The following is a 57,485-nucleotide window of genomic DNA, read 5'->3' on the forward strand; positions in this document are numbered from 1 at the left end:
GTCGCATTGCCAGTTCTGACCCTGCCACCGAATGTCTCCGGACACCGGTAGACCCGCTGATTTACGGGTAAACACCCAACCGCTGTAACCGGCTGGGCACACCAGGCGCAGAGGGCGGGTGTCCGCTTCTATATTCAGGACTATCCGGAGGTCACCGGGCCCGGAAACCGACACACCACGCGAGTGGCCGTCCGACGTAATGCGAACGCATGTTTTCCCTTTACGAAACTCTGTCACCCCGGTTTCCGGCCTGGGCTCAATGTGAGTCCCCCTCGCCAATGGCTGCGTCAGGGACTGCTCCAGCATCTGCCCGGTCTTGAAATCGTATAGATAGAAAAACGCCGAACTGACCAGTTTCAGATCCACCACCGCCAGCCCGAACACCCATCCCGGCGCCATCGCACTGATGAACTGGAACTGGTTAAAACGGGCTTTACGGGCCAGGGCCGAGCGCGGTTTATCCATCACCGTACGTAGGTCAAAGTCCCGGTAGTTGATGACATCCACCGGTGTATCCAATACGCCGTAGGGAATTCGCCCCCGGTCATCGATCAGTCGCTTGTTCGTTTTTTTCATCGTCAATTCGGGCCAAATGTTAACGTCAGGAATTCAGTCAGTTACCCAGTTCACAAACCCCCGATCGTAGCAGGCTCGCACCAGATCAGTCGTGCTAGACTCGCCCGACCATGTTCAAGGAAGTGTACCTCATGCAAAACCTGAGAGCCCATGGCAACCAACGCCGGGCCAATGGACGCGTCAACTGGCTTGCAGCCACCACCGTTTTCCTGCTGACCTCAGGTTTGGCCTTCGCCGGGCTGCCGGCCGAAGACTCGGAGAACTGGAGCCTCCGCAAGGAAACCGATCGTATCCGGGTCTATACCACTGACCAGCCGGACTCCAGCTTCCAGGCCTTCAAGGCCGTGGCCGTGCTTGATGTGCCGATCGAGAACCTGATGGCGGTTATGATCAACCCCAAGTCTTGCGTTCAGTGGGTTCACAACTGCTCGGAATCCTATGCCTTCGGCTCGGGTGACTTTAATGAGCGTTACGCCTACTCGGTCAACGATATGCCCTGGCCGGTCACCGACCGGGATTACGTGCTACGGATTCGCACCCGAGGCCAGCAGGCCGACGGCGAAATCGTGATGGACCTCAACGCCATTCCCGATCAACGGGCCGAGGAAGATGACTACATCCGTGTCGACAAGTCCGACACCCTTTACCGCTTTATTCCCGAAGACGGCCAGACCCGGATGATCTGGGTTCAACACACTGAGCCAAACGGTTCGATACCCGGCTGGCTGGTCAACACCCTGCTGGTGGACATTCCTATCCGTTCCATGGAGCAGTTGGAACGGGTTGCCCAGTGGGACCGTTACCAGAACTACGAACTGATCTATGACTCGCAGGGCCAACTGAAAGATGTAGTCCCCAAAGCTGAATCAGGGGATGACTAGAACATCAGTAACAGCTAAGCTCTTTTACAAAGGACCTGCTAACGGAGCCGATTCGTCAATGACCGTTCTCGCTTACGAGATCATGACCCCGAGCATCAAGGCCGTACCCCAATCCTGGACGATGGACCGTCTGGCCAGGTTCCTCACCGACAACGAAATCACCGGTAGCCCGGTTACCGACGAAACCGGCGAGATCGTCGGCATTGCCACCCTAAAGGACATCACCGAATTCCGCTGGAACGCCAGCCGGTCCGAATCCGACGCCCGCATGACCCCGGAAGAAGAAAAGGAAGCCCGGCGCCTGCGCATGGCCATTTTTGAGGAAATGGGCAAGGTGCCGGTGGAAGTGCGTGACATCATGACCCCTATCGTTTTATCGGTTGACGAGCGAACGCCTGTGCGCGACATTGCCGATATTATGATGCGTGAACACCTGCACCGGATTTTCATCGCCAAAGACGAAAAGATCACCGGTATTGTGACCACGTACGACATGCTTAAACTGATCTCCGACCAGGAGCTCACCAACCGCTGTGCCGGGAACGGCTGACCAGAGAGGTATCACACCCTATGCCAAGAGCATCGCAGGCTCGCAGAAAGATGTATGTCCTCGACACCAACGTCCTCATCCACGACCCGAACGCCCTCCTGAACTTTGAAGAACACGACGTCATCATCCCGATGACAGTCCTCGAAGAACTCGACAGTCTGAAATCCGGCAAACAGGCCGTTGCTGCCGATTGCCGACAGGCCATCCGCAACATCGACAAGTTGCTGGGTGACGCCAGCCCCGGAGAAATCGAGAAAGGCGTACCCATCGTGCGCGGCAAGAAGGCAGAACCGCTCGGCGCGTTATCGATACTGATGAGCACGGACTACCAGGGCAACCATGGCCTGCCCGAGCACCTGAACGACAATAAGATCATCAATACCCTGGCGGCCCTGCAAACCCGCCACACGTCGCGGGACATCATCCTTGTCAGCAAGGACATCAACATGCGGTTGAAGGCCCGGGGCTTCGGCGTGGAGGCCCAGGACTACCACAACGACATGCTGCTGGACGATATTGACCTGCTGCCGAAAGGGTACAAAGAATTCCCGAACTCGTTCTGGGACACTATCGAGAAGGTCGAAACCATCCAGCGGGAGGGTATTACCGAACACATCCTTCGTCGTGAGGGCGACCTGGCCAGGCTGACCATCAACGAGTTCGTGATTGATGAACAGGGATTCGTTGGCAAGGTGTCTGATGTGGGCGAAGACCAGATTGTCATTCGGGATCTGCACCAGCACGATCTGATGCACGAGGAAGTCTGGGGCCTCGTACCGCGGGATATATACCAGGCCATTGCCCTGAACCTGCTGCTGGACCCGGATATCCACCTGGTAAACCTGACCGGTTCCGCCGGCTCCGGTAAAACCATCCTCGCCCTCGCGGCCTGTATCGAAATGACGGTTGCCAGCAAGTTGTACAAACGCATCATCGCCACCCGCAGCACCCAGGGCCTGGACGAAGACATTGGCTTCCTCCCCGGCACCGAGGCGGAGAAAATGGAGCCCTGGCTGGGCGCCATCGTGGACAACCTCGAAGCTCTCCACGAAGACGATGAGAATATGACCGCCAGCGTGGACTACATCCTCAGCAAGGTGCCACTGCACTTCAAGTCGATGAACTACATTCGCGGCCGCAGCTTCCAGCACAGCCTGATCATCATCGACGAATCCCAGAACCTGACGCCGCATCAGATCAAAACCATCATCACCCGTGCTGGCAACGGCTCCAAGGTGATCTGCCTGGGCAACCTGGCTCAGATCGACACTCCTTATCTGAGCGCCCTGAGCTCGGGACTCACCTACATGACCGAGCGCTTCAAGAGTTTCCGCCATGGCGGACACATCCACCTGCAGGGCGTCCCGCGCTCTGTTCTGGCGGAGTACGCCGAAGCGAACCTCTAACCAGCGATCGAGTAGGAGGGGGAGTCACCTCCCCCGTCCTCTCACACCACCGTACATACGGTTCCGTATACGGCGGTTCATGGCTGACTCTGAAGCCGGGCCATCGTATCCAGCAAGCTTACCAGAGACAGGCGGTCGAATACCCTTTTAGGTAAGGCGGCGTTCATGTGCGAAGCGCCGCTATTCCACCAGGGTCCACGCCCATTCGTTGCACTCTGCCAGGCTCTCGGTTCAGTCAGACCCAGCCGCATCAAGTTGCGAGCCCGCGTGCGGGTCCGCTTCCATTGCTGCCACAGAATCAGACGGAGTCGCCGCCTTATCCAACCATCCAGAGCTTCTACCGAGCGCTTTGTGTCGGTCAGGCGGTAATAATTCGCCCAACCTCGCAGCACCGGGTTCAGGTTCCGAATAGTCGTTGTCAACGACTGCCCCCGTGACCGTCTAAGCAGAGGGCGCAGCTTGGCCAGATAAGCCCTCAGGCTCTTGGGGGCGATCCTCAATCGTACCTGCCTTTTGTGCCAGCTCACGCTGTAACCCAGGAAGCTCCGACGCCAAGGGCGATCCACGGCGCTCTTCGCCGTGTTTATCGTCAGGCGCAGGTGCGTTTCCAGATAGTGGGTGATGCTGGCCATGACCCGGTCACCGGCCCGTTGGCTGCGGACGTAGATGTTGCAGTCGTCGGCATAGCGGCAGAACCGGTGTCCCCGCCGCTCCAGCTCCCGATCCAGTTCGGTCAGGAGCACATTGGAGAGCAAGGGGGACAGGGGGCCGCCTTGCGGTGCCCCTTCCCGTCTCGGGCTGACCAGCCCACCGTCCAGCGTGCCGGTTTGCAGGTAACGACGGATCAGGGTGAGTATCCGGCGGTCGGTGATGCGACGAGCCAGCAGGCTCATCAGCACATCGTGATTGACCCGGTCAAAGAACTGGGCCAGATCCAGATCAACCACCCAGCGGTGGCCGTCGTTGATGTGCCGTTGCATGGCCTTGACCGCCTGGTGGGCACTTCGACCGGGGCGGAACCCATAGCTGTGGTCCGAGAAGCTCGGCTCCAGCATCGGGCTCAGCACTTGATGAAGCGCTTGTTGGATCAGGCGGCCCTGAACCGTCGGGATACCCAGTATCCGCTCCCCGCCTTGCGGCTTGGGGATACTGACCCGGCGTACCGGTTGAGGATGGTAATCTCCGGACAACAACCGCTCGCGCAGCGTTGGCCAGTGCTGTTGCAGGTGGGTTTTCAGGGCTGTCACCGGCATCTGATCGATACCAGCGGCACCCTTGTTAGACACCACCCGCTGATACGCACGCATCAGGTTCTGGCGCTCAAGCACCTGCTCCATCAGCGTGTTCGGCTCCGCGTTCGTCCACGAGTGAGCCTCCGTGTCTGCCTCGACACGGGCTTCAGTCTCTGCCGGATACCGTCCGGCGCCTCTCTGAATGCCCTGACCCATCCGGGTCGCTTCTGTCTTCATAAGCACACTACGAGAACTCGTCGCCTACTAGCGGCCAACCATGTTCGGTCCTTCCGTACGCGGTAACGCACCTACTATGACCTCGGCTGAGTTCTGGCTCTCCATCCCCACCCCTCACGAGGTGAGTAGCACGGTGGCAGAGAACCAGACTTCCCAGGGTAAGACGCGTGACCTTCACACTTATGCCCGCCGCATCTACGTCCACACCTTCCGTGCAAGTATCGGGCTTTGACGATAATGGCCGCCTTACCCGGTGTGACCGCCTCATGCGATTCCTGTTCGTCGGGCCAGTGTTTTGCCTGCGGCTTCCTTCAGATTCCACCTCGCGATGGACACCCTTGCCGTCCGGCTAATGGTTCCCCTTACCGGGCCCATAGGGGACTTGCACCCCCAAGTCATCCGGCCAGCACCACCTGCACCGGAACAGCGCCGTCAAGGCGCTACGCGCCATGCCTGGCGCACCACATCGAGTAGGGTGAGGCGACACCGCCTCATCCCTCTCACAGAACCGTACATACGGGCCACGTATACGGCTCATGCCATTAACTTACCCCGAACTCGGGAACAGTGATGCCGGTTTTGACCTTCGTAAGATCCATCAACTTCAGGTCATTGTGCAAGTAGGTGTTGGGCAGGGCCAGACTGGCCAGTGGGGACGCCGCATTGCGCCAGCTTTGCATCTTGATGTGCCGGAACGGGGGCTTGTAGCCCAACTGTTTCAGCCTCCGATGCAGCCGGCTCGGCTTCTTCCACTGCTTGAGCTGGATGCAGCGCAGTCGCCGCCTTAACCAGCTCATCACCTGCTTCAGCACCCGCGCGCAGTTTGCCACCCGGAAGTAGCTGGCAAAGCCCCGTAGCACCGGGTTCAGCTCGCGGATGATCGCCGCAAGCCCGATGCCCCGGTTTCGCTTCGTCAGCGCTTTCAGCGTCTGCTTGAGCTTCACCACCTTCTTGTCCTGGATGCGGGTGTAGTTCATGTGGATCACCACGCCCAGGAACTTCACCCCCTCATCGCTGTGGGCGATGTGGGTTTTGGTGGCGTTAACCGTCAGCTTCAGCTTCCCTTCCAGGTAGCTTTGGGCCACCCGTAACGCATTCTCCGCGCCCGCTCGTGAACCGCACAGGATCAGGATGTCGTCCGCATAGCGGACGATCCGGTGACCCCGCGCCTTCATGAACTGGTCGAAGGCGTCCAGATAGACGTTCGCAATCAGCGGACTGATCACGCCGCCCTGCGGGCTTCCCAGCTCCGTGTCTTCAAGGTGGTACCCCACCATCACCCCGCTTTCCAGACACTGGCGCAACAGTGACAGAACACTGCCGTCCGTGATCCGTTGGCGGAACTGGCGGATGATCAGATCGTGGTTTAACGTGTCGAAGCATTTCGACAGGTCCATATCCACAACCCAGTCACGACGGTAGCGGCGGATGAACCGCTCCGCCTTGCCAATGGCATGGTGACCACTGCGTCCCGGACGGTACCCGTAGCTCGACGGGTGGAAGTCCGGCTCGAAGATCGGTTCGATGATGCTGCGCAACGCCTGTTGCACCACCCGGTCCCGAACCGTCGGAATGCCCAGCAGACGCTCACCGCCGTCATCCTTGGCGATGGCTACGCGTCTGACTGGCTGCGCCCGATAGCGCTTTTCCTTCAGCTCGAGCAACAGGCACGACAGCTCCACCTCCAGATCCGCCTCAAACGCACTCAGGCTCTGCCCATCGATTCCGGCCGCGCCCTTGTTGCGTTTGATGTGTCTGAAGGCTTCATACAGGCGCTGTTTTGACAGCAATTGCCCGTACAGACTGTAGTATTTCCTCATGCCTGCTCATCTCTGTGGTGACGGCTTCGAGGATCGGTCTGGCTGCCGGTCTGTTTCAAGCAATCCGTCCGGGTACTAGCACTCTGGCAATCTGCCGCCACGGTATCGCTTTACTCCCTTGCCCGGAGAACACCGAAGCCACTACGTTCCCGCAGCACCTCAATGCACGTCCCTGCCCCGTCGGGCAGCTTGTGAGCGCAGCGTCCACCTGTTCGCTCGTCGTCCGTCACTCTCGTTAATGACTTCCGCCCTTCGCATCCGACCAGAGCTTTTGACCCTGGCCGGTCCGCTGAACCTCCGTCAGCGGTCGTTCCGGTTTTGTCCTCCACGCTGTTACCAGGCTTCTCAGGCCGGAACTTCCTCACTACTACGGCATCATCTGCCACCTCGCACCGACTGCGGCCTCGGCTTTCGCCTTGCGCCACAGCCTCCGGCGTCGCCGGATTCGGTGTCAGGCTTCCCCGGTTACTGCACCGGCTCCCTGTTAACGATGCCACCCTCAAGCACAGCCCAGGTCTGACTGAGTATCGGGCTTCGCGTTATTTTGCACGCTGACCCACCTGGACTGCCGAAACAGGTTCACTTGCGTTGTGTACCGTTAACTTCCTATGGCTTCCTTCAGACCCCACCGTTGGCCAGTGACGCCCTTGCCAGTCGGATTGTCTTCCCCTCAGTCGGGGTGACGCCACCTTCTTTCAGATGGCCGGGTTTGCCGGCTTCGCCGGGCAATCGAGTAGGAGGGGGAGTTACCTCCCCCGTCCTCTCACACCACCGGGCATACGGTTCCGTACCACGGCGGTTCATGGTCGGCTCTGAAGCCGAGTCATCGTATCCAGCAAGCTTACCAGAGACAGACGGTCGAATACCCTCTTAGGCAGGGCCGCGTTCATATGAGTCGCGCCACTGTTCCACCAGGGTCCACGACCATTGGTCGCGCTCCTCCAAGCCCTTATCTCAGTCAAGCCTAGCCGTACCAGGTTGCGGGCCCGCGTGCGGGTCCGCTTCCACTGCTGCCACAGGATCAGGCGAAGCCGCCGTCTTATCCAGCCATCCAGGGCTTCGACCGAACGCTTCGAGGCGGTCAGGCGATAGTAATTTGCCCAGCCTCTCAGCACCGGGTTCAGGTTCCGGATGGTGGTCGTCAACGACTGTCCCCGTGACCGTTTCAGCAGGGGGCGAAGCTTGGCCATGAAGGCCTTCAGGCTTTTGGGCGCGACTCTCAACCGGACCTGACGTTTATGCCAGCTCACGCTGTAACCCAGAAAGCTCCGACGCCAGGGGCGGTCCACGGCGCTTTTCACCGTATTCACCTTCAGGCGCAAGCGCGTTTCCAGGAAGTGGGTAATACTGGCCATCACCCGTTCGCCGGATCTTTTGCTGCTGACGTAAATGTTGCAGTCGTCCGCATAGCGGCAGAACCGGTGTCCCCGCCGCTCCAGCTCCCGATCCAGTTCGGTCAGGAGCACGTTAGAGAGCAAGGGCGACAGGGGGCCGCCTTGCGGCGTGCCTTCCCGTCTCGGGCTGACCAGTCCTCCTTCGAGCATGCCGGCTTGCAGGTAACGCCGGATCAGGGTGAGTATCCGCCGGTCGGCTATGCGACAAGCCAGCAGGCTCATCAGCACATCGTGGTTGACCCGGTCAAAGAACTGGGCCAGATCCAGATCGACCACCCAGCGGTGGCCGTCGTTGATGTGTTGCTGCATCGCCTTGACCGCCTGGTGGGCACTTCGACCGGGGCGGAACCCATAGCTGTGATCCGAGAAGGTCGGTTCCAGCGTCGGGCTCAGCACCTGGTGAAGGGCTTGTTGGATCAGGCGGTCCTGCACCGTTGGGATACCCAGTGTCCGCTCCCCGCCTTGCGGCTTGGGGATACTGACCCGGCGGACCGGTTGAGGATGGTAGTCTCCGGCCAACAGCCGCTCGCGCAGCGTTGGCCAATGCTGTTGCAGGTGGCCCTTCAGGGCCATCACCGGCATCTGATCGACACCGGCGGCACCCTTATTGGATACCACCCGCTGATACGCACGCATCAGGTTCGGGCGCTCAAGCACCTGTTCCATCAGCGTGTTCGGCTCCGCGTTCGTCCACGAGTGAGCCCCCGCGTCTGCCTCGACACGGACTTCAGTCTCTGCCGGATACCGTCCAGCGCCTTCCTGAATGCCCTGCCCCATCCGGGTCGCTTCTGTCTTCATAAGCACACTACGAGAACTCATCGCCTACTAACGGCCAACCATGTTCGGCCCTTCCGTACGCGGTGACGCACCTACTATGGCCTCGGCTGAGTTCTGGCTCCCCATCCCCACCTCTCGCGAAGTGAGTAGCACAGCGGCAGAGAACCAGACTTCCCAGGGTAAGACGCGTGACCTTCACACTTATGCCCGCCGCATTTACGTCCACACCTTCCGTGCAAGTACAGGGCTTTGACGATAGTTGACGCCTTACCCGGTGTGACCGCCTCATATGCGATTTCTGTTCGTCAGGCCAGTGCTTTGCCTGCGGCTTCCTTCAGATTCCATCTCACGATGGACACCCTTGCCGTCCGGCTAGTGGTTCCCCTTGCCGGGTCCACAGGGGACTTGCACCCCCAAGTCATCCGGCCAGCACCACCTGTACCGGAACAGCGCCCGTCAAGGCGCTACGCGCCATGCCTGGCGCACAACAAAAAAGCCGCACCGGTTACCCGGTGCGGCAAAACTGAAGTCAGTGACCGGGTACCGGCTCAGTCGCTGGCCGGGCTTTCCTTCATGGCCGCATTCATGCGGCGACGCAGAAGCGGACCAACCACGTAAGGCAATACCAGGCTCAGGCCGGCAACCAGCCAGAAGCACTTCGCCAGAGTACTCGCCCAAAGGATTCCCCAATCACCATCCGATAACACCAACGCGTGCCCCAGATTCTTCTCCATCTCCGGCCCCAGCAGCAACCCGAGGATAATCGGCACCACCGGAATTTCCAGTTTGCGCAGGAAATAGCCCGCCACGCCGAACGCCACCATGAAGTACAGGTCGAAGGCGCTGTTGCTGATGGAATAGATGCCCACGAAGGCAACCATGGTCACAATGGGCAGCAGGTACATGGGCGGCACCGACAGCAGTCGCACGAAGAAGCCGACCAAGGGGATGTTGAGCACCAGCAGCAGCACATTGCCAATCAGCAGGGCGGCAATGACACCCCAGACAATATCGGCATTCTGAGTAAACATCAGCGGGCCCGGCGTGATGTTCAATGAAATCAGCATCGCCAACAGCACCGCGGTGGTACCGCTACCAGGCACCCCCAGGGTCAACATGGGTACGAGCGCGCCCGATGAGGCACCGTTGTTGCCCGCCTCAGGCGCCACCACACCCCGGATATCGCCCTCGCCGAACGTGCCCTTCTTGCCTATCACGCTCTTTTCAAGGGTGTAGCTGATAAAACTGCCCAGGGACGCACCGGCGCCCGGCAGCACGCCGGAAATGAATCCAAGCACGCCGCCACGAAGCTGAGTGGGAACCGTGGAGACCAACTCCTTGAAGGTAAGCGTCAGCTTGCCCACGTTCATCTTCTTGCGACCGCCGCCCATGCGCGATTCGACAAAAAAGAGCAGTTCCGAGATGGCGAAAAGACCAACAATCGCGAGGATGAAATCAATACCCTCGTACAGCTCCAGCACACCGAAGGTGTAGCGCTGGGTCCCGGTGGAGATATCGATGCCCACGGTGGAGATCATGATCCCCAGGGTCGCGGCAATCACCGTCTTCATCGGGTTCTTGCCGGTAATACCACCCAGGGTGGCGAAGGCCAGCAGGAACAGCGCGAAATACTCCGCCGGGCCGAAACTCAAGGCAAACCTCGCCAGCACCGGGGCAAGCATGATCAACCCGATGGTGCCGATCAGCCCACCCGCAAAGGACGCAATGGCAGAGATCGCCAGCGCATCCGCCGCCCGCCCCTTTTGGGCCATGGGATAGCCATCCAGGCAGGTCATCATCGCCGGCTCGTCACCGGGAATATTGAGCAGGATGGAGGAAATACGACCGCCATACATCGCCCCGGCATAAACCGATGTCAGCAGGATCATGGCAGTTTCCGGCGGCAAGCCAAGGGTAAACGCCAACGGGATGAGGATCGCCACACCGTTTGCCGGCCCCAGGCCGGGCAAACAACCAATCAGGGTGCCCACGAAGGCGCCGAAGAGTGCAAACATCAGGTTGTACGGTGTCAGGGCAACCGCAAAACCCTCCATCAGAAAACCGAGCGTTTCCATCAGTTCACCTCCAGGATGCCAGCAGGCAAGCTCAACGCCAGGCCATAGTTGAACAGGACGAACACCACCACGGCGCTAATCAGGCCCGTTAAAAAGGCATTCCTGGCGGGCGCGCCCATGCGCCAGCTAAGGGTGCCAACCGCCAGGGTTGTCGAGATGACAAACCCCAGGGGCTCAAGCAGCATCGCGTAGACCACCAGCACAACCAGCGACACCACCAGCTCAACTGCGGACCGGCCCAGCGGCCACTGGGCGTCGGGGTCCGGCTTGACCATCAGATAGATGCTGCCGGCAACCAGAACCACCGCAAGGATGGTTGGAAAGGTTTCCGGCCCAACGGTTTCGGCGCCGCCAAACGGCTCGGGCCACTGCTGTGCAACCCAGCCGTAAGCCACCGCCAGAACCATCAGGCCCAGGCCAAGAAGCCGATCACCCAGGCCTGTCATTTCAGCAGTCCTATTTCGCGGGACAGGTTCTCGATGTCCTGTACCTGTTGCTCGACAAAGCTGTCGAACTCATCTGCAGGCGGATGGAACGGAATGAGACCATTGGCCTTCATCACCTTTTTCCACTGCTCACTGGCATACAGGATATCGACGGTCTCGACCCAGAATGCCTTGGACTCATTGGATGCGCCTTTGGGCATGTAGAATCCGCGCCAGTTCGGGCCAACGGCGTCAACGCCCTGCTCTTTTGCGGTCGGAATATCGGCAAATTCACCCGGCAGGCGCTCGTCGGCCAGCACGGCCAGCACACGAAGGTCGCCCGACGACAGGAAACCGGTGACTTCGGAGATATCACCAGTGAAGGCATCGACCTGGCCACCGACCACCTGGGTCATGGCCTCACCACCGTTATTGTAGGAAAGGTACGGAATGGCGGGCAGTCGGTCGGCGCCGGCGGCCTTCGCGGTGATCAGCACCTTCAGATGATCCCATCCGCCCCGGGCACTGCCGCCCGCGAACTTGACGGATTTCGGGTTCTGTTTGATGGCATCGAGCAGTTGATTCAGGTTCTCATACTGTGAGTCCTTGCCTACGGCAATGACGCCGTAATCCGCGCCCAGTGCGCCAATCCAGGTCACCATATCGGCATCCAGCCCGGGGAACTGTTTCTGGGCGAGACGGGTGGTGGTTGCCGTTGATGCGGCGACAATCAGCTTGTCATCTTCCGCACGTTTGCTGACCGTGTGAGCATAGGCAACACCGCCGCCAGCACCGGCCATATTGATGGTCTGTACGGTGCCATCAACCAGGCCAAGGTCCCTCATTACATTACCAGCGCTGCGACAGGTAAAGTCCCAGCCGCCACCCGGGTCTGACGGGGCGATGCATTCCACTTTTCCGGAGGGTTGCCATGCGAGGGCCGAAAAACTGAGTGTGGCTATAGCCACCAATAAAAAACATCGTTTAGCAAGCATCTTATAACCTCTGATTTGTTGTTGTGTCCCTCGACGACGATCGCGTTCCGAGATGGCATTTTACGTTGCCACTAATAGCGATAACGGAGGACTCGATTGGCAGTGTAAGTAAATAAATAGCTTTCCCGAAGTTTGTGGGCGTAAAACTTTTTTACATCTTAAAACACGTTCTGATCATAATGTTCACATAAAACGCTTTCTGCCTGGGAATACTTCCCTGATCGTGGTTTTTATGACCAAAAAGCCCTAAATAGAAAAAAAGAACCTTATCTTTTAAAGATTAATTGAATATGACGTCATGGGTTAGTCTGACAGCGTTGTCGCGACAGCAACTGATACTCCGAATAATTACAAAAGAGGCTTTACGACTATGAAAAAAACCATAACCGGAGCTGCATTCACTCTTTTCGCAGCATTAACCAGCACTACTGTACTTGCAGCTCCTGATGAGCAAAAACTAGAAAAACAAATGTATGACCTTAAACAAGAACTCGACGACCTGAAAAAATCAAAAATTTTTGATCTCGAGTTTGGCGGGCGAATCCAGGCAGATTTCAACTACTTTCAAGGCGCTTACAATGCCGGCAAGGCTGGCGATCCAGGCAGTGATTTTTTCCCTCGCCGCATTCGTACTTATGTAGAGAGTGTGCATGGTGACTGGGACCACAAATTATTACTCGACTTCGCGGATGGTGGTGGCGAGATTGTTCTGGCGCGAGTACGCTACAAAGGTTTTGGCAATGGTCTGAAAGTACAGGCTGGTAAGCTTTGGGAAGAAATTTCACTAAACGGACGAACCAGTAGCAAACATATTGCCACTATATCACGTAGTTCGTTGGCAAATACCATGGCGCCATATTTTTCATGGGGCGCATCAGCCAACCAATACTTCGAAGACTCAGGCATTCGTTATGCGGTTGGAGTTTACAGAAACGAAGCTTTCGGTGCCGTTGGCCAGAATGTTGATGCCAATGGCGTTGACAATGGCGTTTTGGCGCTCGCATTAACAGGCCGCCTCACTTGGCAAAAAGATTTGCAAGACGGCGTTTTGCACCTCGGTGGCTGGTATTCAAACCGTGATATGGGAGGCCGGGATTTAGGAGCACGCTTCGCACGTGGAGAAGTACGCAACACCAATACCCGTTTGGTGGACTATGTCGCAGGGGGAAGCCCGGTAGCGCTGAACAGCCTGCAACAGGCCGGCTTAGAGGCTGCATATCAGCTAAGAGGGCTGACCGTAGAGGCAGAGTATGCAGCCCGTGAATTAAACGCCGTAGACCCAGCCTCACCGCTGGATGGTGAAGTTTACGATGGCTACACCGTTACCGCCAGTTATTTCCCGGCAGGACTTCAGCGGCAGTACTCTAAAGGCTCTGCAGTGTTCAAACAACCCAAGGGCGTTAGAGATGCATGGGAACTGGTTGCTCGTTTAAGTAATATGGATGCGACATCTGATACGCAGGGGACAGAAACAACAAGCTATACCCTGGGCACCAACTACTATTACTCGTCAAAGGTGAAATTTATGGCAAATGCCATTTATTCAGAGGTGAGTGGCCCGGGTGCAGCGTCCTTGGTAGGCAATGAAGACAACGGTCTGGGTTTTACAGGACGTATCCAATACTTGTTCTAAGGAAGCCATCAGTAGCTACCATCGGCCTGCGACAAAACGGGCACCCTTAGTTGCATGAGGTTCACAGCAGCCTGTCGGACTCAAGTGGTTGTTTCCGGCAATATAGAAGTTGAGTGGAATTCCCCGGACTTTGAGGCCCATAGTCAATGTATGCAGCCACAAATCCGGGGAATCTGCGCCGATTTTCAGTGAAGCTATTGATTGGCCGAACAGGCGGCTCTCTTGTGAACCAGCATGTTTACCACTACCCCGCTTGAACCCGCCAATTCGAGCAAATCATCGTAACAGGACGTTATGGTCATTAAATTTACGGGTAATCGCACGATGAGTGTTTTAGCCTTGTCGTATTCTATAATGATAACAAACCGCGCTTTAGTGATATTGTGTTCCGAAAAACCAAACTGAAAACCCGAATGATCCTCACGCTCGGATTCGTCAGCGCAGCGCAGACGATCCTCATAGGCGTGTTCGCCGGCTATTACCTCAGCAACTCCCTGTTTGATGAAATCGGGCAACGGGCTCTCATGGTGTCGAAGACCGTCGCGGCAGCCCCCTCGGTGATCGAGGGTGTACGCGAGCGTGATATTGAAGGGCTGAAACGGCTGGCAAATCGACTGACCCGCACCAACGAAGCTTTGTTCATCGTCATTGGTGACCACCAGGGCATACGCCTGGCACACCCCTCCCCTGATCGCATTGGCCACTCCATGGCCGACGATGATGGTGACCTGGGCCGGCGTGCCCTGGTTGATGGCAAGGCCTATGTGGCAAGGGCCACGGGCAGCCTCGGCGAATCCATGCGTGGCAAGGCCCCGGTGATCGAGCCAGAAACTGGCGAGATCATCGGCATTGTCTCCGTGGGATACGGAGTTGACCAGGTGGATGCCACCATCAAACGCTACAGCTTCGTACTGTATACCGTGGTCGGCCTGACCCTGCTGGTCAGCATACTCATTGCAATGGTGATCGCCAGCCGGTTCAAGCGCGCCATTTTCGGCCTGGAACCCGAGGAAATCGCACGCCTGTTCCAGGAGCGGGACGCCACGTTACAGTCCGTCCGGGAAGGCATCATCGCCATCAACCGCGACGGAGTGATTACGACCTTCAACCGGACGGCCCTGGAAACCCTTGGTATTGATCCCGACACGCCACTCTCCGGCCGCCCAATTCTTGATGTTCTGCCCGAAAGCGACCTGCTGTCGGTACTCGAATCCGGCACGCCGGACTTCGACCGCGAGGTCTGGCTGAGAAACCGACAGATGATCGTCAACCGGTTACCTGTTCGCCAGGGCGCAGAAATTACCGGTGTTGTGGCCAGTTTCAGGCTGAAGGACGAGGTGGATCAGGTCAGCCGGCAACTGACTCGCATACAACAATACGCAGATGCCTTGCGAAGCCAGACTCACGAATACTCGAACAAGCTCCACACCATCGCGGGCCTGATCCAGATTGAAGCCTATGACGACGCGTTGAATCTGATCGGCAGCGAAGTCAGCGACCATCAGGCACTGATTCACCTGCTTCTGGAAGCCGTCCCCGATCCGGTTATCGCCGGTTGCCTTATGGGCAAGTACAACCGCGCCCGGGAGATGGGTCTGGGCTTACAGATCGATGCCGAGAGCCGCATGGTGGACATACCCGCCGACATGCCACGGGATCAGCTGGTGAGTGTCCTCGGCAACCTCATCGACAACGCCCTCGAGGCCACCCGCCATCAGACCGGCGAAGGAGGACGGGTACAGCTATCCATGACAGACCTGGGGCATGAACTGATCTTTGAGGTGGAAGACCAGGGGCCAGGTATTCCGGAAGACTCGCAACAGAAGATCTTCGAGAAAGGCGTGACCACCAAGCAAGGTACCGAACAACACGGTTATGGCCTGCACCTGGTGCGTCAGTTCCTGAATCGCTGGGGCGGTTCCATCACGGTGGAGAACCTACCAGGTGTGGGCTCGCGATTTACCCTTTACCTTCCGAAAACCAGTCAGGGGAGTGACAGTCATTGAATACCCTTCGGATCCTGATTGTTGAGGACGACCGGCAGATCGCCGAAATCCAGCGCCGGTTTGTTGAGCGACTCGAGAATGTGGAGCTTTGCGGCATTGCCCACAGCCTGGGGGATGCACGCGACCTTATCGACGTTATGGCCCCACACCTGATCCTGCTGGATATCTATTTTCCCGACGGCAATGGTCTGGATCTGCTGCGGGAACTCCGGGCGCGGGATAGCAGCAGTGACGTTATCCTTATCACCGCCGCCAAGGAAGTGGAACCGCTCAAGAGCGCCCTGCGCGGCGGCGTCTTCGACTACATTCTCAAGCCCCTGGTTTTCGAACGCCTTGAGGAAGCCGTCAACCGTTACCGCGACCACTTGCGGCAACTGTCTGGCCTGGTGCAAATCGCCCAGAAAGAAGTTGATGCCCTGCTGCCCAGAGGGTCAAGCGAAGCCAGTCAGCCCGCGCCCACAGACAGACTGCCCAAGGGCATCGATAGCATCACATTGGATAAAATTCGCGAGGTGGTTTCATCCGGCCAGTGGAGTGCCGAGGAAGTCGGCCAGGCCATGGGCGCGTCACGAACGACGGCGCGACGCTACCTGGAATTCCTCGTTGGCCGGGGGGAGTTAACTGCGGAAGTTACCTACGGCAGCGTCGGCCGACCGGAACGGCGGTATCGCGTCTGACCCCCTGCCTTTAGGGTCAATCCCGGAACTGCGACTTGTCCAGCCCGTACTTCTTCATTTTGTCGTACAGCGTCTTGCGGGCAATGCCTAGCTGGACCATGGTGTCCTTAATGCTGCCATGGCAGGCATTGAGCGCACTGACGACGGCTGAACGTTCAAAGTCGTCCATCATCTCGGACAGAGTCTGGCGCCCGGACACATTGTCGGTGACGGAGGAATCGTTTTCGTCCAACGCCGCTGGCCCCAGCAGAACGTAGCGCTCGGCCAGGTTCCTTAACTCCCGGACATTCCCCGGCCAGCTATGCTGCATCAGGCGCGCGGCCTGGCTGGCATCCAGGGGGATGCTTTCGCGGTCGTAGCGGGCTGCCGCAATCAGTACAAAATGGTGAAACAGTACGGGGATGTCATCCTTGCGTTCGCGCAGTGGCGGAATATCCAGCTTCACCACGTTCAGCCGGTAGTACAGGTCAGCACGGAATTCGCCCTGGTCACTGAGCTGCTTCAGGTCAGCCTTGGTGGCGGCGATAATGCGAACATCCACGCTTTGCACCTGATTGCTGCCCAGGCGCTCCACACGCTGTTCTTCGAGCACCCTCAACAGTTTGACCTGCAGGGCCATGGGCATGCTTTCCAGTTCATCCAGGAACAGCGTGCCCTTGTGCGCGTACTCGATTTTTCCGATGCGGCGTTTGTCCGCGCCGGTAAAGGCACCCGCTTCGTGGCCGAAAAGCTCACTCTCAATCAGGTTCTCGGGCACGGCGCCACAGTTGATGGCAACGAAGTTGTGGGTACTTCGGAGGCTGTTCTCGTGGATATAGCGGGCCAAGGCATCCTTCCCCGAACCCGTCTCACCGTGTAACAGGATATTGGCGGAGATATCCAGCACCGGGTCGATGGTCGCCATCACTTTCTGCATACCGGCTGAATCCCCCAGGATTCGAGGTCCCGGCCGGGCCAGATGCTTCAGTTGGGCCTTCAGCCGCCGGTTTTCCAGTGCCAGGTGGCGCTTTTCCAAGGCGTGGCGAAGTAGCTCCAGGAGCTCATCGTGATCAAAGGGTTTTTCGATGAAATCATAGGCGCCCTGCTGCATGGCGGTGACGGCCGTGCTGATGTCGCCCTGCCCGGTCAGGATGATCACCGGGATGGTTTCATCCATGGCGCGAATCCTGTTCGAGCATTTCCAGGCCATCCATTCCCGGCATGTTGTAGTCACATAACACCACCCCCCCATAGTCCTGCGTGATGTTCTCAAGGCCGGACCGTGCATCATCGAAACACGCAACGGAAAGATCTTCCAGGGTGAGGGTTTGCGCGATGGCCTGTCGGATATGCGGGTCATCGTCCACAAAAATTACCGACGCATCTGTCATTCGGTGGCCTCCCGCTTTCTGAGTGTTAATACGAACTCCGCGCCCGGTCCGTCGCTCCGGTTACGCCCCGTCAGGCTCCCGCCCAGCGCGTCCACGATCTGCCGGGATATCGAAAGGCCCAGACCCAGCCCCTGCTTCACCGATTTGGTGGTAAAGAAAGGCTCGAAAATCCGCTCCGTACTGCCCGGCAGGCCGGAACCGTTATCCCGCACAAGGCAATACCAATTCCCGTCATCTTCTTCCACATCAATGGTGATCTCCGGCTGCTCGCTGCTTTCGACTGCCTGAATGGCGTTCGCCACCAGATTCACCATGACCTGTTCGATCCGGATCACGTCTCCGTGGCACTGCACCGGTTGTTCCGGGCGGTGCCATTGAATGGAGATATCGGATCGGCTCTCCTGCGCCGCCATTATCTTTAGAGCACCGTCGACCGATTGCCGCAAATCAACCAGTGCCGGTGGCCCTTCCGATTTACGAGCAAACACCTTGAACTGACGGGTAAGCTCCGCCATTTTGTCACACAGGGTGATGATCTCTGAAAGATTGGCATCCACCATCTCCGTCGCGCCCTTCTCAAGGAACCGACGGCTGTTGCGGGCATAGGTCTGAATTGCCGTGAGCGGCTGGTTAATTTCATGGTTCAGGCCTGCAGACATCTGGCCAAGCACGGCAAGCTTGGCTGCCTGGATCAACTCATGCTGGGTTTCCCGGAGTTCATCACGGGTTTTCTCCCGCTCGCGGATTTCTTCCAGAAGTTGCTGGTTGGAACGCTCAAGCTCCGCCGTTCTGCTGGCGACGCTGCGCTCAAGCTGCTCTCCCCTGTGTGCCAGTTCAGCCTCCCGCCGATAGCGTTCCCGCAAATACAGCGAGGCGAGCAAACCGACCACGAAGATCGCCACGCCGACCGCCGCAAACCCGAGCCGACCCCATAGCACTGTGCGGGTACTGACCATCACCTGAAGCGTCCAGTCCAGGCGTGGCAAGGGTGTAAGCACCCTGAGGTATTCGCGGCTTTCTCCATCGTTGTGGATACGCATGGTCCCTGCCCTGTCGGAAAGCCCCCAGGGTGATCCCAGGCTGTCGAAGTCAATCGGCGAAAGCTCACGATCAGGGTAACGCAGGTGAGACAGCTCACTGGGAGCGTCGGCGTTGTCACCGGTAAAGTTCCGGTACAGCCACTCGCTCTTGCTGGACAGGAAACTGATGCCAGCGTCGTCCAACACGACCATTTCCGAATCCCTCAATGAGGCGGGGCGACGCCACTGTGATTCCAGTTCATGCACCAACACTTTCATGGCGATAACACCCAGAATCTCGCCGCTGTCGTCACGGACAGGATGGGAGAAATACAGCCCGCGGACATCGGAGGTGACGCCCAGGGCAAAATAGATGGCGGAATCCCCACTCGCCATGGCGTCCTGAAAATAGGGCCTGAAATCAAAGTTGCGGCCCACGAAGCTGTCCCTGCGCAGATAGTTGTTAGCCGCAATAGTGGTTCCGGAGGCATCCATAAGATAGACATCCGAACTGCCGACGATGGTCGCCATTCGCTGCATCTGGTCGTTAGCCCGCAGAAGTGTACCTGGGTCACCCGGTGATGCCAGGGCTTCTGCCAACAACGGATGCTCGGCCATCAACTCGGGGATGGGCACATACCGGTTAAGCTCATTAGCCACAAGCTGGCGATAGCGAAACGACTCTTCCACGCTCTCCTGTTCAACCTGCCGGTAGCCATACCAGCCACCCAACATCCATGAGCAGGCCAGAGTCACCAGAAAAACAAGAAACGCGATAATCCGGTAGGACATACACTCCGGTTCCTGAAAAACCGTTGAAAGCCGCTAGAGTATAGCCCTGTCCGGGCCAGGGCAATCGAGTTTCAACTCGGCCGCCCTGGCCCGGACGCTCCAGCCGCTGCTGTTCAGGTGCTCGCCGGACGCAGTTTGCTCTGACGCTGCGCCAGGAACGCAACCACCGCCAGAGCAATACCGCTGAGGTCTGTCCATAAACCGCCTTCGATCATCAGCAACGCCGCTCCGATCAGCAGAAGACGGGTGATCACACCGGCGGAGGCCCGTGCAAACCAGCCCAGCACACCACCGGACAGCATATACACTCCGAACAGAGCGGTGATCAGTGCGCGGGCGATATCAAACCAGCCGGCATCCATCAGCAAGGCGCCGTTGTAGAAAAACATGAATGGCACGATGAACGCCGCAATACCAATTCGGAACGAGGCCACGGAGGTCTCCATCGCATTGGCGCCCGAAATCCCGGCAGCTGCATAGGAGGCCAGTGCAACCGGCGGGGTAATGGCTGACACCACCGCAAAATAGAACACGAAGAAGTGCGCTGTAAGCGGCTCGATGCCCAACTGAACCAGGCCCGGGGCGACCACCGACGCGGCAACTGCGTATGCGGCTGTGGTTGGCATGCCCATACCCAACAGGATGGAGATGAACATGGCGAAGATCAGCGCCAGCAATTGGCTGGCCTCGGCCACGTCCAGCAGCAACACGGAGAACCGCGCTCCAACACCGGTCAGGGAAATAACGCCCACAATCACACCGGCCGCCGCACATACCACAATGATCTGGATGGCCATGTACGACGCAATTTCCAGCGCCTCAAGGATCTTCCGTATGCCCATTTTGTTGGGCGAGAACCAACTGACAACAGCGGCAGACACGGTGGCAAGCGTACCGGCCCGGATCACTGAGTAGCCCATGAAAAGCGCCACAATCAGGATAATAATGGGCACAAACAGGTAGCACTGCTTCACCATGGTCTTGAGCTTGGGCAGCTCATCCTCGCGCATGCCACGCATGCCGGTCTTCGCCGCCTCAAAGTCCACCATGAAATAGACCGAGGCGAAATAAAGGATGGCCGGGATGATCGCCGCAATAGCAATCTCTGTGTAGGGAATACCGGTGATCTCAGCCATGATGAAGGCGCCCGCCCCCATAATCGGTGGCATGATCTGCCCACCGGTAGAGGCCGCCGCTTCCACGGCACCGGCCGACCGTTTGCTGTAACCCACCTTTTTCATCAGCGGAATGGTCAGGGAGCCGGTGGAAACCACATTACCGGCGCTGGTTCCGTTGATCATACCCATCAGGCCGGAAGCAAAAATCGACACCTTGGCCGGGCCACCCCGAGTGCGGCCCGCCGCGGCGAAGGCGAAATTCACGAAATAATCGCCCACCTTTGACGCCTGCAGGAAGGCGGCAAAGACGATAAACAGAATGATATAGGTCGACGACACGGCGGTGGTTGGGCCAAGAATACCGGCGTCGGTATACACCTGGCTGAAAAAGCGCTGGACCGACAGCCCCGGATACCCCAGGAAGCCAGGCAGATAGGGCCCCAGAAAGACATACACCAGGAAGACCAGCCCGATAATCACCAGGGCCAGACCTGCCACCCGACGAGTCAGCTCCATGATCAGCGCCGTGCCGGCAATGGCCGCAAATGAAATGCCGACCGGCGCAAACGAGGTGCCCGTGGACATGCGCATGGAGGTGTTATAAACCACCAGGAAATAGGCGGCGACCGCCACCGAACACACAATCAGCACCAGATCCGGCACACTGAAGCGGGAGCGCTCACGCTGGTGAAACCAGCTCATCACGATACCGATCGCACTGGCGACCAACAGCGGCCAGCCGAAATGCCAGGTTTCGAGGTCAACTGGTACTCTCTGGGTGCCATCCAGGATCATCTGGTGGAATGAAAATGTCTGGTACAGCGCGTATACGGCCGGCACCAGGGCCACGGCACCGATCCAGGTTGTCCAGCGATGGCGTGCGGGACCTTCTTCCGCGGAGACAAAACGGGCACCGGCAAACAGGATGAAGCCCAGCACCAGCGACCCCGCAATATGCACTATCCGGAAAGACCAGGTTTCCAGCGGCGCAATGTTCAAGCTGTATAGATGAAACGAGGAGTAGGCAATGGCCAGTAACGTCACGAACTTCAGCATTCCGCCTTCAAACAGGCGGCGATTGGCCTCGACCGGCTCTTCATCGACATCGTGGGCCAGGACGTGGTCATCGCCGATGTCGTTCACCGGATGTTCTTCGGGGTGTTGTTTGTCAGTCATGATAGACCCTGCTCACGGGAAAACGGGGCCGGCGGTTTGCCGGCTTTGCTCAGGAGGGCCACCACCGTAGCCCTCCATCACACACGATGGTTACTGATTGATCATGCTGTCTTCGATCGTGTAGCCGTTTTCGTTGAACCAACGAGCTGCACCGGGATGCCAGGACAAGACGTTGTTCTTCGTGTAGTTTTCCGGAACGGAGTTTTTGGCGGCCTTGTGGATGGACACCATCTTTTCGTTGTTCTCCATGGTCAGCTTGGTAATTTCATACACAAAGCTCTCCGGCATGTCGCAGTTGACCATGGCGAAGTTCCACATGGAGACCACGCGGGACGGCTCATTCAGGGACTGGTAGGTGCTCGCTGGAATGGTGAATTCCGAGACCGGGAAATTCACAGTCACCTTCTTGGCCTCTTCATCCGTCATGCCGATGATGGTCACATCGGTCTGCACTTCCAGTTGGCTGACGGCCGGGATAGGAATACCGGCGGCAAAGGCCACCACGTCAATCAGGCCATCCTGCAACTGCCCGCCCAAGTCAGACCAGCTACCGTTACGGCGCTCGAAATCGACGCCCAGGGTTTCCATTATGCGGGGGAAATAGGTGTCGGATGTGGAGCCGGCCGGCCCGAATCCGATGGTGGCGCCATCGGGAATATCAGAGATAAACGTAATGCCGGAACTGGAAAGTGCGGTGACGGAAAACGGCGTTTCATACATGGGAAACATCGCGCACACATTGTCCATTTTCATGCCCGGCGCCAGTGGGCTGTTACCGTCGATGGACTCCTGCGCCGGCCCCATGGTGGTCAGCCCGAACTTCAGATCGCCAGTATGAACCAGCGCCATATTCTGCATCGGGCCACCGGTAATTTCAGCACCACCGGATACGCCCAGGTTCTCGGCGACAAAGTTTGCCCATCCGGACCCATACGCAAAGTAGGTTCCCCCCTGACTTGCGGTACCGACCGTGAAGTTATCCGGCCAATCAGACCGGTCCTGAGCGATGGCGGGACTGGTGGCGGCAAACGTTGAGACAAATGCCACGGCAAAGACGGATTGGGTTTTCATAGAGGATGCTCCCGTTTCGTTGTGTTTGTTGGGTGCTAGAACGGAGCCCAGCAGGTTCCGGTTGGACACTTACAGCAACGAACAAGAGCAACTAGCAGGCCAGATACGGCAACTAATTGATCTTACTTATATTTCAAAAATAAAGCCGGGGCAGATCAAGCAGTAGCGCGTAACATTCCACCCATTTCCAGGAAGGTAATGGGTGGAGATCCACCCATATTGCACGACAAAAACCGTGTGATCAGGCTTTACCCTGTTTACTGGAACTCGAATAGTTCTCCCAAACCAGGATCGCCGCAGCCAGATCTTCCAGCGAAACACCCACGGATTTGAACAGGGTAATGGCATCATCACTGTTGCGGCCAGCATGGGTACCACTTGCCAGTTCAGACAACTCCGCCTGAATCTTGTCCATGGCAAAAACGCCGTCTTTCACAGCAAAGTGCAGGTCCCCTGCTTCGCCTTTTGCGCCTGCATAGGAATCAACAAAGACATCAGAGCGAGCAACGCATTCGCTGTCGGTCTCCCGCATATTCTTTCGGAATGCCCCAACCAGATCCAGATGCGTTCCGGGTTTCAGCCATTCACCCTGAATCATGGGCTGGGTTGAGAGCGTCGCCGCGCTGACGATATCCGCCTCTGGAACCACCGAGGCCAGGTTGTCGGTGGCGGTGACAGACTCAAACGCCACCTGCCCTTTGTTGTAACCCGAGTACGACCGGGCCAGGTCCTCCGCTTTGCTCAGGTTGCGACCGTACACCACGACCCGGCGAATCGGCCGCACTGACGCATGGGCTTCAATCAACATTGGCGCCAGCTTGCCGGTGCCCACGACAACCAGGGTCTCGGCATCTTCACGGGCCAGATAGCGGGCAGCCAGAGCGGAGGCCGCGGCAGTGCGGCGGCGAGTCAGTTCACTGCCATCGATACAGGCCAGGGGCTGGCCCGTGGCGCCGTCACTCAGCAGGTAGACGCCGCTGATCGCGGGCATGCCGCGATTCGCATTCTGGGGGAAAACGTTCACCATCTTCACACCAAGATAGCCCGGCTGTTTGCCCTGATCTTCCCAGGCCGGCATCAGCAGCATCGTAGCCTCCCCATCCTGACGCTCAACAGCATGATGGTGGCGAGGTGGTGTTACGATGCCGCCAGCGAAAGCACTTTCCAACTGGTCGACAAGCGCATTCCAGGGCAGGTTTTCGGCGACGATTTCAGGGTTGAGTATTTGCATACATTGATTCCCGTTTCAGGGTGCCTACAGAGAAAGACGCCCGTGATGCATGGTTTACAAGGGCGAACCACCCAGCCACTTTATCCAGCCACTTTATTATGTGGCAGCAAGCGCTTACCACCGTCCCTGCAAAGTTGCTACGACCCGTCTACCGCTGGCCCGATTCCGATGTTCACAAAGATAGATCCCCTGCCAGGTGCCCAGGGCAAGATGTCCGTCGTTCACGGGAACAGTGAGCGAAGGGCCTACCAGAATACTCTTAATATGAGCCGGCATGTCGTCCGGGCCTTCCATGGTGTGCTCATAATGGGGCGCGTTCTCTGGCACCATCACATTAAAATGGCGCTCCAGATCGCCGCGCACGTCCGGGTCGGCGTTCTCGTTAATGGCCAGGGAGGCGGAGGTGTGTTGAATAAACAGGTGCAGCAGCCCCACCTGGCAGTTCTGCAGGGCCGGCGCCTGGGCCAGGATTTCACTGGTCACCAGGTGAAAGCCCCTGGGCTGGGGCTTTAGCTCGATAAAGGTCTGATCCCAGATCATGTCCAACCTCGCTTCTATTTCTGCCGGTCGTCCCAGGGATGGACGGGCACTACATCTTCGCCCACATCCCCTTCATAGCTGCTGCGGAAATAGTCCATCGCCTTCTCCGCCTCGCTGAGCTCGTCAAACCGGGCAATGTGGTAGATCGCCTCGCCCTCGTTTACCAGCGGCAGGTTATTCACACAAATAACAATGCCGGAACAGGGTGATGTCACGGCGGTTTCCGACTCGCCGAACGGGTCAGCCACCATAGCCAGCCTCTGGCCTTTACGGACTTTTTGGCCGAGACTGGCAACCGGACGCATGATGCCATCGGTGTCCGTGCGCACCCACTGCGAGTTTGCAGCCGTTTCCGAGCGTTTCCGGGGGGCCTTGGGGCCTTTCTTGGCAGGAATCATCTCCAGTTCCCGCATCACCCGGATGACTCCTTTCACGCCGCTGGAAATCACCACATCGTCAAATCGCAGGGCCTCCCCGCCCTCGAAGGTGACCACCGGAATATCCTGGGAGTCAGCATAGGCGCGAAGGCTGCCCTCTCGCAGGCTGGCGTTGATGATGATGGGCGCACCAAAGGCCTCAGCCATACGGATGGTTTCCGGATTTTTGAGCTCCGCGCGAATCTGCGGCAAATTGAACCGGTGTATGGCGCCCGTATGCAGGTCAATAATGTGGGAGACATTCTCCATGATCTGAGTGCGCAACAGGTAAGCGATGCGACCACCGAGGGAGCCGGTCTCACTGCCCGGGAAGCAGCGGTTCAAATCGCGGCGATCCGGAAGGTAACGGGTGCGCTGGACAAACCCGAAAATATTCACGATGGGGACCGCCACCAACGTCCCCCGCAAATGCCGCAGTGCAGAGTTGGTCAACACGCGGCGCACAATCTCGACGCCGTTGATTTCATCCCCGTGTATCGCTCCGCAGACCATGAGTACAGGCCCGCTCCGACGCCCATGAACCACTTCAACGGGAATATGCAGTGGCGTGTGGGTATAAAGTTTCGCCACCGGGACTTCCACGGTTTGTCGAGTGCCCGCCTTGATTTCATGGCCAGCGATAACAAACGGAGCCCTGGCAGCCATATCAGCCCCTCCCCTTGGTGCGGGTTTTCCAGGGCTTCTGGTTTTTCTCGGTCCAGTTGATGATCATGCCAGCCACGTTTTTGTTGGTGGCATTCTCAATGCCTTCCAGGCCCGGTGACGAGTTCACTTCCATCACCAAAGGCCCACGGCTGGAACGCAGCAGATCCACACCCGCCACGTTCAGGCCCATGGACTTTGCCGCCGTGATGGCCGTTCTGCGCTCCTCGGGGGTTATCCTCACCAGTGAAGCTGTACCGCCCCGATGCAGGTTGGAACGGAACTCGCCTTCCCCACCCTGGCGCTTCATCGCTGCAATCACCTTGTCACCAATCACGAAACAGCGGATATCGGCGCCACCGGCTTCCTTGATGAATTCCTGCACGAGGATGTCCGCTTTCAGGCCCATGAAAGCCTCAATGACGCTTTCCGCCGCTTTGCGGGTTTCGGCCAGCACCACGCCAATGCCCTGGGTGCCCTGCAGCAATTTAATAACGACGGGAGCACCGCCCACCATCTGCAGCAGTTCCGGCACGTTGTCCGGCTTGTTGGCGAAGCCGGTCACCGGCATGCCAACGCCCTTACGGGCCAACAACTGCAATGAGCGCAGCTTGTCCCGTGAGCGGGTAATGGCTACGGACTCATTGACGGGGAAAACGCCCATCATCTCGAATTGCCGCAATACGGCCGTCCCGTAGAAGGTCACAGACGCGCCAATACGGGGGACCACCACATCAAAATCTTCCAGAACTTCCTCGTGGTAGTGAATGCGAGGGTCGGCGGACGTGATGTTCATGGAGCAGTGCAGGCAGTCGATCACCTTCACTTCATGGCCCCGGTTGATTCCTTCCTCTATCAGCCGACGTGTTGAGTAGAGATGACGGTTACGCGACAGAATCGCAATCTTCATTATCTTGTCCTTAGGGCCGGCTCACCGGCAAGATAGGAACATTCAGGGAGGACAATGGCGCGCCCGGCCATTGCGGTTCGACCAAGCAGCATACGGAAACGCATGGAGTCACGATTGGTCAATGTCATTTCGATGGGCCACTCGATGTTGCCAAGCACCAGCCGAGTCTCGATCACCAGGCGCAGTTCTTTATGGCCACCGGAGTCCGAGACATTGCGTTCATCCAACACCGCCGCGTCGCACTCGACCACATGATGCAAATCGTTCTGAACGGGGTGGACCCAGAAGCGGACCCGACGCCGGCCACTCTCTGTGTATGGTTCTGTTCGAAACGTGTGCAGGCATGAAGTGCGGGCACCAGTGTCCACTTTTGCCTTGATCCGGGAAATGTCGAACTCCGGCAACGCAATCCACTCGCGCCAGCCCAATGCCAGCTTTCCGTCTGTGTCCGGCACCGGGCCGGCTTTCGAGGCATCATCCATTCTGGTCGGCATCCGGGCCTCCCTTGTTGGTTGTGGTTTCCGGCCGAAGCAGCTCCACCCGGAAGGGCTCGGAATGGCTTCCGGCATAAATGCTCGTATGGGGGAAAGGTATTTCAACGCCCTCCTCATCAAGCGTTTTCTTGATGGCCACCATCATCTGGCTACGCCCCTCCAACACTTTGTTACTGGGTACCCAGAAAGAGAATTGCAGGTCCACTGAGGATGGACCAAACCCAGTGACCAGTACAAACGCCTTCGGCTCTTCCAGACTCACACTGTTCTGTCTCGCCAGCGCAAGAAGCAGTTTTTCAACGCGCTCCACATCCTCCGCGTAGGCGATGCCCACCGTCAGGTCCATACGACGGATGGGAAAGCGTGAGCGATTGACCACGCGGGTCTTGATCAGGGTTTCATTGGGAATACGCACATACAGGTTGTCCGGCGTGCGCAACTTCACACTTAGCATATCAATGGAAACCACCTCGCCAATGGTGTTCTCCACTTCAATAAAGTTACCTATTTCAAATGGCTTCTCCACCAGCAGGAACAGACCGCTGATCATATTGGAGGCGGACGTCTGGGAGGCGAAACCAATAGCAACCGTCAGTATACCGGCGGCACCGAGCACCACGTCGAGAGAGAAGCCGGCTTCACGCAAGGCGGCGACGAAGAATATGGCCAGCACGATGTAGAAAACCAGCCGCCTCAACATCACCGTGTGGTGCCGTGACGCACGGTCCTCCATGAAGCGGGTAACTCCACGGGCCGCAAATGAAGCCAGCACAATGCCAAGAATCAACAGGAACAGGGTGCTGATCCACTTGCCCCAGGCAATGGCACCAAAAAACTGCATCAGGCTGCTTTCAAACTGCTCAATCAAGGAGGTAACTCCGTTTACGGATTCGATGTCGACAATTGGCCGATGATATCAGCCAAATATACGGTCGTAGGCTCGTACCAACCCGCCACGGGAGGTTTGTTCCCGCGCCGGCGAAATAAGCTCGCACTGCCCGGCAGCAGCAATAAGCGACTGGTCAATCTTCAGGCGTGCTGAGTTCATATCGGTTTCGCAGGTCACCGTCACACGCGGTGTCCATAGCTGCCCCTTGTCATTGCGATGAAGGGACAGCAACGGGGTGGGCAGATTGAACCGCTCCAGCAACAGCGGTTCCTGTCGTTCATTGACGATCCGCACCGGGGTAATCGCCCGCCAGGGACGTTTGGGCACAGCTTCGAGCACCAGGCGCGCAAACGTGGCGGCGGAGTAGCACAGCTCGCCTTCCATGGTGGTTCTTCCCACCCAGGTCAACGACGGATCTGCCAGCGGCAGTTCCATCAGGTGCGTGCCTTTGCTTCCAGCCTGGATTCGCATCCACAGGAGGGTGCCCACGTAAATGGTGCACTCACTCTCGGCGGGGATGGTCAGCGGCTGATAGGGACGTATCACCGTAGCAAGGCTGGACATCGCTGGCAGGTAGCAAACCTGACTGCCATCATCCGGCCGTACGAACCGATGAACCTCCAGATCCGCATCGGGTAGCGTGTGGGTTACCCTTTGCTGCCAACGCTCCTGATTGTCGTCTTCGGGCATACGCTGGTAGCGGATCAGCCATTCCTGATCCAGCAGGGTTATCCAGATTCGGGTGTGGCTGAGTTCGTGGTATTGCGTCTGCCCGGGTTCCAATGTGTAAGGCGTTGCCCAGTGGCCATCCTGCATCGTTCGCTGTGTGTCCAGACTCGTCGTCATTCCGGCCCTTTGTCCATAAATTCTTCCATTAACTATAATCCAATCAGCACGTTCCAGCGAATATCCATCCGTAACTGTCGATCCGCCATCAAACTCAGGAAGCTCAATGACTCAGCTCGTATGGTTCCGAAACGACCTGCGCGTTGCCGACAACGCTGCCCTTACGGCAGCCTGCAAGCAACAGCAACCGGTGCAGGCCTGTTTTATCGTAACCCCGGCTCAGTGGCAGGAGCATGATTGGTCTCCGGCGCGGGTTCAATTTGTGCTGGACCACGCCAATGCGCTGTCGGAAGAACTGGCGAAATTAGGCATACCCCTATCATTCATGACCGCAACCACGTTCGCCGAGAGCGTTGAAAAACTGGAAAAATTCTGCCGGCGCGAGAGTATCCGGCATGTGCATTTCAATGAGGAATACGGAGTTAACGAAAGGCGCCGCGACAAGGCCGTAAAACACACCCTTGATGATATTGGCGTGGCGGTGAATAAATACCGGGACCAGACGGTAGCGCCTGTTGGCACCATCCTTACTCAACAGGGTGAGCCCTATTCCGTGTTCACCCCGTTTTCCCGTCGGTGGCGAAGCTGGGTTGATGAGGCGCAGCCAACCCTCTTTCCTGTTCCCAAGCCCGTCGGCGAGCCTGTTAAGCCTCTTTATTATGAAGGCCTGCCAAAATGCTTCGATAATCCACCACCCCGGCTTGTTGAAACCGGCGAGGACGCCGCCCACCGGCAACTGGAACAGTTCCTCGACGACCACGGCGGGGACTATAAGGATCTGCGCGACCTGCCATCCGTAGATGGTACCAGCCTGCTCTCCCCTTACCTGGCCAACGGGGTGCTTTCCGGCAAACAGTGCCTGATTGCCGCCCGCCAGCAGCAAGGTATGGGAGGCAACCAGGAAGGCCTGGCCACCTGGACCAACGAAATTGCCTGGCGGGATTTCTACATCAATATCCTTTACCACTACCCCAGGATTAGCATGCACCGGGCGTTCAAACCGGAGACCGAGGCCCTGCAATGGAATACACCCGGCGAGAACTTCGAAGCCTGGAAATCGGGCAACACCGGCATCCCCATTGTCGACGCCGCCATGCGCCAGCTGAACCAGACCGGCTGGATGCACAACCGGCTGCGCATGATCACGGCGATGTTTCTCACCAAAAACCTGTTCATCGACTGGCGACTGGGTGAGGCCTATTTCATGTCAAAACTGGTGGACGGCTTCCTGGCCTCCAATAACGGCGGCTGGCAGTGGAGCGCCTCCACCGGCACCGATGCGGCGCCGTATTTCCGGGTATTCAATCCGGCCACTCAGAGTGAGCGGTTTGATCCGGATGGCGAATTCATCCGCAAATACGTTCCCGAGATCGCAAAGCTGGACAATAAGCGGATTCACCAACCCTGGGCCGGTGGCGTGATTCCCGGTGGGTATCCACGACCTATCGTTGACCTGAAAGAAAGCAGGAAAGAGGCAATTTCAAAGTTTCAGGCCCTGAAAAATTAAAGCGCCGGCTTCGGCGTCGGGAGGAAACGGCCGGCTGGGGGGGGAGGTTCTGCCCAAACACGCTGTGAATACGTCCGTGTACGCTCGGCTCCGCCATCCATGGCTCCGCACGGTTTTGGCAGAACCTCCCCCCCACCCGGCCTTATGCTGACTCTCTGCTTTTGCAGACAGGACAACCTGGATCTCTGGCGAGTTTCATTTCCCGCCATTCCATTTGCCAGGCATCCAGAATGAGCAGACGGCCTATCAACGGTTTGCCGACACCGGTGATGACTTTTACGGCTTCCATTGCCTGGGAAGCGCCTATCATACCAACGAGGGGGCCGATAACACCGGCTTCTGAACAGGTGAGGTCTTCGTTGCCCTGCTCCGGGTAAAGGCAGTGATAGCAGGGACTGCTGTCATCGCGGACGTCATAAACCGACAGTTGCCCTTCCCCACGAATGGCTGCGCCAGATACCAGTGGGACGCGGGCAGCAACACACGCGCGGTTGAGGGCGAAGCGGGTATTGAAGTTGTCGGTGCAGTCGACCACCAGGGTCGCCGAGTTTACCTGCCGCTGAAGTTCATCGCCTTCCAGGCGTTCAGTAAGGGTTGTCACCGACACATCGGGGTTTATGCGCCTAACGCGGTCAGCCAGATGTTCGGCTTTGGATTCACCCAGGTCGGACTGTTCGAATGCGATCTGGCGCTGCAGATTGGCGATCTCGATCTGGTCGTCGTCGACCAGCGTCATGTGCCCAATCCCGGCGGCCCCGAGGTAGAGGGCTACTGGGCAACCCAAACCGCCAGCACCGACCACCAGCACTCTCGCGGACTTGAGCTTGGCCTGGCCTGCGATATCAAACCGGGGCATCAGGATCTGGCGACTGTAGCGCAGCAGTTCCTCATCGTTCAGCATCTTGTTTTCTCCCAAGGGTGAAGCGGTCACGCCGGCCGTAGTCCTGGCGGGTTTCCACACAGGTGAATCCCGCATCGGTAAAAAGCTGCCGCACAGCCGCTCCCTGTTCATAGCCGTGTTCCAGTATCAACCAGCCCCCAAGCGAGAGCCAAGCGGGGGCTTCGGCGGTTATCCGCCGGATATCGTCAAGGCCGTCATCGCCGGCCACCAGGGCCGACGCCGGCTCGAAGCGCACATCGCCCTCTCCCAGGTGGACATCATTCCCTGCGATGTACGGTGGATTGGAAACGATGAGATCAAAAGCAACTGATGGTAAGTCCTCGAACCAGTTGCTTTGTCGCACCGTCACCGGCAGGCCCAACCGGTCGGCGTTGTCGGTTGCGAGAGCCACAGCTTTCCGGACGGCGTCGCAGGCGGAAACCCGCCAGCCGGGTTGCTCGCTGGCCAAAGCCAGTGCGATGGCACCCGTGCCGGTACCAAGATCCAGCACATTGGCATTTCTCGGTAAATCCAGCGCCAGCGCTGCCTCCACCAGGCATTCAGTATCCGGGCGGGGAATCAGTGTGGATGGATTGACCTTCAGCGGGAGTGACCAGAATTCCTGTTCGCCCAGCAGGTGTGCAATCGGGTGGCCTTCACAGCGTCGTTCCACAAGGGTTCTGAAGCGGGCAACCAGGGCCGCGTCCACCTCACGCTCGGGCCAGGCCCGGAAAGTGGTTCGGGACCAACCCGTCACATAACCCAGTAGTAGCTCAGCATCGAGGCGCGGAGAATCACCGCCAATAAGCCCGGCAGCTTCTGTCAGCAACGCCTCACAGGCCAGGGGTTTGTCAATCATCAGCCAGGGAGGCCAACAGATCGGCCTGGTGTTCCTGCTGCAAAGGCATGATGACGGCATCAAGATCGCCGGAAATAACCTCATCCAGCTTGTACAGCGTCAGGTTGATGCGGTGGTCGGTCACCCGCCCCTGGGGGAAGTTATAGGTGCGGATTCGCTCTGAGCGATCGCCACTGCCCACCAGGCTCTTGCGGGTGGCCGCCATGGTTTTCTGCTGGCGTTCAATTTCCTCATTCTGGAGGCGCGATGCCAGGAAACTCATCGCTTTGGCCCGATTCTTGTGCTGGGAGCGTTCTTCCTGACACTCCACCACAATGCCCGAGGGAATATGGGTAATACGAATCGCCGAATCAGTCTTGTTGACGTGCTGACCACCGGCGCCAGAGGCTCGGAAGGTGTCCACCCGCAGGTCGGACTTGTTGATTTCAACGGCCTCGGTTTCATCCGCCTCCGGCATCACCGCCACCGTGCAGGCGGAGGTGTGAATTCGGCCCTGGGATTCGGTCTCCGGCACCCGCTGTACCCGGTGGGCACCGGATTCAAACTTGAGTGCCCCATAGACTGCACTACCAGCAATGCGGGCAATGATTTCCTTGTAGCCGCCATGCTCACCCTCATTGGCGCTGATAACCTCAACCTGCCAACGCTGGCGTTCGGCATAACGCATGTACATCTTGAACAGGTCACCGGCGAAAATCGCCGCCTCATCGCCCCCAGTGCCGGCACGAACCTCCAGGAATACGTTCTTGCCATCGTTGGGGTCCTTGGGCAGCATCAGGCGCTGGAGCTCTTCGTCCAGTTCCTCGCTCTTCTGTTCCGCCAGGCCCAACTCCTCTTCCGCCATGGCTCGCATGTCGGCGTCACCGTCGCGGGCCAGTTCGGTGGCTTCCTTAACATCGTCACGGGATTTCTGCCATGCCTGGAAGCAGTGAACGATGGGTTCAATCTCGGCAAATTCCCGGGACAGGTCGCGGAATTTATCCTGGTTGGCAATAGTACCCTGATCGCTCAGCAACGCGCTGACTTCCTCGAAGCGGTCAACAAGCTGCTCGAGGCGGGACTGAATCGATGACTTCATAGTTTTTCCGGGGTGATGGGCGCGTCGGCATCCAGCACATCAAGCTGATGCAGCTCTCTGAGCCATTGAGTGACTTCGGTTCTGCCCTCCGTGGTGGCCTTGCGGACCTGGATGGACGGCTCGTGCAGTAATTTGTTGGTCAACCCCCGGGCCATGCTTCGCATCACGGTTTCGGGGTCTGCGCCATTACGCAGGGCGCGGATGGCCTTTTCGGTCTCCCCGTCTCTCAGGGCTTCGGCCCGCTGACGGAACTGCTTGAGGGTGGAGACAGCATCCAGGGCCCGTAGCTGGCTCAGGAACTGCTGTACGCCATCAGCAACCATGTTCTCGGCTTCCCGCGCGGCGCCCTCTCGGGAACGAACGTTCTCCTCGATAACCTGCCGCAAGTCGTCAACGGTATAGAGATAGACATCAGCCAGGGAACCCACCTCGGGTTCGATATCCCTGGGAACGGCGATATCCACCATGAAATAGGGGCGATGCTTGCGCTTTTTAAGCGCACGCTCCACGGCGCCCTTGCCAAGGATAGGCAACGGGCTGGCAGTGGAGGAAATGATGATGTCCACATTTGCCAGGTGTTCTGGAATGTCGGAGAGCATAATGCCCTGCCCGCCACGGGAGTCCGCCAGCGCCTGGGCACGTTCCAGGGTACGATTGGCAACCAGGAAATTTTTCACGCCAGCGTCGGCCAGATGCCTCGCGACCAGCTCAATGGTTTTGCCGGCGCCAATCAGCAAGGCCCGATTGCGGGACATATCCGCAAAGATGTGATGCGCCATGCTGACCGCAGCGTAGGCCACCGACACCGGGTTTTCGCCAATAGCAGTCTGCGTGCGCACCCGCTTGGCAACGGAGAACGTATGTTCGAACAGACGGGACAGGAACGCACCGCTCGCCTCATGCTCGCGAGCGAGGGCATAGGCGTCCTTGAGCTGGCCGAGAATTTGCGGCTCTCCAAGCACCATGGAGTCCAGCCCCGACGCAACCCGCATGATGTGGCGCACGGCGTCTGAGTCCCGATGTACGTAGAGCACGTCTTCCAGGTCTGCCGCCTCCATGTCATGAAACCCCGCCAACCACTGCAATACCGCCGGGGCACAGTCGTCATCTCCGGCCAGATACAGTTCGGTGCGGTTGCAGGTAGACAGGATCGCCGCCTCGCTGGCGCCGGAAGTGGCACGCAGTTCGGCAAACGCCTCGGCCATACGCTCGGGCGTGAACGCGACGCGCTCACGCAACTCTACCGGTGCGGTGCGATGATTGATTCCGAGGGTGACCAGTGCCATATCGGGGTTAGACTGCCTTATCTTTGACGACGGTTCGATACCGCCATTTTAACGATCGGGAGCCAGTGTCGCCACCCATAACCATCGTGATATCGGCAACTGCTGACAGGTTGGGCAATATCAAGCGCTTGTGCCATCATAGAGCCTTGTCGCACTACGCCACATCTGAGACCGCCGCCAGACCCTTCTCCGGCCGATCAGGTGCATCGTACACAGATCATGGGATGTTGCATGCATAAGTCTGCATTACTGCTTGGTACCTGCCTGCTTGGGCTTTCCCTGTCCGGCTGCGCTTTTCTTCAGGACAACCAGGAATCGCAATCCACCTCGTCGCCTGATGACGCCACTGCATCATCCGCGGAACCGTCACCGGACATCCGTTATGCCGATTTTGAGCCGGAAGAACTGTACCTGCTGCTCTCCGGCGAGATAGCCGCCCAGCGGGGTCGATTTGACGTCACGCTTGTCAATTACATGAAGGCGGCACAGCAATCCCGCGACCTGGGCGTGATTGAGCGGACCATGCGCATTGCCCAGTCACTGAACGCCGATAACGCGCAGCAACAATTGGCGGCGCTGTGGCTGGAGGTAGCTCCGGACAACATGCAGGCACATCGTATCTCCGCCATCCAGGCTGTAAAAAAGAACGAACTGGAGACCGCCCTGAGCCATATGGAACAGATCATGGATCTGGGCGGCGACGCGGATTTTGACAGCCTGGCCGCGATGGCCGGCAACCTGCCGCCGGAACAACAGCAGGAACTGCTCGACCTATACCAGAAACTGGAGCAGCGCCACCCTGACAACCCGGAACTGCAATACAGCATTTCCCTTCTACTGAAGGTAACGGGCGAGCCCCAGCAAGCCCTCGCCAAACTGGAGCCCCTTCTGGACAGCAAGCCGGATTTCCAGCCGGCACTGATACTCAAGGGCGACCTGCTCTACCAGACCGACCAGAAACAACAGGCCCTGGATCATCTGAGGGCGAATACACGGCAATTCCCAGACAATCGCCAGATGGGAACCCTCTATGGCCGCATGCTGATCGGTGAAGGCGAACTGCAAACCGCCCAGAACGAATTCCGACGGCTGGTCAAACGCTTCCCCGACGTTCCCGGACTGCGACTCTCCCACGCCCTGGTCGCACTTGAAAACGATCAGATCGCACTGGCCGAGGAAGAGCTGACACGCCTGATCGAACAAGGCCATCATAGTGATGAGGCTCATTACTACCTCGGGCGGATTGCCGATGAGGAAGACGAAAACGAGCAGGCCATCGGCTACTACAGAAATGTCGAGAAAGGTAACTATTATTTCCCGGCCCTGGCCCGTGCCAGTGAACTCATGGCGGAACAGGGAGAGCTGGACGAAGCCCTGGCCGACATTCGCGAGATCCGGAACAATAACCCTGAACAGGAAGAGAATTTCCGCCTGCTGGAAATCAACCTCCTGCTGGATAGGGACCATGATGAGCGAGCTCTCCAGGCGGCCAATGAAGCTTTGGAATCTTTCCCTGGCAATGTCCGCATTCGCTACGCCCGTGCCATGCTGCTCGACTCCATGGATAAGCCAGAGCAGGCCGAAGCCGATCTGAGAACAATCATCGAGGAACAGCCCGACAACGCCGTGGCACTCAACGCGCTGGGTTATATCCTTACCACCCGCACGGACCGACTCGATGAAGCCAGGGACTATATTGAGAGAGCCCTGGCCATCGATCCGGAGAACCCTGCCATACTCGATAGCATGGGCTGGGTACTGTATCTGCAGGGCAACACCGACGAGTCACTGAGCTATCTGTCACGTGCCTGGGAGGCCTACGCTGACCCGGAAGTAGCCGCTCATTACGGCGAAGCGCTCTGGCAAACCGGCAATCAGGAACAGGCCCGCTCGATCTGGAGAGAAGGCTTCGAGCAGGACCCGGACCACCCGATACTGACTGAAACTGTTGAAAGGCTGACCGGGGAGCCGTCCCTGTGAAATTATCGGTTATCGCGCTGACGTTCGCCGCCCTGGTTCTGAGCGGCTGTAGCTCACTGACAGTTGAACCACTTCCCGAAGGCCTGACTGAACAGCCACCGGCCGACTGGCGCAAGACCAGTGCCCGACTTGACCAGCTTCAGCACTGGGAACTGACCGGCAAACTCGCCGTTCGCCAGCCCTCGGACAGCGGCACCGCCGTCATCAACTACTGGAAACAGGACCGGGAAACGTACGAACTGGCGCTGTCATCATCGTTCCTCGGTATGGGCCGCACTACCCTTGAAGGCGTTCCCGGGTTCATCGAACTCACACTTCCCAACGGCGAGCGCTACCAGTCCGGCGACCCGGAGTCCCTGGTCAACGCCGCCACCGGCTGGCTGCTCCCCATTGACAGCCTGGCCTGGTGGATACGGGGCCTGCCCGGCCCTGACGGGGACTTCCGGCTGTTCTTCGACGACAAGGGTCAACTGGCCGTCATACGCCAACTGGGCTGGGAGATCCGCTACGACCGCTGGCAAGCATTCATAGAGGGCTACCCTCATCTGCCCGCCCGTATCACGGCGGTCAAGGGCGAGAAGCGCGTGAGGGTGGTGGTTACCAGCTGGAACCAGACCGATGGAGACAGCCGGTGAACAGCCTGGTTCTGCCCTCCCCGGCAAAACTGAACCTCTTCCTGCATATTCTCGGGCGTCGACCGGATGGCTACCATGAACTGCAAACCCTGTTTCAGTTTCTGAATTATGGCGACACCCTGACCCTGACCGCACGCACCGATGGCAGAATCGTCCTTGAGCAATCCCTGCCCGGGGTGCCCGACGAGGAAAACCTGATTGTCCGTGCTGCGCGACAACTGGCGGCAACCGCAGGTCATACGACTCCCGGTGTCAGTATTGCAGTCGACAAGCAGTTGCCCATGGGCGGTGGCCTGGGTGGTGGCAGCTCCAATGCCGCCACCACACTGGTGGGGCTGAACCGCCTGTGGGGCCTGAACCGCTCCCTGGACGAGTTGGCTGAACTGGGCCTGTCCCTGGGTGCCGATGTGCCCGTATTCGTTCGCGGACATGCAGCCTGGGGCGAAGGCGTGGGCGAACGACTCACCGACGCCAACCCACCAGAAGACTGGTTTCTGGTTATAAAACCACCTTGCGATATAAGCACCAAAGAGATTTTTTCCGAGCAAGGGTTGACAAGGGATACCCCCGGAATCAAAATAGCGCCCGCTTTTGAGGGAGACGCCTCGAGGTACCGAAACGACTGTGAGGATGTAGTTCGAAGACTGTATCCTGAGGTTCATCAAAGCCTGGAGTGGCTTGCACAATTCGGACCTGCAAGATTAACCGGAACCGGGGCTTGCATATTTGGACGTTTCCCGACAGAATCCGCAGCCCGGATTATCTGGGAAAGCAAACCCTCCGGCATCACGGGGTTCGTAGCTCAAGGGGTGAACATTTCACCACTTCACAAAAAGCTGACAGAGCTGAAATGATGCCAAAAAAGCACGATACTGGGGTGTCGCCAAGTGGTAAGGCAACGGGTTTTGATCCCGTCATGCGCAGGTTCGAATCCTGCCACCCCAGCCACCTTTCTCCCGCTTCTTCTGAATCAAACGCCGATACCGAGAAGGATGCCGTCGTGTCCAAACTGATGATTTTTACTGGCAACGCCAACCCGGAGCTTGCCAAGGCCATCGCCCAGAAACTTCACATTCCCATGGGCCAGGCCACCGTTGGAACCTTCAGCGATGGTGAAACCACCGTTGAAATCAACGAAAATGTTCGCGGGCATGATGTCTTCATCATTCAGCCCACCTGCAACCCCACCAACGATAACCTGATGGAACTGATCGTGATGGCCGACGCACTGCGCCGTGCATCTGCCACCCGGGTTACCGCGGTTATCCCCTACTATGGCTATGCCCGCCAGGATCGCCGTGTTCGCTCCACCCGTGTTGCCATTAGTGCCAAAGTGGTTGCAGATATGATTTCCAGCATCGGCGTTGACAGGGTCCTGACCGTTGACCTCCACGCCGACCAGATCCAGGGCTTCTTCGACATTCCGGTGGACAATATCTACGCCACCCCGGTCATGCTTGAGGATATCGAGAAGCAGCGCTTTGAGAACTTCGTAGTGGTATCTCCTGACGTTGGCGGCGTTGTTCGTGCCCGCGCCGTTGCCAAGCGACTGGACGATGCCGACCTCGCCATCATCGACAAGCGCCGTCCCAAGGCCAACGTGTCGCAGGTCATGCACATCATCGGTGATGTAAAGGACAAGACCTGTATCCTGGTGGACGACATCATCGACACCGCCGGCACGCTTTGCAAAGCCGCCAACGCTCTTAAGGAGCATGGTGCCGCCAGCGTGGTCGCCTACATCACCCACCCCGTCCTTTCAGGCCCGGCTGTTGACAACCTCAACGCCTCCGAATTGGACGAACTGGTTGTCTGCGACACCATCCCACTGGGTGACAAAGCGCGTAATTGTGATAAGATCCGCATCCTCACTATGGCTGGGCTGCTTGCGGAATCCATTCGTCGCGTCAGCAACGAAGAGTCCATCAGCGCGATGTTTGAGAACGCCTGATCAGCTAACCACCTGATTTAGTGAAAAGAATCCAGACCGGGAGCCCAGTGGGCTCCCGGTCTGTTTAGTCCGCCGGAAAACAGCCGGCATATCGAAAATATCACCGGTTCAGGACCTGGTCGCGGGCCGCTCTGGTGAAAATTGAGGTTATAACCATGTCTCAGGAATTTCTTATCGAAGCATTTCCTCGTGGCGATCAGGGGAGAGGTGCGAGCCGCCGCCTGCGTCGTGAGGAGCGTAAAATTCCGGCCATCATTTATGGCGGGAAGAAAGAAGCCGTTTCGATTTCCATCTGGCACAACGAGCTGAAAAAAGCTCTGGAAAACGAAGCCTTCTTCTCACACATTCTGACCATCGAACTGGAAGGCAAGAAAGAAAGCGTGATCCTGAAGGATCTGCAGCGTCACCCGTACAAGCCGCTGCTGACCCACGCTGACTTCCTGCGCGTTGACAAGGATCACGAAATCCACGTTAACGTACCGCTGCACTTCCTGAACGAAGAAACTGCACCGGCCATCAAGCTCCAGGGCGGCGTTGCCAACCACCAGATCAACGAAGTAGAAGTGATCTGTCTGCCGCAGAACCTGCCTGAGTTCCTCGAAGTCGACATGACTGCCGTGGAGATGGACCAGGTTGTTCACCTGAGCGACCTCAAACTGCCGAAAGGCGTTCGTATTGCGGCTCTGCTGCAGGGTGAAGACCACGACCTGCCCGTCGTTGCAATCCACAAGCCGCGCGCTGCCAAGACAGAAGATACTGACGAAGGCGAAGACGGCGAAGCGGGTGAAGAAGGCGAAGACAAGGAGTAATCGCTCCTGTACGAATGAGGGCAACGGCAGATGGCACAGGATATCCTCATGGTGGTGGGACTGGGTAACCCCGGCCCCGACTATGCGAATACCCGCCACAACGCCGGTGCCCTGTTCGTGGAAGCACTGGCCCGTGAAACGGGCCAGTCGCTCCGCCCCGAAAAGAAATACCACGGGCTCTACGCCCGAATTCAGCTTCAGGGTCTCGACCTGCACCTGCTGAACCCTTCCACGTATATGAACCGCAGTGGCCTCTCCATCAAGGCACTGGCGGACTTCTTCAAGATTCAGCCCCAACAGATTCTGGTTGCCCACGACGAGCTCGATCTGCCACCGGGTACCGCCAAGCTAAAAAAAGGCGGCGGCCATGGCGGACACAACGGCCTGCGGGACACCATTGCTCACCTCGGCACCAACGACTTCCAGCGCCTGCGCATCGGCATCGGCCACCCCGGCGACAGCCGCCAGGTCACAGGCTATGTTCTCGGCCGCCTGGGCAAACGGGAAACCGAAGAACTCAACGCCCTGATCGACGAAATCATTCGCGTACTGCCGGACGCTGCCAGCGGCAAACTTCCCGCTGCGATGAATCGCTTGCACAGCTTCAAACCGGTATAATCCGCCCAAATTTTCCAGCACCAGCAGAGGCATTCCATGGGATTTAACTGCGGCATCGTCGGCCTTCCCAACGTCGGCAAATCCACCCTGTTCAACGCACTGACCAAATCCGGTATTGGCGCGGAAAACTTCCCCTTCTGCACCATTGAGCCTAACGCCGGCGTCGTGGCCATGCCCGACCCCCGCCTCAACAAGCTCGCTGACATCGTAAAGCCGGAAAAGGTGGTGGCAACCACGATGGAGTTCGTGGATATCGCCGGCCTGGTAGAAGGTGCCTCGAAAGGCGAAGGCCTGGGCAACCAGTTCCTGGCCAACATCCGTCAGACCGACGCCATTGCCCATGTGGTGCGTTGCTTCGAGGACGACAACGTCATTCACGTCGCCAACAAGATTGACCCGGCGTCGGATATCGAAATCATCAACACAGAACTGGCCCTGGCTGATCTGGAAACCGTCGAGAAAGCCATCAAACGGGTTCAGCGAGTCGCAAAGAGCGGCGACAAAGAGGCCAAAGCTCAGCTTGAAGTCTTCGACACCCTGCTTCCCGTGCTGAACGAAGGCAAACCGGTTCGCAGCATGAATCTCGACAAAGAGAAGATGGCACTGATCCGCGAACTCTGCCTGCTCACCGTAAAGCCAACCATGTACATCGCCAACGTCAGCGAAGACGGGTTCGAGAATAACCCTCACCTGGACACCGTGAAAAAGATTGCGGAATCCGAGAACGCAGTTGTGGTGCCTATCTGCAACAAGATAGAAGCCGAAATCTCCGAACTGGAAGACGACGAAAAATCCATGTTCCTGGAAGAAATGGGCATGGACGAGCCTGGCCTGGACCGGGTCATTCGCGGCGGCTACGGCCTGCTGAACCTTCAGACCTACTTTACCGCAGGGGTGAAGGAAGTCCGCGCCTGGACGGTAAAAGTGGGCGCTACCGCACCACAGGCGGCAGGCGTGATCCATACCGACTTCGAACGCGGCTTCATCCGCGCCGAAGTGGTGAGCTACGATGACTTCGTCAAGTACAACGGTGAGGCCGGAGCCAAGGAAGCCGGCAAGTGGCGCCTTGAGGGCAAGGAATACATCGTCCAGGACGGCGACGTTGTCCACTTTCGGTTCAATGTCTGACCGCGCAGGAGCGTTCTGACGGTGAGCCTCGTGCCCGCATGCTGCAGTACCCCGGATGACCGGTGGCCCTGGCCGCAATCGTTGCCGGGGCTTGAGCTGATCAGCCTGGACTTTGACCCCGATAACCTCAAACCGGACGACTTCACGATCAGTGACATCGTCCCACCACCGTCGGTGGAAAGGGCTGTTGCCAAACGCCAGGCGGAATACCTGGCTGGCCGTTTCTGCGCCCGCGAAGGCTTGTTGCGCGCCACGGGGCAACCGGTGGTGCCAGCCCTCGGCGATGACCGGGCGCCGGTATGGCCAACTGGCTGCGTGGGCTCGATCACCCACACCCGGGGTTGGGCTGCGGCGGTTATCGGCCAGCAACAGGATTACGCCGGAGTTGGCCTGGACGCGGAAGTCATCATGCCCGATGAACGCGCCCTGCCGCTTTGCCGGCAAATATTGACGCCTTCTGAGCAGGAACGATTCAGCGCCGAGCTAACCAGTCAGGCGGGTTTTTTTATTACCCTGGCATTCTGCCTCAAGGAAACGCTCTTCAAAGCACTCTACCCCCTTGTTCAACAGCGATTCTACTTTGAACACGCAGAAGTTCTGTCCTGGCACCCCGACGGCAGCGCCCGATTGCGCCTGCTCAAAACACTGTCACAGGAATGGACATCGCACACTGAACTGGACGCATGGTTTATCCGGGAAGAGCATCGGCTTGTCAGCCTGATAGTGGTTCCGGCCTACGGACATTCTGCTTCCGGCGCGTAGCGTCAGACGCTATAAGCAAGACTTTCAGGCAGCTTTGCCCCTTTGGGTGGCCGATCAATATGGGGGCAATTCTCACACAGCTCCAACCCTGGCAAGCGGTACCGTATACAGCATTGTCGACGCTGCCGTAACGGAGAGGGGCCCACGTTACGGGGAATATACCGCACGGGACGGTACATCGGGTTTCGCTTTCCGTCTGGGCGGTACTCGGATTCTATAAGCCGCCTTCCATCTTCCAGGCAGGCCGACGGCACACCCATTTGTTTCAACGCCCCTACCAGCCATTCAATGTAATTCGCAGCATTATTCCAGAGCACCTTGCCAGACAGTTTAACCTGGCGACTCCACCCCACGACTAATGGCTCGAAATTCTCCTCCAGGAGCTCTCCAAAACGCTCAAACGGGCTCGCTGGCACCCGCTCAAAGGGGCGACCTTCATCGGGAATACGAAAAGCCTCAGGAAGACCATCGCAACCCATAATAATCTCAAGTGTGTCGAGCCCGACCGGCAATTCCCGATCCAACACGAGGTTGGCCGTTATGGTCGGAATAACGAGCTTTGCAAAATAGGTACGCGACCATTGGGAAAGCAGTGCGCGGTCATCGTCACCGGGTTGGGTACGACGATAACACTCCAGCAACCACGACAAGCCATCCTCCGTAACCAGGTCCCGCGCCGGTGTAGCGGGGCGCGTATCGTCGGGCAACACCAGGATCGTCCGGTAGTACTCAAAGTCACCAACAAACAGCGGCGCAAGTGCGGGAATGGTCATGGATAAAACAACGAAAGTGGTTAAATGGCCGGAATGGCACGCTGATACGAGCGGACATATAATGATAATAATTATCATTATATGTTTTTTTGGTTCCCGAACAAGAGGCAACCATCGCAATCCAAGATATCCGAGCACACAAAACCTAAAAGAGGGTTGACAGTACCGGGTAAAATCCAGAAAATACGCGCCTCGTTTGGAGCTCATCCAGAACGAATTTGGCAAGGTAGCTCAGTTGGTTAGAGCACGGCACTCATAATGCCGGGGTCGGCGGTTCGACTCCGCCCCTTGCTACCAGAATTTAAAAGGTCGCGACTCACGTCGTGACCTTTTTTCGTTTCGGGGACGCCCCCGCCCTTCCCGGGAATTGAACGCGGGACGACCCGCCTCCATTGTTCCTGAATTTCCATGAGAACCACTAAAGACAGAATCCGTCAGGCCGTCTCGTTCGAGATCATCGGCCTGCTTATCGCCATCCCATTAGCCGCATTTGTGTTTGGCTTCGAGCTCGACAAAACCAGCGTCCTGGCTGCCATAGGTGCAACCATGGCAACCGGCTGGAACTACCTCTTCAATCTCATGTTCGATCACGGCCTGAAACGGCTTACCGGCTCTACTCGTAAGTCACTGAAGATGCGGTTATTTCATGCGCTCAGCTTTGAACTGGGCCTGATGATAACCTTCCTTCCGGTCATCGCCTGGTGGATGGGCATTGGGCTGGTTGAGGCACTGATCGTCGACATCGCCTTCGTGGTCTTTTATCTGGTGTATGCGTTCGTTTTCACCTGGTGCTACGACACGGTGTTTCCTGACAACGACGCCAGTCTCAGTTGAGATCGTTTCGATACCGGCACCATCGAATGGCCTGGCGCAGCTCTTCCGTCAACCGGCCATTCCCGTGCTCATGGGAAACATAAAGGGACAGATCTACCCAGGCTGCCCGTCGCACAAAGTAATCGCCCTCATAATCGGCCATAAACGTGTCCACGAGCACCCAGGGAATGACCACAACATCTGCCCGGCCCAGCTTGAGCAGGTAGACTGCCTGGCGCCATTCGGATACGTGTAGAATCTTTGCGTTTTCGCCCTGGATCAGCTTATCCCCGACGAACCTCCTGACAAAGGCATAGGTGAGGCCAGCGGTTTGGCCGAGGGGAGGCATTTCTTCCAGAAACAGGTAGACGTACTCGGTCTGGAAGAGTCCCCCACCAAAGTCCGCGTAGCGGTCCCGTTCAGAGGTTTGAACCAGGGGAAAACCCACCGCAACACCGCCCATTCTCAGCTGGTAGAGCAGTTGCGCCAAAGGCATTTCAACGAACTGAAATTCCCCGGGGACCCGCTCGAACACGCATCGGTAGAACGCGGAAAAGCGCCCCTCCAGCGCTCCCTCCGTGACCGTTATTTCCCGCTCTATTCCAGCAACAATCCCGACGCGCACTGGTTCCTGTGCACACAAAAGGTTCAAGGGCATCGTGATCGCGAGGAGAGCGATCAGTAGGGGCTGATAGCGCGCAGACTTCCTGTCCATAAGAGTGACTCGTCAACACGGAGATCCATTCACTCCACAAGCTTAGTTCAATTCTTCATCCCGCTCCACGTAGTGACACGCCACCCAATGCCCTGCCCCGGTCTTATCCTCCAGAACGGGTATCTCTCTACCACAATACTCAGTGGCCAGCGGGCATCGCGTGCGGAACACACAGCCGCTAGGGGGATTCATCGGGGACGGCAGGTCGCCCTCCAGTTCGGCCGGAGGCTTGGCCCGCGCCCTCTCCGGGTCAGGAATCGGCACCGCGGCCATCAGGGCCTGAGTGTAAGGATGCCGGGGGTTGGCGAACAGTTCAGCACGGGAGGCGTTTTCGGCCACATTGCCCAGGTACAGCACCATCACCCGGTCGCTGATGTGTTTGACCACGCTCAGGTCGTGAGCGATGAAGATCAGTGAAAGCCCCATGTCCCGCTGCAAGCTTTTCAACAGGTTGATGACTTGGGCCTGTACGGAGACATCCAGCGCAGACACCGGTTCGTCACAGATGATCAGTTTCGGCTCCAGAATCAACGCCCGGGCGATGCCCACCCGCTGGCACTGGCCGCCTGAAAATTCATGGGGGTAGCGGTTTTTCTGGTGAGGGTGCAGGCCAACGCGATCCATGATGGCATCCACTTTCTCCCTTAGCTCGGCGCCCTTGATATCCGGGTAGTGGGTACGCAGGGGCTCAGCAATGATGTCGCCGACGGTCATTCGTGGCGACAGAGAGGCAAGCGGATCCTGGAACACCATCTGCAGGCGTTGGCGACGCTTGCGCAGTTGTTTCAGGTTGAGCCCCCGCAGGTCCTCGCCCAACCACCCCACCTTTCCCGCCTGGCTGGGCACCATGCCCATGATGGCCCTTGCCAGGGTGGACTTGCCGCAGCCGGACTCTCCCACGATGCCGAGGGTTTCGCCCTCGTTGAGGGTGAAGCTGACGTTGTTCACCGCTTTTAGTGGCTGCGGCCGAGTCCAGGGCCAGGCGTTGCGAGGCATGATGTCGAAGGTAACCCGCAGGTTTTCCACCGTCAGCAGGCGCTGTTGTTCGCTCATCGAATCGCCTCCCTTGGCAGGTTGCATACACGAATCCGCTCTGCCCCGAATCGCTCCGGTGGGTCGAGTTCGTGATAGCAGCGCGGCTCCGCCACGGGGCAACGGTCGCAGAATGGACAGCCCGGCGGCAGGTTCATCAGGTTGGGCGGGTTGCCGGGGATGGTGACCAGTTCATCCATCTGCTCATCAATACGCGGAATGGCGCCCATCAGGCCTTTGGTATAGGGATGGGAGGGATCCCGGAACAGGTCCCGGGTGGCAGCAAACTCCATCATCTGGCCGCCGTACATCACCAATGTCTGGTCGCAGCTGCCGGCCACTACGCCCAGGTCGTGGGTGATCAGGATAATCGCGGTATTGAATTCCTGTTGCAGCTCCTGCAACAGATCCATCACCTGAGCCTGTACCGTAACATCCAGGGCAGTCGTGGGTTCGTCCGCAATCAGCAGGCGCGGCCGGCACAACAGGGACATGGCGATCATGACCCGTTGACGCATGCCCCCGGAGAATTCATGGGGGTAACAATGAATTCGGTTGCGGGCCTCGGGGATACGAACCGCTTCCAGCATCTGCAGGGATTCCTGAAGAGCCTGTTTGCGGCTGATGCCTTTGTGTTGCACCAGCACTTCGATGAGCTGGTCGCTGACTTTCATGAACGGGTTCAGGGACGTCATCGGGTCCTGGAAAATCATGCCGATGCGGGCCGCACGGATCTGATTCATCCGCTTTTCCGGCAAGTTAAGCAGTGGCTCGCCTTCAAAGATCACCTCGCCATTGACCCGGGCGTTGTCCGGGAGCAGGCCCATCAGCGCAAATACCCCCTGGCTTTTACCCGCGCCGGACTCACCCACGATGCCCAGAGTCTGCCCAGCCTCCAACTGGTAGCTGAGCCCCCTCACTGCCTGCAAGGTGCCATCCGGTGTATCGAAGGCCACTTCGAGATTATTGACTTCCAGCATTGCCATAGATCGAGTTCCTGCCGGCTCAGCGGTCTTTAGGGTCAAGGGCATCCCGCAGCCCGTCGCCGAGAAAATTGAAACAGAACAGGGTGAGCACCAGCATCAGCATCGGGAAAATCAGGGTCCATGGCGCGGTCCACATGGCATCCGCGCCTTCGGAAATCAGCGCACCCCATGAGGTGTAGGGTTCCGACACCCCAAGCCCCAGGAACGAGATAAAGGATTCGAACAGGATCATCTCCGGCACCAGCAGGGTTGCATAAACAATCACCACGCCCAGCACATTGGGCACGATGTGGCGGAGCACGATCAGGAAGGGATGCACACCGACGGACATGGCGGCCTCAATGTACTCCTTGCGCTTCAGGCTCAGAGTCTGGCCCCGCACAATCCGGGCCATATTCAGCCAGCTCACCGCGCCGATGGCTACGAAAATGAGCAGTACATTGCGCCCGAACACCGCCATCAGAACGATCACCAGGAACATGAAGGGAAAGGCGCTGAGCACTTCGAGCGTCCGCATCATGATGGCGTCGGTACGGCCACCCACGTAACCGGAAATGGCCCCATAAAGCGTGCCGATGACCACCGCCGTCAGCGCTCCGAGAACGCCGACCATGAGGGAAATACGGCTGCCCTGCACAGTGCGTTGGTAGAGGTCCCGGCCGATGGGATCAAGACCGAAATAGTGCTGGCTCGCCAGGCTGGGCAAGCCATCTTCATCCAGGTTTGGCAAACTGGCCCAGTCGATGGACTCGTTATCCCAGGGTGACAGGTACTGGCCGAAGGCCGCGAACAACAGCAACAGTGCCAGCACGACCAGGCTAGCCACCGCCGCACGGTGGTTCATAAAACGCCGTCGCGCGTCACGCCACAGGCTGCGGCCTTCGGTGTAGGCGTCTTCCGCAAGGGTGTCCGCCAGTTCGCCCATGCCCGCATGTTTGTCGGAGAAAAACATCAGTAACGCACCCTCGGGTCCAGCCAGGTATAGAGAATATCCACCGCCGCGTTAAAGACGATGGTCAGTACGCCCACCAGAATGGTGACCCCGAGAATCAGTGAGTAGTCCCGGTTGATGGCACCGTTGACGAAGTGCTGGCCAATACCGCCCGTGGAAAATACCTGATCAATGATCACCGAACCGGTGATGATGCCCACGAAAGCCGGCCCAAGGTACGACACCACCGGAATCAACGCGGGCTTGAGGGCATGGCGCAATACGATCTTGTGGCGGGGAATGCCCTTGGCCCGGGCGGTGCGGATGAACGGACTGCGCAGGGTCTCTATCATGCTGCTGCGGGTAATCCGCGCCACCTGCGCAATGTAGGACGTCGCCATGGCGATGATGGGCAGCACGATGTATTCCACCTGACCGCCTTCCCAGCCGCCGGCAGGCAACCAGCGCAACGTGACGGCAAACAGCAGCACCAGCAACGGCGCCATCACGAAATTGGGGAACACCACCCCGGTCATGGCGGCGGTCATCACCGTATAGTCCGGCCAACGGTTCTGTTTCAGGGCCGCAACCACCCCCAACCCCACCCCGAACACAACCACGAACAGGAAGGACCAGGCACCGATGTAGGCGGACCGGGGAAAGCTGGATTCGATCAGCTCATTGACCGTGAAATCCTTATAACGGAACGAGGGCCCCAGGTCGCCCTGGGCGACGTTGCCCACGTAGATGAGGTACTGCTGCCACAGGGGCTTATCCAGGTTGTATTTGGCCTCGATGTTTTCCATCACCGCTTCCGGCACATTACGCTCGTTGGTAAACGGGCCGCCAGGTGCCGCGTGCATCAGCACGAACGAGACAGTGATCAACGCCAGAATGGTTGGTACCGCTACCGCCAGACGCCTGATGATAAAACTGAACATGGCTTCCCTCAGTCCGCAGTGATGTACATATCCTTGCTGTAAACAATGTTACGGGGATTCTTCTCCGGATAGCCCTTCAGGGACGGGCTCACCAGCGCCACCGTGGTGTTGAAGTACACCGGCACCACCGGAAACGCCTGCCACAGGATTTCCTCGGCCCTGACATAATAGGGATTGGGATCGTCGCTGGAACGGGCATCCAGCAGCAACTGGTCGTATGTTTCATTGCTCCAGCCGCCGTCGTTATTACCACTGTCGCTGGTTAGCAGGGTCAGGAAGGTGGAGGCTTCGTTGTAATCCCCCTTCCAGCCAAACCGGGCGATACCATAGTTGCCAGCCTGCTTCTCGGAGAGGAAGGTTTTCCACTCCAGATTGCTGATGGTGACCTTTGCCCCCAACTTCTCTTTCCACATCTGGCTGACCACGATGGCCAGCGCCTTATGGCTTTCGTCTGTGTTGTAGAGCAGTTCGAATTCCAGTGGGTTGTCTTCATTGTAGCCGGCTTCCTCAAGGGCTTCGCGCGCCTCTTCGTCGCGGCGGGTCTGGGACCAGGTAGCGTACTCCGGCTGCCGGAAGTCGAAACCGCTGACGTAGGGCGGTGTCAGTGTGAATGCCGGCATCTGGTTGCCCCGGGTGATGTAGCTGACGATGATATTGCGGTCAATGGCGTAGGTCAGCGCCCGACGTACTCTTACGTCGTCAAAGGGCGGCCTGTTGACGTTGAAGGCATACATGTACGTGGCCATGCTGGGTACCATCACCAACTCTTTGGGCCGCTCTTTTTTCAACCGGGCCATCTGGGACACCGGCACCGTGGAGGTCATGTGCAGCTCGCCACTGGCGTAGCGCTGAAGCTCGGCGGACGAAGATTCGATCGGCAGGTAAACCACCCGGTCGATGATGGTGCTGTCATCCCCCCAGTAGCGGGGATTGCGAGCCGCCACCAGCTTCTCGCCGATATGCCAGGCGTTCAACGTATAGGCTCCGTTGGAAACCATCTTGCCAGGCCTGGTCCAGTCCTCGCCGTGGGCCTCGATGGCCTGGCGGGGGGCAGGAAACATCGTGTAGTGGACGGTCATATCCGGCAGGTAGGTGATCGGCTCGTCCAGGGTCACCTCGAAGGTGAAGTCGTCGACAGCGCGCACACCCAGCGTATCCGGTGCCTTTTCCCCTGCGATGATCTCGCCGGCATTGGCCACCCCGGCAGACTCGATGTAATACGCATAGTTTGAGCCTACCTCCGGGTCGACCGCCCGGCGCCACCCATACACGAAATCCTGGGCGGTAACGCGACTGCCATCGCTCCAGCGGCCGTCTTCACGGAGCTGGAATGTCCAGGTCAGGTTATTGTTCGATGAGGCCCAGGACGTCGCCATCGCCGGTTCGGTATCCCCTCTGGGGCCGCTGCGGGTCAACCCTTCGAACAGGTCAACCACGATGGCGCCACCCACGCTGTCCTGGACCAGCTGGGGGTCCAGGGAAGCAGGTTCACTGGCATTGCCACGAACAAGCACCTGCCTTTCGGCCAGTCTCTCACCGGTTTCCGGATGTTCCAGCAGACGGCTTTTCGGAGCGTTTACATCAGCGCCGGCTGGGGCCCGCCCACCATCATCTTCCAGATAATCATCACTGCAAGCGATCAGAAACAGGGAAAGCAGGACGGCCAAAGCAGCCCTCGTCTTCGAGCCAAGGAGGGGCGTTGTTGTCTGGCGGATGATGCCTGTTGTTATTTGCAGGTTTGTGGCTGTCATATCTGCTCGAACCTAGCGCGGAAACACGGAAGTCACAAGCCGATGAGGGTCAACATGAAACAATGCTCACGTTCCTGTGCCTGTGGCATACTCAATCGGGATGTTCGACCTCAACAACAACGCTTGATAAAAGGGATGCTCAACCATGAAACCGGAAACTCTCGCCCTTCACGCTGGCTTCAACGGCGATCCGACAACCAACGCCGCGACCACGCCCATCTACCAGACCACCTCCTACACGTTCGACGACACCCAACACGGTGCGGACCTGTTTGACCTGAAGGTACAGGGCAACATCTACACGCGCATCATGAACCCCACCAACGCCGTACTGGAGGAACGTATGGCGCAGCTTGAAGGTGGTGTGGGTGCGCTCGCAGTAGCCTCGGGCATGGCGGCCATCCTTTACTCGCTCCAGACCATCTGCAAAGTGGGGAATAACATTGTCAGCACCGGCCAGCTCTATGGCGGCACCTACAATCTGTTCGCCCACTCGCTGCCGAACCAGGGCATCAACTGCCGCATGGTACGACACGATGATTTTGACGCGGTGGAGAAAGCCATTGATGACAATACCCGCGCCCTGTTCTGCGAATCCATTGGCAACCCGGCCGGCAACGTGGTGGATATCCAGCGCTGGGCGGACATTGCCCACAAACACGGCATCCCGCTGATCGTCGACAACACCGTGGCAACGCCTTTCCTGTGCCGGCCCTTCGAACACGGTGCAGACATCGTGGTGCACTCGCTGACCAAATACATCGGCGGCCACGGCACCACCGTAGCGGGTGTGGTGGTCGACTCCGGGAAGTTCGACTGGGCCGCCAACAAGGCGAAGTTTCCCATGCTCAACGAGCCGGACCCGTCCTACCACGGCGTGGTCTATACCGAAGCCCTTGGCGCCGCGGCTTTCATCGGGCGCTGCCGCGTGGTTCCCCTGCGCAATACCGGCGCCGCTCTGGCTCCGTTCAATGCCTTTTTGATCATGCAGGGCCTTGAAACACTCGGCCTGCGCATGGAAAGACACTGTGAAAACGCCGAAAAAGTAGCCAATTTCCTGAAAAACCATCCGTCGGTGGAATGGGTAAACTATGCCACCCTGGACGACAGCCCCTACAAAGCCACCTGCGACAAAATCTGCGGCGGCCGTGCGTCAGGCATTCTCAGTTTCGGCATCACCGGCGGGCTTGAGAATGGCGCAAAATTCATCGATGCCCTGCAACTGATCTACCGCCTGGTCAACATTGGTGATGCCAAATCCCTGGCCTGTCACCCCGCCACAACGACACACCGGCAGCTCAATCCGGAGGAACTGGCAAGTGCGGGTGTCAGTGAGGATCTGGTGCGCCTGTCCATTGGCATCGAACACGTGGATGACATCATTGCCGATATCAGCCAGGCGCTGGACAAAGCAACCGCCTGATGTGATTGCCGGGTACGACGAAAGTCGTGCCCGGAACCCCCGTGATTGTCCGTACCTGCCTTGTATCCTCCGCCGGCGCAGATTACCCTTTAGGGTCAGCCAAGCCTTTTATCCGCCGCCGAGAAGAGAGTCCCCCAGTAATGAGCGACAGTGCCAAATCACGCGTCACCAGTGGTTCAAAGTTCCGCAACGAACATGGATTCTCAGCGATCAAGGATGGCATCAAGCGCTCGGGCTCGGGCATCATCGACACCAAAACCCAGCGTAAACCGTCCTGGCTGCGTGCACGCATGCCCGGTGGCGAGCGCTATGAAGCGGTGCGCAAGAACGTCAGCGAACACCGGCTGAGCACGGTCTGCCAGGAATCCCATTGCCCGAACATCGGCGAATGCTGGGCCAACGGTACCGCCACCATTATGGTGATGGGCTCCGTGTGCACCCGCGCCTGCCGCTTCTGCGCCGTTGATACCGGCAACCCCAAAGGCTGGCTGGACCACGAGGAACCGGAAAATACCGCGAAGTCCGTTGAACTCATGGGCCTGCGCTATATCGTACTAACCTCCGTAGACCGGGACGATCTGGACGACGGCGGCGCCGCTCACTACGCAGCCTGCGTGTCCGCCATCAAGCAGCGCACTCCCCATGTCGCAGTGGAAGCCCTGACACCGGACTTTGACGCCGTCATGGCGCACGTTGAGAAGGTCGTGGACTCCGGCCTGGACGTTTTCGCACAGAACGTGGAAACCGTGAAGCGCCTGACCACCCGCGTGCGGGACCCCCGCGCCGGCTACGAGAAAACCCTCAGCGTACTGGCGCACGCCAAGCAATACCGTCCGGACGTGCTCACCAAGACCAGCCTGATGCTGGGCCTCGGTGAAACCGAAGAGGAAATCCTCGAAACCATGGACGACCTGCGGGCTATCGGCGTCGACATACTGACCCTGGGCCAGTATCTGCGCCCCACTCAGAACCACCTGCCGGTAGAACAGTACGTAACCCCGGACGACTTCAATCGCTACCGCGAGATTGGCCTGGAAAAAGGTTTCATGGAAGTGCCGTCAGGCCCCATGGTGCGCTCCAGCTACCGTGCCGATCGTGTGTTCGAAAAGAATAACCTGGGCCTTGCGGTGCCAGACGTACCTGCTTCCTCCAACGCACAGCAGATTCCGGTCAAAGCGGTAGACTGAACCACTGATCAATTCCCTGGAATAGGCCTCAAACAGGGGCACCGTCGACGGACAGTTTGTGGCACACTCTGCACTCGCTTTCACTGTGTAGGGTAATTCTTACGATGTCCTGGCTTCGATCTTTCTATGACCGGCTGATTTTCCCCCGTCCTGTTCTGGTACTTCTGCTGTTTGGCGCCCTGCTGTTGATCGCCAGCCTGCGGCTGGACCAGTTCCGGCTGGATGCGTCCGCCGAGTCCCTGGTTCTTGAGGATGATCGCTCTCTGGAGCAATACCGGGAAGTGAATCGCCGCTTCACCACCTCCGACGATTTTCTCGTTGTTACCTATACGCCCGACCAGGAATTGTTCAGCAACGAGGGTCTGGCTTTACTGGCGTCATTGCGAGATGAGCTCGCAGCCCTGGAGAATGTCAGCTCCACCAACAGCATCCTCAACGTCCCCCTGCTCCACAGCCCGGACCTGACCCTGGACACCGTCGACTCAGAAATCCAGACCATTGACGAGGACGACGTTACTCCGGACACCGCCAAAAAAGCGCTGCTCAACAATCCGCTCTACCCCAACCTGCTGATCAGTGAAGACGCGCGCACCACTGCGATACAGGTGAATCTGCCCACTCCCGAGCGCTATTTTGAACTGCTCCGGGAGCGCAACGAGCTGCGGGATAAAGTGCAGAGCGGCCAAGCCTCGGCAGAAGAACAGCAAAGACTGGAAACCGTCAGCCAGGCATTCATCGAGTTCACCGAGGCCCAGGGCGAGGAAAGGGACCGCACCATCAAACGGGTCAGGGGCATCCTCGACAGCTACCGTGACCGCGCCGAGATCTACCTGGGCGGCGTACCCATGATCGTTGCCGACATGATCCGTTTCATCCAGAACGACCTGTCCACCTTCGGTGTTGGTGTGCTGATCTTCCTGCTGTTGACCCTGACAATCATTTTCCGCCAGTGGCGCTGGGTGCTGGTGCCGCTGTTGTGCTGCAGCTTTACGGTGTGGCTGGTGATCGGCTACCTGAGCTGGGCGCAATGGCCAGTCACGGTGATCTCCTCCAATTTCGTGTCGTTGCTGCTGATCATGACCCTCTCGCTGACCATCCACCTGATCGTTCGCTATCGGGAGTTCCAGCACGACGACCCTGAAGCCGAATCACGGGATACGCTGCGGCGCACCCTGCTGGCGATGATCAAACCCTGCTTCTACATGGCCATCACCACCATTGTTGCTTTCGGCTCGCTTACCTTCAGCGGTATCCGCCCGGTGATCGATTTTGGCTGGATGATGACCATCGGCCTGACCGTGGCCTTCCTCATCACGTTTATCATCTTCCCGGCCCTGCTGGCACTGCTGCCACCGCCGGTGGACGACCGGGTTCGCTCGGACCGGGTTCCCTTTACCGATTGGTTTGCACGGTTTACCGAGCACTACGGCAAAACCGTTCTGGTCGGCTCCGCCATCCTCGCGGTGCTCTGCGTCATCGGCCTGAACCGCCTGACGGTGGAAAACAGCTTCATCGACTACTTCAAGTCCAGCACCGAAATCCACCAGGGCATGATCACCATCGACAATCGCCTGGGGGGAACCACCCCACTGGATGTGGTGATCACGGACGATAAGCCTCCTGAAAGCGAAGCCGGCGGCGATCCCTTTGCCAGTGACTGCGATCCGTTTGTGGAGGACTGCGAGGGTGCCGAGGAATACCGGGATACCTGGTTCACCTATCAGAAGATGGACCGCCTGGGTAAGGTTCACGACTACCTGGACAGCCTGCCAGAGACCGGCAAGGTCATGTCCATCGACACCACCCTGGACATCCTTGCCCAGGTTAACGGTGGCGAGCCCCTGAATGCCCTGGAACTGGCGTTCGTGCCCTCGGCGGTGCCGGACGGTCTGAAGGACATTCTTCTGACCCCCTACATCAGCGAAGAACACGACCAGGCCCGCTTCAGCATCCGCATTCTGGAAACCTCCCCCGACCTGCGCCGGCAGGCGTTGCTGGACCGCATCCGCACTCACCTCACTGAAGAAATGGGCTTTGAGGACGATCAGGTGAAGCTCACGGGCATGACGGTGATGTACAACAACATGCTGCAAAGCCTGTTCGATTCCCAGATCAAGACCATCGGCATTGTGTTCCTAGCCATCATGGTGATGTTCCTGATCCTGTTCCGGTCGATAAAGCTGGCGCTGATCGGCATGGCCCCGAACCTGATCGCGGCGGGTTCGGTGCTGGGTCTGATGGGCTGGCTGGGCATTCCGCTGGATATGATGACGATCACGGTGGCGGCCATCACGGTGGGGATCGCAGTGGACGATACCATTCACTACATCCACCGTTTCAAGACGGAATTTGAGAAAGACGGCGACTACCTCGCCACCATGCACCGCTGCCACCGCAGCATCGGGCAGGCGATGTTCTTTACCTCGCTGACGATTATTACCGGGTTTTCGATCCTGGTGCTGTCGAATTTCATCCCGACCATCTACTTCGGGTTGTTTACGGGCTTTGCCATGTTTATGGCTCTGGTGGGGGCGCTTACGTTGTTGCCTCGGCTTATTGTGCTGGTTAAGCCGTTCGGGGCTGAATTGTGAGCAACACTCTCCTAGCCTTCACAATTTGGTGATTGTCGCACCGATGTAGGCCCTTCCCGCCGCGACCTGACTCCCAACCAGCAGGCTACAGTCACAAAAAAACCGCCCAAGCCAGAGGCAAAGGCGGTTTTTTTCGGGCTCCGGGGAATAACCCGGAAAACAGATGTTTACTGCATACCCTGCTGCATCTGACGCTGCTGTTGCATCTGCTGCTGCATTTGCTGCATGCGCTTGTTCAACTCGTCACGCTGCTCCTGGGTGAACACCGCATCAACCTTCGCCTGCATCAGGGTAGACATGGCCGTCATCTCACCAGTTACATCACCCAGCTTCTCGGCGTTGTCACGAATCGCGTCTTCGTCGTAATCCGGCTTGATCTGAGCCTGGATCTGCTGCTGCAGTTGCTGGGCTTCGCCCTGAAGCTCCTGAATCTCAGCCTGCATCTCTTCAATGATGCCGCGAATTTCTTTCTGCTGGTCTTCACTCAAGCCAACCATCTGAGCCAGCTGATCAACCTGGTCCGGCTGCCCGCCAGATTGCTGCGCCATCGCCGGAGAAGACAGCCCGATAGCAATCAGGGCAATTCCGAACAGTTTCACGAGCTTCATAGAAATCTCCACTAATCGATTATTTAAGTCGCTTTGGGTTTTCGAGCCCTACACCCTAAATCAAAACAACCGGGTATTTCACCCCGAACCCCCTTCTTTTTGTACATACTTCACACCCTCACATGCCTCAGCTCCCACCATGGGCGGGTTGAGAGAAATGTGAAAATTTAGTCATTCCCGTCCATAATGGCGCCGTTCAGCCACTTCAGGAGTATCAACCATGGCCATTAACTGGTTTCCAGGGCACATGCACAAGGCCCGCAAGGAAATCAAAAAGGTAATGCCCCAGATGGATCTCATTATCGAGGTCGTGGACGCGCGCCTGCCGTTCAGCAGTGAAAATCCGCTGGTCCCTGCCCTGCGCGGCGATACGCCCGTCATCAAGGTGCTTAACAAGCGAGATTTGGCTGACCCGGCCATTACCGAACAATGGCTCGGCTGGTTGGAAAAGGAACGTGGCGTTCGGGCCATCACCATGACCCACAACCAGCGCGCGGAAGCCCTCGACATCCTGCGACTGGCCGGTGAAATGACGCCGGATCATGATCGCCAGAAACGGGCGTTGCGGGTGATGATCCTGGGCATCCCCAATGTCGGGAAGTCCACGCTGATCAATACTATGGCGGGCCGGCCGGCGGCCAAGACCGGAAATGAGCCCGCAGTGACCCGGGCGCAGCAGGCCATCAAACTGCCAGACAACGTTCTGCTCTATGACACACCGGGGTTTCTCTGGCCCAAGCTGTCTCCGGAAGCCTGCGGATACCGCCTGGCTATTAGTGGCGCCATTCGCAGTGCGGTGATTGAGTTTGAGGACGTGGCGTTATTCGAGGCGGATTACCTGCTGGACGCGTATCCCGAACTGGCAATGGCGCGCTACGGGTTTGAAGAAAGGCCCCGGGACGGCCTGGCACTGATGGACGGCATCGCGGAAAAACGACGGTTCCTGGGGAGAGGCGGGGTTCCGGACCTGCACAAGGTGTCGGAAATACTGCTCAACGAATTCCGCTCCGGGAAGCTCGGGC

At 58.1% G+C, this 57,485-nt stretch carries 50 protein-coding genes, 2 tRNA genes and 1 pseudogene (2 of these 53 cut by a window edge); 23 read left to right on the forward strand and 30 right to left on the reverse strand.

The window, feature by feature from the left end; all coding sequences use genetic code 11:
• Positions 1-576: the 5' portion of a DUF2804 domain-containing protein gene (locus R1T46_RS19765; RefSeq protein WP_288353486.1), read on the reverse strand. The gene continues 438 nt to the left of window position 1, outside the view; 576 of the gene's 1,014 nt are visible here — the first part of the coding sequence; it begins with the start codon at positions 574-576; its stop codon lies off the left edge, out of view.
• Between the two features lie 131 nt (positions 577-707).
• Between R1T46_RS19765 and R1T46_RS19770 the strand changes: the two genes are divergently transcribed.
• From R1T46_RS19770 to R1T46_RS19780, 3 genes are read left to right on the forward strand one after another with little or no spacing between them, the layout of a single operon-like run.
• Positions 708-1,457: an START domain-containing protein gene (locus R1T46_RS19770; RefSeq protein ID WP_288353487.1), complete on the forward strand. Its 750-nt coding sequence runs from the start codon at positions 708-710 to the stop codon at positions 1,455-1,457.
• 58 nt (positions 1,458-1,515) lie between these two features.
• Positions 1,516-2,007, forward strand: coding sequence for an HPP family protein (locus R1T46_RS19775; RefSeq protein ID WP_317306738.1), 492 nt, complete (start codon positions 1,516-1,518; stop codon positions 2,005-2,007).
• A gap of 20 nt (positions 2,008-2,027) precedes the next feature.
• Positions 2,028-3,413, forward strand: a complete 1,386-nt coding sequence (locus R1T46_RS19780) for a PhoH family protein (RefSeq protein WP_036204072.1) — start codon at positions 2,028-2,030, stop codon at positions 3,411-3,413.
• A 77-nt stretch (positions 3,414-3,490) separates the two neighbouring features.
• Here R1T46_RS19780 and ltrA (R1T46_RS19785) read toward each other — a convergent pair whose 3' ends face one another.
• Positions 3,491-4,882: a group II intron reverse transcriptase/maturase gene (gene ltrA / locus R1T46_RS19785; RefSeq protein WP_317306739.1), complete on the reverse strand. Its 1,392-nt coding sequence runs from the start codon at positions 4,880-4,882 to the stop codon at positions 3,491-3,493.
• A 76-nt stretch (positions 4,883-4,958) separates the two neighbouring features.
• On the opposite strand from ltrA (R1T46_RS19785), the gene R1T46_RS19790 reads away from it, so the two are divergent.
• A complete protein-coding gene (locus R1T46_RS19790) occupies positions 4,959-5,114 on the forward strand; it encodes a hypothetical protein (RefSeq protein ID WP_317306740.1) in 156 nt (51 codons plus the stop codon).
• Positions 5,115-5,424: 310 nt separating this feature from the next.
• Here the strand turns inward: R1T46_RS19790 and ltrA (R1T46_RS19795) are convergent, their stop codons facing one another.
• The 5 genes from ltrA (R1T46_RS19795) to R1T46_RS19815 all read right to left on the reverse strand — a co-directional run bounded on the left by ltrA (R1T46_RS19795) (position 5,425) and on the right by R1T46_RS19815 (position 12,368).
• Positions 5,425-6,702, reverse strand: a complete 1,278-nt coding sequence (ltrA, locus tag R1T46_RS19795; protein ID WP_317305339.1) for a group II intron reverse transcriptase/maturase — start codon at positions 6,700-6,702, stop codon at positions 5,425-5,427.
• An 800-nt stretch (positions 6,703-7,502) separates the two neighbouring features.
• Entirely contained in the window at positions 7,503-8,894 is a 1,392-nt protein-coding gene (gene ltrA, locus R1T46_RS19800) for a group II intron reverse transcriptase/maturase (RefSeq protein ID WP_127401912.1), read from the reverse strand.
• A gap of 527 nt (positions 8,895-9,421) precedes the next feature.
• Positions 9,422-10,948, reverse strand: coding sequence for a tripartite tricarboxylate transporter permease (locus R1T46_RS19805; RefSeq protein ID WP_126810509.1), 1,527 nt, complete (start codon positions 10,946-10,948; stop codon positions 9,422-9,424).
• On the reverse strand, positions 10,948-11,394 hold the full coding sequence (locus tag R1T46_RS19810) for a tripartite tricarboxylate transporter TctB family protein (RefSeq protein WP_036204068.1): 447 nt from the start codon (positions 11,392-11,394) through the stop codon (positions 10,948-10,950). Before R1T46_RS19810 ends, R1T46_RS19805 begins: the two co-directional genes overlap by 1 nt.
• Positions 11,391-12,368: a Bug family tripartite tricarboxylate transporter substrate binding protein gene (locus R1T46_RS19815; protein ID WP_317306742.1), complete on the reverse strand. Its 978-nt coding sequence runs from the start codon at positions 12,366-12,368 to the stop codon at positions 11,391-11,393. The genes R1T46_RS19810 and R1T46_RS19815 overlap by 4 nt, the downstream gene beginning before the upstream one ends.
• Before the next feature lie 370 nt (positions 12,369-12,738).
• On the opposite strand from R1T46_RS19815, the gene R1T46_RS19820 reads away from it, so the two are divergent.
• The 3 genes from R1T46_RS19820 to R1T46_RS19830 all read left to right on the forward strand — a co-directional run bounded on the left by R1T46_RS19820 (position 12,739) and on the right by R1T46_RS19830 (position 16,684).
• Complete coding sequence (locus R1T46_RS19820; protein WP_317306743.1) at positions 12,739-14,001, forward strand: OprO/OprP family phosphate-selective porin; 1,263 nt, start codon at positions 12,739-12,741, stop codon at positions 13,999-14,001.
• Between the two features lie 413 nt (positions 14,002-14,414).
• Positions 14,415-16,007: a sensor histidine kinase gene (locus R1T46_RS19825; RefSeq protein WP_317306744.1), complete on the forward strand. Its 1,593-nt coding sequence runs from the start codon at positions 14,415-14,417 to the stop codon at positions 16,005-16,007.
• A complete protein-coding gene (locus R1T46_RS19830; RefSeq protein WP_041333487.1) occupies positions 16,004-16,684 on the forward strand; it encodes a response regulator in 681 nt (226 codons plus the stop codon). The genes R1T46_RS19825 and R1T46_RS19830 overlap by 4 nt, the downstream gene beginning before the upstream one ends.
• A gap of 16 nt (positions 16,685-16,700) precedes the next feature.
• Here the strand turns inward: R1T46_RS19830 and R1T46_RS19835 are convergent.
• From R1T46_RS19835 to R1T46_RS19885, 11 genes and pseudogenes are all read right to left on the reverse strand, one after another.
• Positions 16,701-18,054: pseudogene (locus tag R1T46_RS19835) on the reverse strand (sigma-54-dependent transcriptional regulator).
• Positions 18,051-19,865: an ATP-binding protein gene (locus R1T46_RS19840; RefSeq protein WP_317306746.1), complete on the reverse strand. Its 1,815-nt coding sequence runs from the start codon at positions 19,863-19,865 to the stop codon at positions 18,051-18,053. Before R1T46_RS19840 ends, R1T46_RS19835 begins: the two are co-directional and overlap by 4 nt.
• A 113-nt stretch (positions 19,866-19,978) precedes the next feature.
• Positions 19,979-22,159 (reverse strand): TRAP transporter permease, encoded by a 2,181-nt coding sequence (locus R1T46_RS19845; RefSeq protein WP_317306747.1) that lies wholly within the window; start codon positions 22,157-22,159, stop codon positions 19,979-19,981.
• Positions 22,160-22,249: 90 nt separating this feature from the next.
• Positions 22,250-23,230 carry a TAXI family TRAP transporter solute-binding subunit gene (locus R1T46_RS19850; RefSeq protein WP_317306748.1) on the reverse strand — a complete coding sequence of 327 codons (981 nt, stop codon included), beginning with the start codon at positions 23,228-23,230 and terminating at the stop codon, positions 22,250-22,252.
• A 241-nt stretch (positions 23,231-23,471) separates the two neighbouring features.
• Positions 23,472-24,461: an ornithine cyclodeaminase family protein gene (locus R1T46_RS19855; protein WP_317306749.1), complete on the reverse strand. Its 990-nt coding sequence runs from the start codon at positions 24,459-24,461 to the stop codon at positions 23,472-23,474.
• 114 nt (positions 24,462-24,575) lie between these two features.
• Complete coding sequence (locus tag R1T46_RS19860) at positions 24,576-25,001, reverse strand: secondary thiamine-phosphate synthase enzyme YjbQ (RefSeq protein WP_126810518.1); 426 nt, start codon at positions 24,999-25,001, stop codon at positions 24,576-24,578.
• A 14-nt stretch (positions 25,002-25,015) separates the two neighbouring features.
• Complete coding sequence (locus tag R1T46_RS19865) at positions 25,016-26,083, reverse strand: M14 family metallopeptidase (protein WP_317306752.1); 1,068 nt, start codon at positions 26,081-26,083, stop codon at positions 25,016-25,018.
• A 1-nt stretch (position 26,084) separates the two neighbouring features.
• The gene (gene rimK, locus R1T46_RS19870; RefSeq protein ID WP_126810520.1) at positions 26,085-26,990 is read right to left on the reverse strand and encodes a 30S ribosomal protein S6--L-glutamate ligase; all 906 of its coding nucleotides are present in this window, start codon (positions 26,988-26,990) and stop codon (positions 26,085-26,087) included.
• The gene (locus R1T46_RS19875; protein ID WP_317308343.1) at positions 26,990-27,472 is read right to left on the reverse strand and encodes an ATP-dependent zinc protease; all 483 of its coding nucleotides are present in this window, start codon (positions 27,470-27,472) and stop codon (positions 26,990-26,992) included. The genes rimK and R1T46_RS19875 overlap by 1 nt, the downstream gene beginning before the upstream one ends.
• Positions 27,465-28,325 carry a mechanosensitive ion channel family protein gene (locus R1T46_RS19880; RefSeq protein WP_317308344.1) on the reverse strand — a complete coding sequence of 287 codons (861 nt, stop codon included), beginning with the start codon at positions 28,323-28,325 and terminating at the stop codon, positions 27,465-27,467. Before R1T46_RS19880 ends, R1T46_RS19875 begins: the two co-directional genes overlap by 8 nt.
• A 75-nt stretch (positions 28,326-28,400) precedes the next feature.
• Entirely contained in the window at positions 28,401-29,219 is an 819-nt protein-coding gene (locus tag R1T46_RS19885; RefSeq protein ID WP_036204032.1) for a hypothetical protein, read from the reverse strand.
• A gap of 106 nt (positions 29,220-29,325) precedes the next feature.
• Here R1T46_RS19885 and phrB point away from each other — a divergent pair, with 106 nt between their 5' ends.
• Positions 29,326-30,726: a deoxyribodipyrimidine photo-lyase gene (gene phrB / locus R1T46_RS19890; RefSeq protein WP_317306755.1), complete on the forward strand. Its 1,401-nt coding sequence runs from the start codon at positions 29,326-29,328 to the stop codon at positions 30,724-30,726.
• Positions 30,727-30,868: 142 nt separating this feature from the next.
• On the opposite strand, the gene R1T46_RS19895 is transcribed toward phrB, so the two are convergent.
• From R1T46_RS19895 to hemA, 4 genes are read right to left on the reverse strand one after another with little or no spacing between them, the layout of a single operon-like run.
• Positions 30,869-31,627 (reverse strand): molybdopterin-synthase adenylyltransferase MoeB, encoded by a 759-nt coding sequence (locus tag R1T46_RS19895; RefSeq protein ID WP_317306756.1) that lies wholly within the window; start codon positions 31,625-31,627, stop codon positions 30,869-30,871.
• Positions 31,614-32,465: a peptide chain release factor N(5)-glutamine methyltransferase gene (prmC, locus tag R1T46_RS19900; RefSeq protein WP_288354000.1), complete on the reverse strand. Its 852-nt coding sequence runs from the start codon at positions 32,463-32,465 to the stop codon at positions 31,614-31,616. The genes R1T46_RS19895 and prmC overlap by 14 nt, the downstream gene beginning before the upstream one ends.
• Positions 32,458-33,543, reverse strand: coding sequence for a peptide chain release factor 1 (gene prfA / locus R1T46_RS19905; RefSeq protein WP_288354001.1), 1,086 nt, complete (start codon positions 33,541-33,543; stop codon positions 32,458-32,460). The genes prmC and prfA overlap by 8 nt, the downstream gene beginning before the upstream one ends.
• Positions 33,540-34,829, reverse strand: coding sequence for a glutamyl-tRNA reductase (gene hemA / locus R1T46_RS19910; RefSeq protein ID WP_091644357.1), 1,290 nt, complete (start codon positions 34,827-34,829; stop codon positions 33,540-33,542). Before hemA ends, prfA begins: the two co-directional genes overlap by 4 nt.
• Positions 34,830-35,060: 231 nt before the next feature.
• Between hemA and R1T46_RS19915 the strand changes: the two genes are divergently transcribed.
• The 9 genes from R1T46_RS19915 to R1T46_RS19955 all read left to right on the forward strand — a co-directional run bounded on the left by R1T46_RS19915 (position 35,061) and on the right by R1T46_RS19955 (position 42,712).
• Positions 35,061-36,809, forward strand: a complete 1,749-nt coding sequence (locus R1T46_RS19915; protein ID WP_317306758.1) for a tetratricopeptide repeat protein — start codon at positions 35,061-35,063, stop codon at positions 36,807-36,809.
• Entirely contained in the window at positions 36,806-37,444 is a 639-nt protein-coding gene (gene lolB, locus R1T46_RS19920) for a lipoprotein insertase outer membrane protein LolB (protein WP_036204017.1), read from the forward strand. The genes R1T46_RS19915 and lolB overlap by 4 nt, the downstream gene beginning before the upstream one ends.
• Complete coding sequence (gene ispE, locus R1T46_RS19925) at positions 37,441-38,298, forward strand: 4-(cytidine 5'-diphospho)-2-C-methyl-D-erythritol kinase (protein ID WP_213479486.1); 858 nt, start codon at positions 37,441-37,443, stop codon at positions 38,296-38,298. Before lolB ends, ispE begins: the two co-directional genes overlap by 4 nt.
• 19 nt (positions 38,299-38,317) lie before the next feature.
• A tRNA-Gln gene (locus R1T46_RS19930) sits at positions 38,318-38,392 on the forward strand.
• 52 nt (positions 38,393-38,444) lie between these two features.
• Positions 38,445-39,395, forward strand: a complete 951-nt coding sequence (locus R1T46_RS19935; RefSeq protein ID WP_036205696.1) for a ribose-phosphate diphosphokinase — start codon at positions 38,445-38,447, stop codon at positions 39,393-39,395.
• Between the two features lie 155 nt (positions 39,396-39,550).
• A complete protein-coding gene (locus R1T46_RS19940; RefSeq protein ID WP_036205694.1) occupies positions 39,551-40,204 on the forward strand; it encodes a 50S ribosomal protein L25/general stress protein Ctc in 654 nt (217 codons plus the stop codon).
• Positions 40,205-40,234: 30 nt separating this feature from the next.
• Positions 40,235-40,822, forward strand: coding sequence for an aminoacyl-tRNA hydrolase (gene pth, locus R1T46_RS19945; protein WP_041333474.1), 588 nt, complete (start codon positions 40,235-40,237; stop codon positions 40,820-40,822).
• A 36-nt stretch (positions 40,823-40,858) separates the two neighbouring features.
• Entirely contained in the window at positions 40,859-41,950 is a 1,092-nt protein-coding gene (ychF, locus tag R1T46_RS19950) for a redox-regulated ATPase YchF (protein WP_075196009.1), read from the forward strand.
• Between the two features lie 21 nt (positions 41,951-41,971).
• Entirely contained in the window at positions 41,972-42,712 is a 741-nt protein-coding gene (locus R1T46_RS19955) for a 4'-phosphopantetheinyl transferase (RefSeq protein WP_286810580.1), read from the forward strand.
• Positions 42,713-42,714: 2 nt separating this feature from the next.
• Here the strand turns inward: R1T46_RS19955 and fhuF are convergent, their stop codons facing one another.
• Positions 42,715-43,485: a siderophore-iron reductase FhuF gene (gene fhuF, locus R1T46_RS19960; RefSeq protein ID WP_317306759.1), complete on the reverse strand. Its 771-nt coding sequence runs from the start codon at positions 43,483-43,485 to the stop codon at positions 42,715-42,717.
• A gap of 220 nt (positions 43,486-43,705) precedes the next feature.
• On the opposite strand from fhuF, the gene R1T46_RS19965 reads away from it, so the two are divergent.
• Both R1T46_RS19965 and R1T46_RS19970 read left to right on the forward strand, forming a co-directional pair.
• A tRNA-Met gene (locus R1T46_RS19965) sits at positions 43,706-43,782 on the forward strand.
• A 111-nt stretch (positions 43,783-43,893) separates the two neighbouring features.
• Positions 43,894-44,319, forward strand: a complete 426-nt coding sequence (locus tag R1T46_RS19970) for a PACE efflux transporter (protein ID WP_317306760.1) — start codon at positions 43,894-43,896, stop codon at positions 44,317-44,319.
• On the opposite strand, the gene R1T46_RS19975 is transcribed toward R1T46_RS19970, so the two are convergent.
• The 6 genes from R1T46_RS19975 to R1T46_RS20000 are packed head-to-tail and all read right to left on the reverse strand — an operon-like array spanning position 44,312 to position 50,654.
• Positions 44,312-45,013: a transporter substrate-binding domain-containing protein gene (locus tag R1T46_RS19975; RefSeq protein ID WP_317306761.1), complete on the reverse strand. Its 702-nt coding sequence runs from the start codon at positions 45,011-45,013 to the stop codon at positions 44,312-44,314. The genes R1T46_RS19970 and R1T46_RS19975 overlap by 8 nt on opposite strands.
• A 42-nt stretch (positions 45,014-45,055) precedes the next feature.
• Entirely contained in the window at positions 45,056-46,066 is a 1,011-nt protein-coding gene (locus R1T46_RS19980; protein ID WP_317306762.1) for an oligopeptide/dipeptide ABC transporter ATP-binding protein, read from the reverse strand.
• A complete protein-coding gene (locus tag R1T46_RS19985) occupies positions 46,063-47,031 on the reverse strand; it encodes an oligopeptide/dipeptide ABC transporter ATP-binding protein (RefSeq protein ID WP_036203948.1) in 969 nt (322 codons plus the stop codon). The genes R1T46_RS19980 and R1T46_RS19985 overlap by 4 nt, the downstream gene beginning before the upstream one ends.
• A 19-nt stretch (positions 47,032-47,050) precedes the next feature.
• On the reverse strand, positions 47,051-47,983 hold the full coding sequence (gene oppC, locus R1T46_RS19990; protein WP_087148987.1) for an oligopeptide ABC transporter permease OppC: 933 nt from the start codon (positions 47,981-47,983) through the stop codon (positions 47,051-47,053).
• Positions 47,983-48,903, reverse strand: a complete 921-nt coding sequence (gene oppB / locus R1T46_RS19995; RefSeq protein WP_036203943.1) for an oligopeptide ABC transporter permease OppB — start codon at positions 48,901-48,903, stop codon at positions 47,983-47,985. Before oppB ends, oppC begins: the two co-directional genes overlap by 1 nt.
• A gap of 8 nt (positions 48,904-48,911) precedes the next feature.
• Positions 48,912-50,654: a peptide ABC transporter substrate-binding protein gene (locus R1T46_RS20000; protein ID WP_317306764.1), complete on the reverse strand. Its 1,743-nt coding sequence runs from the start codon at positions 50,652-50,654 to the stop codon at positions 48,912-48,914.
• 145 nt (positions 50,655-50,799) lie between these two features.
• Here R1T46_RS20000 and R1T46_RS20005 point away from each other — a divergent pair, with 145 nt between their 5' ends.
• From R1T46_RS20005 to R1T46_RS20015, 3 genes are all read left to right on the forward strand, one after another.
• Positions 50,800-52,077: an O-acetylhomoserine aminocarboxypropyltransferase/cysteine synthase family protein gene (locus R1T46_RS20005; RefSeq protein WP_085681528.1), complete on the forward strand. Its 1,278-nt coding sequence runs from the start codon at positions 50,800-50,802 to the stop codon at positions 52,075-52,077.
• A 140-nt stretch (positions 52,078-52,217) separates the two neighbouring features.
• Complete coding sequence (gene lipA / locus R1T46_RS20010; RefSeq protein WP_317306765.1) at positions 52,218-53,264, forward strand: lipoyl synthase; 1,047 nt, start codon at positions 52,218-52,220, stop codon at positions 53,262-53,264.
• Positions 53,265-53,368: 104 nt separating this feature from the next.
• Positions 53,369-55,855: an efflux RND transporter permease subunit gene (locus tag R1T46_RS20015; RefSeq protein WP_317306766.1), complete on the forward strand. Its 2,487-nt coding sequence runs from the start codon at positions 53,369-53,371 to the stop codon at positions 55,853-55,855.
• 167 nt (positions 55,856-56,022) lie between these two features.
• Here R1T46_RS20015 and R1T46_RS20020 read toward each other — a convergent pair whose 3' ends face one another.
• A complete protein-coding gene (locus R1T46_RS20020) occupies positions 56,023-56,463 on the reverse strand; it encodes a Spy/CpxP family protein refolding chaperone (RefSeq protein WP_036203929.1) in 441 nt (146 codons plus the stop codon).
• Positions 56,464-56,683: 220 nt separating this feature from the next.
• Between R1T46_RS20020 and ylqF the strand changes: the two genes are divergently transcribed.
• Positions 56,684-57,485, forward strand: partial view of a ribosome biogenesis GTPase YlqF gene (gene ylqF, locus R1T46_RS20025; RefSeq protein WP_041333456.1) — the 5' portion only. It continues 86 nt past the right edge of the window; only the first 802 of its 888 coding nucleotides appear in the window; its start codon is at positions 56,684-56,686; its stop codon lies beyond the right edge, outside the window.

Source organism: Marinobacter salarius, assembly GCF_032922745.1.
GTDB lineage: Bacteria > Pseudomonadota > Gammaproteobacteria > Pseudomonadales > Oleiphilaceae > Marinobacter.

Excerpts from the sequence above, each read along its gene's own strand:
- R1T46_RS19770 (WP_288353487.1), top strand. The coding sequence starts at position 708 with ATGCAAAACCTGAGAGCCCATGGCAACCAACGCCGGGCCAATGGACGC.
- R1T46_RS19775 (WP_317306738.1), top strand. The coding sequence starts at position 1,516 with ATGACCGTTCTCGCTTACGAGATCATGACCCCGAGCATCAAGGCCGTA.
- R1T46_RS19780 (WP_036204072.1), top strand. The coding sequence starts at position 2,028 with ATGCCAAGAGCATCGCAGGCTCGCAGAAAGATGTATGTCCTCGACACC.
- ltrA (WP_317306739.1), bottom strand. The coding sequence starts at position 4,882 with ATGAAGACAGAAGCGACCCGGATGGGTCAGGGCATTCAGAGAGGCGCC.
- R1T46_RS19790 (WP_317306740.1), top strand. The coding sequence starts at position 4,959 with ATGACCTCGGCTGAGTTCTGGCTCTCCATCCCCACCCCTCACGAGGTG.
- ltrA (WP_317305339.1), bottom strand. The coding sequence starts at position 6,702 with ATGAGGAAATACTACAGTCTGTACGGGCAATTGCTGTCAAAACAGCGC.
- ltrA (WP_127401912.1), bottom strand. The coding sequence starts at position 8,894 with ATGAAGACAGAAGCGACCCGGATGGGGCAGGGCATTCAGGAAGGCGCT.
- R1T46_RS19805 (WP_126810509.1), bottom strand. The coding sequence starts at position 10,948 with ATGGAAACGCTCGGTTTTCTGATGGAGGGTTTTGCGGTTGCCCTGACA.
- R1T46_RS19810 (WP_036204068.1), bottom strand. The coding sequence starts at position 11,394 with ATGACAGGCCTGGGTGATCGGCTTCTTGGCCTGGGCCTGATGGTTCTG.
- R1T46_RS19815 (WP_317306742.1), bottom strand. The coding sequence starts at position 12,368 with ATGCTTGCTAAACGATGTTTTTTATTGGTGGCTATAGCCACACTCAGT.
- R1T46_RS19820 (WP_317306743.1), top strand. The coding sequence starts at position 12,739 with ATGAAAAAAACCATAACCGGAGCTGCATTCACTCTTTTCGCAGCATTA.
- R1T46_RS19825 (WP_317306744.1), top strand. The coding sequence starts at position 14,415 with ATGATCCTCACGCTCGGATTCGTCAGCGCAGCGCAGACGATCCTCATA.
- R1T46_RS19840 (WP_317306746.1), bottom strand. The coding sequence starts at position 19,865 with ATGTCCTACCGGATTATCGCGTTTCTTGTTTTTCTGGTGACTCTGGCC.
- R1T46_RS19845 (WP_317306747.1), bottom strand. The coding sequence starts at position 22,159 with ATGACTGACAAACAACACCCCGAAGAACATCCGGTGAACGACATCGGC.
- R1T46_RS19850 (WP_317306748.1), bottom strand. The coding sequence starts at position 23,230 with ATGAAAACCCAATCCGTCTTTGCCGTGGCATTTGTCTCAACGTTTGCC.
- R1T46_RS19855 (WP_317306749.1), bottom strand. The coding sequence starts at position 24,461 with ATGCAAATACTCAACCCTGAAATCGTCGCCGAAAACCTGCCCTGGAAT.
- R1T46_RS19860 (WP_126810518.1), bottom strand. The coding sequence starts at position 25,001 with ATGATCTGGGATCAGACCTTTATCGAGCTAAAGCCCCAGCCCAGGGGC.
- R1T46_RS19865 (WP_317306752.1), bottom strand. The coding sequence starts at position 26,083 with ATGGCTGCCAGGGCTCCGTTTGTTATCGCTGGCCATGAAATCAAGGCG.
- rimK (WP_126810520.1), bottom strand. The coding sequence starts at position 26,990 with ATGAAGATTGCGATTCTGTCGCGTAACCGTCATCTCTACTCAACACGT.
- R1T46_RS19875 (WP_317308343.1), bottom strand. The coding sequence starts at position 27,472 with ATGGATGATGCCTCGAAAGCCGGCCCGGTGCCGGACACAGACGGAAAG.
- R1T46_RS19880 (WP_317308344.1), bottom strand. The coding sequence starts at position 28,325 with ATGCAGTTTTTTGGTGCCATTGCCTGGGGCAAGTGGATCAGCACCCTG.
- R1T46_RS19885 (WP_036204032.1), bottom strand. The coding sequence starts at position 29,219 with ATGACGACGAGTCTGGACACACAGCGAACGATGCAGGATGGCCACTGG.
- phrB (WP_317306755.1), top strand. The coding sequence starts at position 29,326 with ATGACTCAGCTCGTATGGTTCCGAAACGACCTGCGCGTTGCCGACAAC.
- R1T46_RS19895 (WP_317306756.1), bottom strand. The coding sequence starts at position 31,627 with ATGCTGAACGATGAGGAACTGCTGCGCTACAGTCGCCAGATCCTGATG.
- prmC (WP_288354000.1), bottom strand. The coding sequence starts at position 32,465 with ATGATTGACAAACCCCTGGCCTGTGAGGCGTTGCTGACAGAAGCTGCC.
- prfA (WP_288354001.1), bottom strand. The coding sequence starts at position 33,543 with ATGAAGTCATCGATTCAGTCCCGCCTCGAGCAGCTTGTTGACCGCTTC.
- hemA (WP_091644357.1), bottom strand. The coding sequence starts at position 34,829 with ATGGCACTGGTCACCCTCGGAATCAATCATCGCACCGCACCGGTAGAG.
- R1T46_RS19915 (WP_317306758.1), top strand. The coding sequence starts at position 35,061 with ATGCATAAGTCTGCATTACTGCTTGGTACCTGCCTGCTTGGGCTTTCC.
- R1T46_RS19940 (WP_036205694.1), top strand. The coding sequence starts at position 39,551 with ATGTCTCAGGAATTTCTTATCGAAGCATTTCCTCGTGGCGATCAGGGG.
- pth (WP_041333474.1), top strand. The coding sequence starts at position 40,235 with ATGGCACAGGATATCCTCATGGTGGTGGGACTGGGTAACCCCGGCCCC.
- ychF (WP_075196009.1), top strand. The coding sequence starts at position 40,859 with ATGGGATTTAACTGCGGCATCGTCGGCCTTCCCAACGTCGGCAAATCC.
- fhuF (WP_317306759.1), bottom strand. The coding sequence starts at position 43,485 with ATGACCATTCCCGCACTTGCGCCGCTGTTTGTTGGTGACTTTGAGTAC.
- R1T46_RS19970 (WP_317306760.1), top strand. The coding sequence starts at position 43,894 with ATGAGAACCACTAAAGACAGAATCCGTCAGGCCGTCTCGTTCGAGATC.
- R1T46_RS19975 (WP_317306761.1), bottom strand. The coding sequence starts at position 45,013 with ATGGACAGGAAGTCTGCGCGCTATCAGCCCCTACTGATCGCTCTCCTC.
- R1T46_RS19980 (WP_317306762.1), bottom strand. The coding sequence starts at position 46,066 with ATGAGCGAACAACAGCGCCTGCTGACGGTGGAAAACCTGCGGGTTACC.
- R1T46_RS19985 (WP_036203948.1), bottom strand. The coding sequence starts at position 47,031 with ATGGCAATGCTGGAAGTCAATAATCTCGAAGTGGCCTTCGATACACCG.
- oppC (WP_087148987.1), bottom strand. The coding sequence starts at position 47,983 with ATGTTTTTCTCCGACAAACATGCGGGCATGGGCGAACTGGCGGACACC.
- oppB (WP_036203943.1), bottom strand. The coding sequence starts at position 48,903 with ATGTTCAGTTTTATCATCAGGCGTCTGGCGGTAGCGGTACCAACCATT.
- R1T46_RS20000 (WP_317306764.1), bottom strand. The coding sequence starts at position 50,654 with ATGACAGCCACAAACCTGCAAATAACAACAGGCATCATCCGCCAGACA.
- R1T46_RS20005 (WP_085681528.1), top strand. The coding sequence starts at position 50,800 with ATGAAACCGGAAACTCTCGCCCTTCACGCTGGCTTCAACGGCGATCCG.
- lipA (WP_317306765.1), top strand. The coding sequence starts at position 52,218 with ATGAGCGACAGTGCCAAATCACGCGTCACCAGTGGTTCAAAGTTCCGC.
- R1T46_RS20015 (WP_317306766.1), top strand. The coding sequence starts at position 53,369 with ATGTCCTGGCTTCGATCTTTCTATGACCGGCTGATTTTCCCCCGTCCT.
- R1T46_RS20020 (WP_036203929.1), bottom strand. The coding sequence starts at position 56,463 with ATGAAGCTCGTGAAACTGTTCGGAATTGCCCTGATTGCTATCGGGCTG.